This window comes from Delftia sp. WSY_16 (genome assembly GCF_043104415.1).
GTDB lineage: Bacteria > Pseudomonadota > Gammaproteobacteria > Burkholderiales > Burkholderiaceae_C > Comamonas > Comamonas tsuruhatensis.
Map to the genome: position 1 here is coordinate 448,237 of NZ_JBICKS010000003.1, position 45,577 is coordinate 493,813.

46 protein-coding genes and 1 pseudogene (1 of these 47 cut by a window edge) are annotated in these 45,577 nt (G+C 69.0%); 21 read left to right on the forward strand and 26 right to left on the reverse strand.

The window, feature by feature from the left end; translation table 11 throughout:
* Nucleotides 1–37 carry the 5' portion of a ribosome hibernation-promoting factor, HPF/YfiA family gene (hpf, locus tag ACF8O7_RS02830; RefSeq protein ID WP_016449141.1) on the reverse strand. Its footprint begins 323 nt before the window's first position, so 37 of the gene's 360 nt are visible here — the first part of the coding sequence; it begins with the start codon at nt 35–37; the stop codon falls past the left edge of the window.
* A 364-nt stretch (nt 38–401) separates the two neighbouring features.
* On the opposite strand from hpf, the gene ACF8O7_RS02835 reads away from it, so the two are divergent.
* Together ACF8O7_RS02835 and ACF8O7_RS02840 are read left to right on the forward strand one after the other, a co-directional pair.
* Entirely contained in the window at nt 402–1,325 is a 924-nt protein-coding gene (locus ACF8O7_RS02835; RefSeq protein WP_016449140.1) for a phosphoribosylaminoimidazolesuccinocarboxamide synthase, read from the forward strand.
* A 142-nt stretch (nt 1,326–1,467) separates the two neighbouring features.
* Entirely contained in the window at nt 1,468–2,052 is a 585-nt protein-coding gene (locus ACF8O7_RS02840; RefSeq protein ID WP_209669983.1) for a DJ-1/PfpI family protein, read from the forward strand.
* Between the two features lie 29 nt (nt 2,053–2,081).
* Here the strand turns inward: ACF8O7_RS02840 and ACF8O7_RS02845 are convergent, their stop codons facing one another.
* The gene (locus tag ACF8O7_RS02845) at nt 2,082–2,942 is read right to left on the reverse strand and encodes a DMT family transporter (RefSeq protein ID WP_160851549.1); all 861 of its coding nucleotides are present in this window, start codon (nt 2,940–2,942) and stop codon (nt 2,082–2,084) included.
* Nucleotides 2,943–3,036: 94 nt separating this feature from the next.
* Between ACF8O7_RS02845 and ACF8O7_RS02850 the strand changes: the two genes are divergently transcribed.
* Nucleotides 3,037–3,933 carry a LysR family transcriptional regulator gene (locus ACF8O7_RS02850; protein WP_126311166.1) on the forward strand — a complete coding sequence of 299 codons (897 nt, stop codon included), beginning with the start codon at nt 3,037–3,039 and terminating at the stop codon, nt 3,931–3,933.
* Nucleotides 3,934–3,936: 3 nt separating this feature from the next.
* Here ACF8O7_RS02850 and ACF8O7_RS02855 read toward each other — a convergent pair whose 3' ends face one another.
* Both ACF8O7_RS02855 and trxA read right to left on the reverse strand, forming a co-directional pair.
* Nucleotides 3,937–4,836 carry a LysR substrate-binding domain-containing protein gene (locus ACF8O7_RS02855; protein WP_126311165.1) on the reverse strand — a complete coding sequence of 300 codons (900 nt, stop codon included), beginning with the start codon at nt 4,834–4,836 and terminating at the stop codon, nt 3,937–3,939.
* Nucleotides 4,837–4,888: 52 nt separating this feature from the next.
* Nucleotides 4,889–5,845 (reverse strand): thioredoxin, encoded by a 957-nt coding sequence (trxA, locus tag ACF8O7_RS02860; protein WP_126311164.1) that lies wholly within the window; start codon nt 5,843–5,845, stop codon nt 4,889–4,891.
* Nucleotides 5,846–6,179: 334 nt separating this feature from the next.
* On the opposite strand from trxA, the pseudogene ACF8O7_RS02865 reads away from it, so the two are divergent.
* From ACF8O7_RS02865 to ACF8O7_RS02900, 8 genes and pseudogenes are all read left to right on the forward strand, one after another.
* Nucleotides 6,180–6,533 (forward strand): annotated as a pseudogene (locus ACF8O7_RS02865) (ATP-binding cassette domain-containing protein); the annotation flags it as partial.
* Nucleotides 6,534–7,100 (forward strand): AAA family ATPase, encoded by a 567-nt coding sequence (locus tag ACF8O7_RS02870; RefSeq protein ID WP_392442242.1) that lies wholly within the window; start codon nt 6,534–6,536, stop codon nt 7,098–7,100.
* Entirely contained in the window at nt 7,097–8,485 is a 1,389-nt protein-coding gene (locus ACF8O7_RS02875) for a hypothetical protein (RefSeq protein WP_126311160.1), read from the forward strand. Before ACF8O7_RS02870 ends, ACF8O7_RS02875 begins: the two co-directional genes overlap by 4 nt.
* Nucleotides 8,486–8,568: 83 nt before the next feature.
* Nucleotides 8,569–9,066 carry a 5-(carboxyamino)imidazole ribonucleotide mutase gene (gene purE, locus ACF8O7_RS02880; protein ID WP_016449129.1) on the forward strand — a complete coding sequence of 166 codons (498 nt, stop codon included), beginning with the start codon at nt 8,569–8,571 and terminating at the stop codon, nt 9,064–9,066.
* A complete protein-coding gene (locus tag ACF8O7_RS02885; protein ID WP_017404019.1) occupies nt 9,063–10,229 on the forward strand; it encodes a 5-(carboxyamino)imidazole ribonucleotide synthase in 1,167 nt (388 codons plus the stop codon). Before purE ends, ACF8O7_RS02885 begins: the two co-directional genes overlap by 4 nt.
* Before the next feature lie 11 nt (nt 10,230–10,240).
* Nucleotides 10,241–11,239 carry an L-threonylcarbamoyladenylate synthase gene (locus tag ACF8O7_RS02890; protein ID WP_070080716.1) on the forward strand — a complete coding sequence of 333 codons (999 nt, stop codon included), beginning with the start codon at nt 10,241–10,243 and terminating at the stop codon, nt 11,237–11,239.
* A 214-nt stretch (nt 11,240–11,453) separates the two neighbouring features.
* Nucleotides 11,454–11,708: an NYN domain-containing protein gene (locus ACF8O7_RS02895; RefSeq protein WP_227472478.1), complete on the forward strand. Its 255-nt coding sequence runs from the start codon at nt 11,454–11,456 to the stop codon at nt 11,706–11,708.
* Between the two features lie 98 nt (nt 11,709–11,806).
* A complete protein-coding gene (locus ACF8O7_RS02900; RefSeq protein WP_392442210.1) occupies nt 11,807–12,142 on the forward strand; it encodes an NYN domain-containing protein in 336 nt (111 codons plus the stop codon).
* Nucleotides 12,143–12,178: 36 nt separating this feature from the next.
* On the opposite strand, the gene ACF8O7_RS02905 is transcribed toward ACF8O7_RS02900, so the two are convergent.
* The gene (locus tag ACF8O7_RS02905; RefSeq protein WP_392442213.1) at nt 12,179–13,078 is read right to left on the reverse strand and encodes a MurR/RpiR family transcriptional regulator; all 900 of its coding nucleotides are present in this window, start codon (nt 13,076–13,078) and stop codon (nt 12,179–12,181) included.
* Nucleotides 13,079–13,182: 104 nt separating this feature from the next.
* Here ACF8O7_RS02905 and iolC point away from each other — a divergent pair, with 104 nt between their 5' ends.
* The 4 genes from iolC to ACF8O7_RS02925 are packed head-to-tail and all read left to right on the forward strand — an operon-like array spanning nt 13,183 to nt 18,047.
* Nucleotides 13,183–15,156 carry a 5-dehydro-2-deoxygluconokinase gene (iolC, locus tag ACF8O7_RS02910; RefSeq protein ID WP_392442216.1) on the forward strand — a complete coding sequence of 658 codons (1,974 nt, stop codon included), beginning with the start codon at nt 13,183–13,185 and terminating at the stop codon, nt 15,154–15,156.
* On the forward strand, nt 15,153–15,956 hold the full coding sequence (gene iolB / locus ACF8O7_RS02915) for a 5-deoxy-glucuronate isomerase (protein WP_016452033.1): 804 nt from the start codon (nt 15,153–15,155) through the stop codon (nt 15,954–15,956). The genes iolC and iolB overlap by 4 nt, the downstream gene beginning before the upstream one ends.
* Before the next feature lie 44 nt (nt 15,957–16,000).
* Nucleotides 16,001–17,020 carry a tripartite tricarboxylate transporter substrate binding protein gene (locus ACF8O7_RS02920; RefSeq protein WP_212645167.1) on the forward strand — a complete coding sequence of 340 codons (1,020 nt, stop codon included), beginning with the start codon at nt 16,001–16,003 and terminating at the stop codon, nt 17,018–17,020.
* A 46-nt stretch (nt 17,021–17,066) separates the two neighbouring features.
* A complete protein-coding gene (locus ACF8O7_RS02925) occupies nt 17,067–18,047 on the forward strand; it encodes a tripartite tricarboxylate transporter substrate binding protein (RefSeq protein ID WP_392442217.1) in 981 nt (326 codons plus the stop codon).
* 58 nt (nt 18,048–18,105) lie between these two features.
* Here ACF8O7_RS02925 and ACF8O7_RS02930 read toward each other — a convergent pair whose 3' ends face one another.
* Both ACF8O7_RS02930 and ACF8O7_RS02935 read right to left on the reverse strand, forming a co-directional pair.
* Nucleotides 18,106–18,531, reverse strand: coding sequence for a hypothetical protein (locus tag ACF8O7_RS02930; RefSeq protein ID WP_126311156.1), 426 nt, complete (start codon nt 18,529–18,531; stop codon nt 18,106–18,108).
* A gap of 159 nt (nt 18,532–18,690) precedes the next feature.
* A complete protein-coding gene (locus ACF8O7_RS02935) occupies nt 18,691–19,641 on the reverse strand; it encodes a LysR family transcriptional regulator (protein ID WP_034363449.1) in 951 nt (316 codons plus the stop codon).
* An 82-nt stretch (nt 19,642–19,723) separates the two neighbouring features.
* On the opposite strand from ACF8O7_RS02935, the gene ACF8O7_RS02940 reads away from it, so the two are divergent.
* Entirely contained in the window at nt 19,724–21,262 is a 1,539-nt protein-coding gene (locus ACF8O7_RS02940) for a CoA-acylating methylmalonate-semialdehyde dehydrogenase (protein WP_126311155.1), read from the forward strand.
* Nucleotides 21,263–21,326: 64 nt separating this feature from the next.
* Here the strand turns inward: ACF8O7_RS02940 and ACF8O7_RS02945 are convergent, their stop codons facing one another.
* From ACF8O7_RS02945 to dacB, 3 genes are all read right to left on the reverse strand, one after another.
* Complete coding sequence (locus tag ACF8O7_RS02945) at nt 21,327–21,998, reverse strand: OmpW family protein (protein ID WP_016449118.1); 672 nt, start codon at nt 21,996–21,998, stop codon at nt 21,327–21,329.
* A 31-nt stretch (nt 21,999–22,029) separates the two neighbouring features.
* Nucleotides 22,030–23,163, reverse strand: coding sequence for an SGNH/GDSL hydrolase family protein (locus ACF8O7_RS02950; protein ID WP_047217891.1), 1,134 nt, complete (start codon nt 23,161–23,163; stop codon nt 22,030–22,032).
* Nucleotides 23,164–23,427: 264 nt separating this feature from the next.
* Nucleotides 23,428–24,987, reverse strand: a complete 1,560-nt coding sequence (dacB, locus tag ACF8O7_RS02955) for a D-alanyl-D-alanine carboxypeptidase/D-alanyl-D-alanine-endopeptidase (RefSeq protein WP_392442221.1) — start codon at nt 24,985–24,987, stop codon at nt 23,428–23,430.
* 78 nt (nt 24,988–25,065) lie between these two features.
* Here dacB and tsaB point away from each other — a divergent pair, with 78 nt between their 5' ends.
* The 4 genes from tsaB (at nt 25,066) to corA (ending at nt 28,416) form a co-directional block, all read left to right on the forward strand.
* Entirely contained in the window at nt 25,066–25,806 is a 741-nt protein-coding gene (gene tsaB, locus ACF8O7_RS02960) for a tRNA (adenosine(37)-N6)-threonylcarbamoyltransferase complex dimerization subunit type 1 TsaB (protein WP_016449115.1), read from the forward strand.
* Nucleotides 25,803–26,327 (forward strand): ribosomal protein S18-alanine N-acetyltransferase, encoded by a 525-nt coding sequence (gene rimI, locus ACF8O7_RS02965; RefSeq protein WP_016449114.1) that lies wholly within the window; start codon nt 25,803–25,805, stop codon nt 26,325–26,327. Before tsaB ends, rimI begins: the two co-directional genes overlap by 4 nt.
* On the forward strand, nt 26,318–27,256 hold the full coding sequence (locus tag ACF8O7_RS02970) for a uracil-DNA glycosylase family protein (protein ID WP_252652316.1): 939 nt from the start codon (nt 26,318–26,320) through the stop codon (nt 27,254–27,256). Before rimI ends, ACF8O7_RS02970 begins: the two co-directional genes overlap by 10 nt.
* A gap of 173 nt (nt 27,257–27,429) precedes the next feature.
* Nucleotides 27,430–28,416 carry a magnesium/cobalt transporter CorA gene (corA, locus tag ACF8O7_RS02975; RefSeq protein WP_016449112.1) on the forward strand — a complete coding sequence of 329 codons (987 nt, stop codon included), beginning with the start codon at nt 27,430–27,432 and terminating at the stop codon, nt 28,414–28,416.
* A 31-nt stretch (nt 28,417–28,447) separates the two neighbouring features.
* On the opposite strand, the gene ACF8O7_RS02980 is transcribed toward corA, so the two are convergent.
* The 4 genes from ACF8O7_RS02980 to ACF8O7_RS02995 form a co-directional block, all read right to left on the reverse strand.
* Nucleotides 28,448–28,843 (reverse strand): RidA family protein, encoded by a 396-nt coding sequence (locus ACF8O7_RS02980; RefSeq protein ID WP_046238581.1) that lies wholly within the window; start codon nt 28,841–28,843, stop codon nt 28,448–28,450.
* Entirely contained in the window at nt 28,833–29,975 is a 1,143-nt protein-coding gene (locus ACF8O7_RS02985) for a DSD1 family PLP-dependent enzyme (protein ID WP_392442225.1), read from the reverse strand. Before ACF8O7_RS02985 ends, ACF8O7_RS02980 begins: the two co-directional genes overlap by 11 nt.
* Before the next feature lie 19 nt (nt 29,976–29,994).
* A complete protein-coding gene (locus tag ACF8O7_RS02990) occupies nt 29,995–31,008 on the reverse strand; it encodes a tripartite tricarboxylate transporter substrate binding protein BugD (protein ID WP_012202902.1) in 1,014 nt (337 codons plus the stop codon).
* 66 nt (nt 31,009–31,074) lie between these two features.
* Nucleotides 31,075–31,740 (reverse strand): HAD family hydrolase, encoded by a 666-nt coding sequence (locus ACF8O7_RS02995; protein WP_034363438.1) that lies wholly within the window; start codon nt 31,738–31,740, stop codon nt 31,075–31,077.
* A 72-nt stretch (nt 31,741–31,812) separates the two neighbouring features.
* On the opposite strand from ACF8O7_RS02995, the gene ACF8O7_RS03000 reads away from it, so the two are divergent.
* Nucleotides 31,813–32,721, forward strand: a complete 909-nt coding sequence (locus tag ACF8O7_RS03000) for a LysR family transcriptional regulator (RefSeq protein WP_034363435.1) — start codon at nt 31,813–31,815, stop codon at nt 32,719–32,721.
* Between the two features lie 6 nt (nt 32,722–32,727).
* Here ACF8O7_RS03000 and ACF8O7_RS03005 read toward each other — a convergent pair whose 3' ends face one another.
* From ACF8O7_RS03005 to ACF8O7_RS03060, 12 genes are all read right to left on the reverse strand, one after another.
* Nucleotides 32,728–34,023, reverse strand: coding sequence for an MFS transporter (locus tag ACF8O7_RS03005; RefSeq protein ID WP_016449106.1), 1,296 nt, complete (start codon nt 34,021–34,023; stop codon nt 32,728–32,730).
* 29 nt (nt 34,024–34,052) lie between these two features.
* The gene (locus ACF8O7_RS03010; protein WP_013804504.1) at nt 34,053–35,120 is read right to left on the reverse strand and encodes a porin; all 1,068 of its coding nucleotides are present in this window, start codon (nt 35,118–35,120) and stop codon (nt 34,053–34,055) included.
* 77 nt (nt 35,121–35,197) lie between these two features.
* Entirely contained in the window at nt 35,198–36,157 is a 960-nt protein-coding gene (locus ACF8O7_RS03015) for a PDR/VanB family oxidoreductase (protein ID WP_392442228.1), read from the reverse strand.
* Nucleotides 36,154–37,179 carry an aromatic ring-hydroxylating dioxygenase subunit alpha gene (locus ACF8O7_RS03020; protein ID WP_034363433.1) on the reverse strand — a complete coding sequence of 342 codons (1,026 nt, stop codon included), beginning with the start codon at nt 37,177–37,179 and terminating at the stop codon, nt 36,154–36,156. Before ACF8O7_RS03020 ends, ACF8O7_RS03015 begins: the two co-directional genes overlap by 4 nt.
* Nucleotides 37,180–37,203: 24 nt before the next feature.
* Complete coding sequence (locus ACF8O7_RS03025) at nt 37,204–37,425, reverse strand: recombinase-like helix-turn-helix domain-containing protein (protein WP_141830753.1); 222 nt, start codon at nt 37,423–37,425, stop codon at nt 37,204–37,206.
* Between the two features lie 184 nt (nt 37,426–37,609).
* The gene (locus ACF8O7_RS03030) at nt 37,610–38,587 is read right to left on the reverse strand and encodes a tripartite tricarboxylate transporter substrate binding protein (RefSeq protein WP_047217886.1); all 978 of its coding nucleotides are present in this window, start codon (nt 38,585–38,587) and stop codon (nt 37,610–37,612) included.
* Nucleotides 38,588–38,639: 52 nt separating this feature from the next.
* Nucleotides 38,640–39,602 carry a VOC family protein gene (locus ACF8O7_RS03035; protein WP_047217885.1) on the reverse strand — a complete coding sequence of 321 codons (963 nt, stop codon included), beginning with the start codon at nt 39,600–39,602 and terminating at the stop codon, nt 38,640–38,642.
* Between the two features lie 12 nt (nt 39,603–39,614).
* Nucleotides 39,615–41,090 (reverse strand): aldehyde dehydrogenase, encoded by a 1,476-nt coding sequence (locus tag ACF8O7_RS03040; RefSeq protein WP_047217884.1) that lies wholly within the window; start codon nt 41,088–41,090, stop codon nt 39,615–39,617.
* Between the two features lie 35 nt (nt 41,091–41,125).
* On the reverse strand, nt 41,126–42,832 hold the full coding sequence (locus ACF8O7_RS03045) for a thiamine pyrophosphate-binding protein (RefSeq protein ID WP_016452045.1): 1,707 nt from the start codon (nt 42,830–42,832) through the stop codon (nt 41,126–41,128).
* Nucleotides 42,833–42,866: 34 nt separating this feature from the next.
* Nucleotides 42,867–43,664: an SDR family oxidoreductase gene (locus ACF8O7_RS03050; RefSeq protein WP_047217882.1), complete on the reverse strand. Its 798-nt coding sequence runs from the start codon at nt 43,662–43,664 to the stop codon at nt 42,867–42,869.
* Nucleotides 43,657–44,550, reverse strand: a complete 894-nt coding sequence (locus ACF8O7_RS03055) for an IclR family transcriptional regulator (RefSeq protein WP_392442233.1) — start codon at nt 44,548–44,550, stop codon at nt 43,657–43,659. Before ACF8O7_RS03055 ends, ACF8O7_RS03050 begins: the two co-directional genes overlap by 8 nt.
* Before the next feature lie 11 nt (nt 44,551–44,561).
* Nucleotides 44,562–45,332, reverse strand: a complete 771-nt coding sequence (locus ACF8O7_RS03060; protein ID WP_012202888.1) for an SDR family oxidoreductase — start codon at nt 45,330–45,332, stop codon at nt 44,562–44,564.
* Between the last annotated feature and the right edge of the window lie 245 nt (nt 45,333–45,577).

Consider the following 45,577-nt stretch of genomic DNA (forward strand, 5'->3'; position numbering starts at 1 on the left):
TGACCTCCAGGTGATGCCCACTAATCGTCAGATTCATATCTAAACACTCCTTGCTCTGGATGAAAACAGCCCGGTCCACAGGGAGACGATCCGCAGGGACAGGTGCTTGCAGGCCGGAATGCGCATTCGTTTGCTTGCGAATCCACTATGCGCCGGGGTCTGCCCAAAAGCAACGCCGCAAGCCGATAGCGCAGGACGGTGCAGGGCCTTGGAGGCGGGTTTTGCACGCCATGCAATTGGGCGCACAATCGGCGGGTTTGCCAGGCTGCGCCCCTGGGGTGGGGCTTGCCAAGGGCCGCCCGTCACCGTGAGGCGCCGTTGGTTAGAATCGCGCTCCTGCGCGTGCCGCTTGCAGCCATCCGGCCGCTGCCGCCTCTTTGCCAGATTGCCCCTTGCCTCACATGACCACCCAGTCCCGCCCCTCCGCCCTGCACACTTCCAACATTGCCTCGCTGCCGCTGCTCGCGCGCGGCAAGGTGCGCGACAACTATGCCGTGGGCGATGACCGCATCCTGATGGTGGCATCGGACCGCCTGTCGGCCTTCGACGTGATCATGGGCGAGCCCATCCCCGGCAAGGGCGAGCTGCTGACGCAAATGGCGCTGTTCTGGTTCGACAAGCTCGGCCACATCTGCCCCAACCACCTGACCGGCGAAGCGCCCGAGTCCGTGGTCACGCCCGCCGAAGTGCCCCAGGTCACGGGCCGCTCCATGCTGGTCAAGCGCCTCAAGCCCGTGCTGATCGAGGCCGTGGTGCGCGGCTACCTGGCCGGCAGCGGCTGGAAGGAATACCAGGAATCGCGCTCGGTCTGCGGCGTGCCCCTGCCCGAAGGCCTGACCAACGCCGCCAAGCTGCCCGAGCCCATCTACACCCCGGCCGCCAAGGCCGAGATGGGCGACCATGACGAGAACATCACCTACGAGCGCACGGTGGAGATGGTCGGCGAGAAGCTGGCCTCCCAGATCCGCGATACGGCCATCCGCATCTACAAGGAAGCTGCGGCCATCGCCCTCGAAAAGGGCATGATCATTGCCGACACCAAGTTCGAATTCGGCCTGGACGAAAACGGCGAACTGGTGCTGATGGACGAGGTGCTCACGCCCGACAGCTCGCGCTACTGGCCCGTGGAAGGCTATGCCCAGGCGCTGGCCAAGGGCGAGAACCCGCCCAGCTACGACAAGCAGTTCGTGCGCGACTGGCTGGAGCAGGCCCAGGTCAACGGCAAGCCCTGGGACAAGAGCGCCCCGGCGCCCCGCCTGCCCCAGGAGGTGACCGAGAAGACGGCCGCCAAGTACCGCGAAGCGCTGCAGCGCCTGACGGCCTGAGCTGCAGCCTGCCTGTCCCCGCAAAAGAGAGCTTCGGCTCTCTTTTTCATTGCGCGGGCCCGTTTCTGCAGCCGGTCACGCCGGCGTCACCGACACTGCCACAATGCTTGTTCCCTCTGACTTTTTTCGAAGGAGCAAGCACATGGCCGGCAAGAAGATTCTGATGATCTGCGGAGACTACTGCGAGGACTACGAAACCATGGTCCCGTTCCAGGCCCTGCAGGCCGTGGGACACACGGTGCACGCGGTCTGCCCCGACAAGAAGGCGGGGGACCACATCAAGACGGCCATCCATGATTTCGAGGGCGCCCAGACCTACAGCGAAAAGCCCGGCCACAACTTCACGCTCAACGCCAGCTTCACCGACATCAAGCCCGAGCAGTACGACGCCCTGGTGATCCCCGGCGGACGCGGCCCCGAATACCTGCGCAACTACGATGCCGTGCGCGCCGCCGTGCGCCACTTCTTCGACAACAACAAGCCCGTGGCCGCCGTCTGCCATGGCGCCCAGCTGCTGGCCGGCGCCGGCGTGCTCAAGGGCCGCACCTGCTCGGCCTACCCGGCCTGCCGTGCCGAGGTCGAACTGGCCGGCGGCACCTACGCCGACATCGGCGTGGACCAGGCGCACACCGAAGGCAACCTGGTCAGCGCCCCCGCCTGGCCGGCCCATCCGGCCTGGATCGCACAGTTCCTGTCCCTGCTGGGCACGCGCATCAGCCACGGCTGAGCACGCAGCCGCCGTTGGCGCCGGGCGGATCAACCGCCCCAGCGCACCAGCACGATGCCGCCGAACACCAGGGCCGAGGCCAGCATGCGCACGCGGCCCAGGCGCTCGCGCATCAGCCAGGCGGCAATCCAGCCTGCAAACAGCACGCTGCTTTCACGCAGTGCAGACACCAGCCCCATGGGCGCCTGCGACAGCGCCCAGGTCGCCATCCAGCTGGCGCTCAGCTGCATGGCGGCGGCCAGGGCGCACAGGCGCCAGGTGCGAGCATCGGCGCGCAGCACGGAAGGACCGCGCCGCCAGGCAACGATCAGCACCGTGGCCAGGCCATCGCCCAGCGTGAGCAGGGCCGCATAGAGCAGCGCGGAACCGGATGCGCGCGCACCCAGCCCGTCGATGACCGTGTAGCAGGCAATCATGGCGCCCGTGGCCAGCGCATAGCCGCTGCCGCCATAACCGCTGGCCGCGCCGCTGCGCAACGACAGCGCCAGCACGCCCAGCGACAGGCACAGCACGCCGGCCAGCCCGGTCGCGCCCGGCCACTCTCCGGCCAGCAGCGCCGCGCCCAGCGTCACGAACAGCGGCGCACTGCCGCGTGCCACCGGGTAGACCACGCCGAACTCGCCATGCTGGTAGGCCCGCGGCAGCACGAAGTGGTAGACGGTGTGTACGGCCACCGAGGCCGCCAGCCACCACCACACCGATGCATCCCACAGCGCCGCCGCACGCCAGTCCAGCCAGGGCAGCACCAGCAGAGACCACAGGCTGGCCAGCCCCGTGGTCAGCGCCATGGCGACCATCTTGTCACCGCCCAGCTTGATGGCGCTGTTCCATCCCGCATTCATCAGCGCGGCCCCCAGGGCCGCGGCCAGCACTGCATTGCTCAATTCCATTCCATGGCCTCGTTCCTGATACGGGACGGGATGATGGATTCACACCCAGATTAGATAAAGTCGAATTTTCGGAACCTTATCTTCAGGAAACCTGATGCGACGCCTGAACCTCGACCAGCTCCAGACCCTGGTGGCCGTGGCCGACCTGGGCACGCTGGCTGCCGCCGCCCAGGCCCTGCACCTGTCGCCGCCCGCCGTCAGCCTGCACATCCAGGAGCTGGAAGCGCGCCTGGACACACCGCTGCTGGTGCGCGGCAAGCGCCAGGCGCAGCTGACGCCTGCGGGCGAACTGCTGGCCGAAGGCGGACGCCGCCTGCTGGCAGACAGCGAATCCCTGCTGCGCCAGGTGCGCAAGCGTGCCGAGGGCTTTGGCGCCAGCGTGCGCATAGGCGCCTCGGCCGGCGTCAGCCCCCTGCTGCTGCCCGAACTGCTGCAATGGCTGGCCGAGCACGCACCGAGCGTGGAGCTGCGCCTGGAAGTCGTGAGCTCGGCCCAGGCCATGCAGCGCCTGGCGGCCGGCAGCCTGGACCTGGCCCTGGTCGGCCTGCCCCAGCCCGTGGCTGCGGGGCTCGAGGTGCTGGCCTGGCGCAACGACCCCATGGAGCTGTTCGCGCCGCCGCAGATGCCGCTGCCCGACCAGATCACGCCCGAATGGCTCAACGCCCAGCCCTGGATAGGCTTTGCCGCCGGCACCCAGATGCACCGCCTGCTGTCGCAATGGTTTGCCCAGGCCGGCCTGCTGCCCCAGCCGCGCATGGAGATGAGTTATCCCGAAGGCATACGCGCCCTGGTCGCCGCAGGCCACGGCCCCACCGTCCTGCCACGCGAGGAGCCCATGGACGCCGTCAGCCGCACCCTTCAGCAGCGCGGGCTGAGTCCCGCCCTGACACGCCCGCTGGGTCTGGCCTGCCGCAGCGCCGCACAACAAGACCCGGCCGTGCAGGCCGTGGTGCGCGGGTTGATGCGATTTGCCGATCCCGTACGGAAGTAGGCGCTACAGTCCGGCCTCCTGCAGCACCCACGCACGCAGCGCCTCGATGGCCGGCTGGCCCTGGCTGCGCCGGGGGTAGAGCAGGTGGTAGGCATAGGCCGGGCCCAGGCCCACGGCGATGTCGAACAGGCGCACCAGGCGGCCGCGGGCCAGGTCTTCGGCCACCAGGTCCTGCTCGACCAGGCCCACGGCGCCGCCGTCCAGCACGGCCTGCACGACATGGCTGGAGTCGGTGAAGGCGATGCAGCGGCCTGCGTCCAGGCCCTCCACGCCGGCCGCCGCCATCCACATCGGCCAGTTCGGCCAGACCTGGCCGTCCACCCTGCAATCGACATGGCACAGCGTGTGCGCCAGCAGGTCAACGGGCCGCGCCAGCGGCGGGCCGGACTGCAGCAGGGCCGGGCTGCAGACGGGGATGACCCTGGCGTCGAACAGGCGCACCGCCAGGGTGTGCGGATCACGGCCGGTGCCGAAGCGGATGGCGGCATCAATGTCATCGGCGTCGAAGTCGCGCACCTCGTCGCTGATGTCAAAGCTCAGTTCGATCTGCGGATGCGCGGCGCGAAAGCGCGGCAGCCGGGGCAGCAGCCACTGCGTGGCAAAGCGCGCGCCCAGCGACAGGCGCAGCCGCGTCTCGCCCCGGGCCAGCTGGCGCGCCCGGCCGGTGGCGCGCCGCAGCAGGCCCAGCGCCTCGGCCGTGGCCTCCAGCAGCACGCTGCCTGCGGGCGTGAGCTGCATGCTGCGGCTGTTGCGCGTGAAGAGGACGAGGCCCAGCTGTTCCTCCATCTCCTTGATCTGGTGGCTGACCGCCGCCGGGGTCAGTCCCAGTTCGTCGGCCGCACGCGTGAAGTTCAAGTGGCGCCCTGCGGCCGAGGAGCCGGTTGCACCCTGAGCCCTCGCCATGAAAAAAGGGAGCCGCAAGGCTCCCCGTCTCTTCACTGGCGTGCGGCCGGACTCAGTTCAGCGCCATGCTGAGCTTGCGGCGGTAGCCGTTGACCAGCTGCGTGGCCTCGTCCTGCTCGGCCGCGCCCTTGCCCAGCAGCTCGATGCCGCCGCTGCTCTTGCCGGGGATGGCGTCCTGCTTCTTGGGCTTCGGGGGTGTGAGCAGCTCCAGGATGCCCACATAGAGCTTGCGCGCGGCCTGGCCGTTCCATTCCTTGTCGCGCATGATGATTTCCAGCAGCTCGTCCATGCTGGCTGCCCACTGGCCTTCGGCGGCCAGGGCCTGGGCCTTGCCGAAGCGGGTGTCGAAGTCGCGCTTGTTCTGTGCGATGACGGCATCGAACTGGGCAAACTCCCAGTTGCCGCGATCGTCGTTGTGCACGAAGAGCATGCACTGCAGCCATTGGTTGAGCGCCTCGAAGCGCGTGGGCTGGGGAATGCGCTTGAGCGGCTCGGTCAGCAGGGCGCCGGCCTCTTCGTAGCCGCCCGTGGCGATCAGCAGGCGCACGTAGTCGAAGCGCGCATCGTCGTTGGCCGGGTCGGCGGCCAGGGCGTCGGCCAGCTTTTGCAGGGCGGCCTGCGTGTCGCCGGCTTCCAGCAGCTGGTGGGCCTCGTCGGCTTCGGCCTCGGCCGCCAGCTCGCCTTCGGAGGGCAGGTGCTTGTCCAGGAACTCGCGCAGCTTGCCTTCGGGCTGGGCGCCCATGAAGCCGTCCACGGGCCGGCCGCCCATCATCAGGATGCAGGTCGGGATGGAGCGGATGCCGAACATGCCGGCCAGCTGCTGCTCCTGGTCGGAATTGATCTTGACCAGCTTGAAGCGGCCTTCGTAGGCCACTTCCAGCTTTTCCAGGATGGGGCCCAGCGTCTTGCACGGGCCGCACCAGGGCGCCCAGAAGTCGACGAGCACCGGCACCTGCATGGAGGCGGCGACGACTTCGGCTTCGAAATTCTCAATGGTGACATCAATCATGTGATCAGACCCTGTGGCAAGGCGCGCGGCCAGGGCGCGCGAACTGTGGCGGTTCGGAGTTCGGCGGCCGGATGCCTCCGATGCGGACCGTGTGATTCTCCAGCAATTCCATGGCGTGGGCGCCATGGACGGCAACCACCCCAGTTGGGAGCCGGCTGCGTGCATTTCAAGCCGCCCGGCCGGGGACGAGGCGCGGCAGCGCTGGGCTATATTGGCGCGCTGAGCCGCCATTGCGGCCTGCCATCAACACAATGAGGGAGGGCTCGCCTTGATCAAGGTTTCGCAGCTGGTGTTCGAGTACCCTGGCCACCGCGCGCTGGACGGCGTCAGCGTCCATATCGCCGCAGGCACCGTCACGGCCCTGGTAGGCCCCAACGGCGCCGGAAAATCCACGCTGATGCGCTGCATCGCCGGGCTGGACCAGCCGCTGTCGGGCCAGGTAGAGGTGCATGGCATTGCCGTGCAGGAGCAGCCCCGCGAAGTGCACCGGCACCTGGGCTATCTGTCGGATTTCTTCGGCCTCTATGACCGCCTGAGCGTGCGGCGCTGCCTGCAGTACGCAGCCCTGTCCATGGGCGTGCCCCCGTCCGAGGCGCCGCAGCGCGTGGCGCACGTGGCCGGGCAGCTGGGCCTGGCCGACCTGCTGGAGCGCCTGCCCACCGAGCTGTCTCGCGGCCAGCGCCAGCGCGTGGCCATCGGCCAGGCCATCGTCCACCAGCCGCGCGTGCTGCTGCTGGACGAGCCGGCCAGCGGCCTGGACCCCGAGGCACGCGCCAGCCTGTCCCGGCTGATGCGTGCGCTGCAGGCCCAGGGCATGACCCTGATCGTCTCCAGCCACATCCTCAGCGAACTGGACGAGTACTGCACCCACATCCTGAGCCTGCGCGGCGGCCGCGTGGAAAGCCACGAGGCCCTGCACGGCGGCATCAAGTCACCTGCCGCCGGCGGCGATGCCCCGCTGGCACTGTACGCGCTGGAGCTGGCGCCGCCCCCGGGTGCCTCGGCCGGGTCGCTGGCACGGCAGCTGCATCTGGTCCTTCCCGACACCCCTGTGCCGCCGCCCGATGACCAGGGCCTGGTGCATCTGCAGCTGTGGCTGCCCACCCTGCCGCGCGAGCGCGCCGATCTGCTGGCCCGCCTGGTCGGTACCGGCCTGCCCGTGGCCAGCCTGGCCCCGGTGCGCGAGCGCCTGCAGGACCGCTATGCGCGCGGCCTGCAGAACGCAGCACCCCCCACGCCTGCGGAGCAGCCATGACGCACAACCCCGAATTCCAGCGCCAGCTCTGGCTCAACTGGCGGCCGTCCCAGCTGGGCTGGAGCCTGCTGCTCACCGCCTTGCTGCTGGCCACGCCAATGGCCCTGGTCCAGCCCGACCGCCGCCTGCACACGCTGCTGATCGCCGCCCTGGTCGGCATGTGGATCGCCGCGGCCGGCCTGGGCAGCGTGCTGGCCGGACGCGGCCTCAACGAGGAAGCGCGCCAGCACACCTGGGACTGGCAGCGCCTGTCAGCCCTGACGCCCTGGCAGATGGCCTGGGGCAAGCTGCTGGGCGCCCCGCTGCCGGCCTGGCTGTACATGCTGTGGTGCGCGCTGGCCGTGCTGGCCACCTCGGCAGGCCAGCCGGGCGGGCTGGCCTGGGGCGTGCACGCCGTGCTGCAGGCCGCGCTGTGGGGCCTGGCCCTGCAGGCCTGGAGCATGCACTCCGTGCTCATGGGCTGGGGGCCGAAGGAGCAACCCGCGCGCCGCATCCGCTTCGTGCTGGTGCCGCTGCTGTTCGTGATGGTGCTGCCCGGCCCCATCCTGGGCCGGTTGACCGAGCAGCTGGGCCGCGAGGAAGGCCGCCCTGTGCTGTGGTGGTCCTTACCGCTGCACGGGCGCGGCGCCATCTACCTGTTCGGCGCCATCGCGCTGGGGCTGGGCCTGCTGGCCCTTTGGCGGCTGCTGTGCACGCGGCTGGATGTGCGCACCCTGCCCTGGGCCTGGCCGCTGGGCCTGTGCGTGGCGGGCCTGGCCTTTGGCGGCATGCACCTCGATGCAATGCAGTTGCAGGGCCCCGGCCCGGCCTCTTTCTTCGCTTGGACCACGGGGCTGGCGCTGGCGGGCACGGCCTATGTCTGCCTGCACGGCATGGACGAAGGCCTGCGCAGCTGGCGCCAGGTGCAATGGTGCGTGTTGCAGGGGCGCTGGCGTGGCGCGCTTGAGGACCTGCCGCTGTGGCCCGTGAGCTGGCTGCTGGCCGTGCTGGCCTGTGCGCTGTGGCTGCTGTGGCCCGCAGGCGGCCAGCCCATCCTGCCCGGCACAGCCCAGTTGGCGGCACTGGCAACGGCGCAGTTGCTGCGTGATGCCGCGCTGGCCACGGGCTTTTCCCTGCTGGCCGGGCGCATCAAGTCGCCGCTGGCCGCGTTCGCCGTCACCTGGCTGCTGGTCAACATCGTGCTGCCGCTGCTGGCCTTTGGCCTGGCCGGGGCCGATGCCGCCATGCTGGCCCAGCCGCTGGCAGCCGGCCTGACCAAGCCCGTCACCAGCGGCATGTGGCTGTCGCTGGCCGCGCAGGTGGCGGTGGCCCTGGCCTGGCTGGCCCATGTGTTTCGCCAGCGTGTGCTGGGTTTTGCGCGCGAGCAGCACACGGCTGTGCGGTGATTTGCAGGGGGATGCGGGCCGATCCGGACTAAAAAAGTAAAATCGCGGGTTCCACTAGGCCGGGCCGCAGGCGCCCTCACGACATGAACTCCATCCAGATCGGTGTGGTCATGGGCTCCAGCAGCGACTGGGAGACCATGCAGCACGCAGTTGCCATTCTTCAGCAATTTGGCATCGCCCATGAAGCCCAGGTCGTCTCGGCCCACCGCATGCCCGACGACATGTTCGCCTATGCCGAGGCCGCCGCAGGCCGGGGCCTGAAGGCCATCATCGCGGGCGCCGGCGGCGCCGCACACCTGCCCGGCATGATCGCCGCCAAGACCGTGGTGCCCGTGCTCGGCGTGCCGGTGGCCAGCCGCCACCTGCAGGGCGTGGACTCGCTGCACTCCATCGTGCAGATGCCCAAGGGCGTGCCCGTGGCCACCTTTGCCATCGGCGCGGCCGGCGCAGCCAATGCGGCCCTGTTCGCCGTGGCCCTGCTGGCCAATGAGGACCCGGCCCTGCGGGCGAAGCTCGAAGCCTTCCGCGCCGAGCAGACCGCCGCCGCGCGTGCCATGACGCTTCCCTCGGTGGCCGCATGAGCGCCGCTGAAGTGATCCTGCCCGGCGCGACCCTGGGCGTTCTGGGCGGCGGCCAGCTCGGCCGCATGTTCGTGCAGTCGGCCCAGGCCATGGGCTATTTCACGGCCGTGCTCGACGCCGACCCGACCAGCCCCGCGGGCCTGGTAAGCCACCACCACATACGCACCGGCTACGAGGACCCGCAGGGCTTGGCCGAGCTGGCGCGCCTGTCGGCCGCCGTCACCACCGAATTCGAGAACGTGCCCGCCGCGGCGCTGAACCTGCTGGCCGCCCAGCGGCCGGTCTCGCCGGCCGGCTCCTCCGTGGCCATTGCCCAGGACCGCGCCCAGGAGAAGGCCCACTTCGTGCGCTGCGGCGTGCCCTGCGCGCCCTACGCGGTGATCGAGACGCCGGCCCAGCTGGCCGCCGTGCACGCCAGCCTGCTGCCCGGCATCCTCAAGACCGCGCGCATGGGCTACGACGGCAAGGGCCAGGTGCGCGTGAAGAACGCCGCCGAGCTGGCCACCGCCTGGGAGCAACTGGGCCGCGTGGCCTGCGTGCTGGAAAAAATGCTGCCGCTGGCCCATGAATGCTCGGTCATCGTGGCGCGCGGCCGTGACGGCTCCATGGTCAACCTGCCCGTGCAGCGCAACCTGCACCGCGAGGGCATCCTCTCCGTCACCGAGGTCTACGAAGGCAACCTGCCCCAGGCCCAGGTCGAGCAGGCGCTGGCCGCCGCACGTTCCGTGGCCGACGGCCTGGACTACGTGGGCGTGCTGTGCGTCGAATTCTTCGTGCTGCAGGACGGCATGCTCGTGGTCAACGAGATCGCGCCGCGCCCGCACAACAGCGGCCACTACAGCCAGAACGCCTGCGATGTCTCGCAGTTCGAGCTGCAGGTGCGCTGCATGACCGGCCTGCCGCTGACACAGCCGCGCCAGCACAGCCCATCCATCATGCTGAACCTGCTGGGCGACCTGTGGTTCAAGGACGGCGAACAGGCCCAGGCGCCGGCCTGGGACCAGGTCCTGGCCCTGCCCGGCTGCCACCTGCACCTGTACGGCAAGCACGACGCCAAGCGCGGCCGCAAGATGGGCCACCTGAACGTCACCGGCCCCACGCCCGAGGCCGTGCGCTCCACCGCCCTGCAGGCCGCTGCCATCCTGGGTATAGAGCCGTTCTGAAGGCCCGCGCGATGATTCTTGATGGAACGCTGGCGGCCTCTGTCCAGGCCGCCGCACAGGCGCTGCAGCGCGGCGAACTGCTGGGCCTGCCCACGGAAACCGTCTACGGCCTGGCGGCCGATGCCGACAACGACGCGGCCGTCGCGCAGATCTTCACTGCCAAGGGCCGGCCGCCCAACCATCCGCTCATCGTGCATGTGGCCGACAGCGGCGCCATCACGCGCTACGCACGTGAAGTGCCGCTGTTCGCGCAGCAGCTGATCGACGCCTTCTGGCCCGGCCCGCTGACCCTCATCCTGCCGCGCCTGCCCCAGGCCGCCCGGGCCTCGACCGGCGGCCAGGACAGCGTGGGCCTGCGCTGCCCCTCCCACCCCGTCGCCCATGCCGTGCTGGCCGCCTGCCAGCAGTTGCAGCCGCCCGTCTGGGGCGTGTCGGCGCCCAGCGCCAACAAGTTCGGCCGCGTCAGCCCCACCACGGCGGCCCATGTGGCCGACGAGTTTGGTGACGCGCTGCTGGTGCTGGACGGCGGCGCCTGCGAAGTGGGGATTGAATCGACCATCGTGGACTGCACGCGCGGCGTGCCCGTGCTGCTGCGCCCCGGCGCCATCACGCGCGACGACATCGAGCGCGCCTGCGGCCAGCGTCCCCTGTCCAAGGACGAGCTGCTGGAGAACACGCCACGCGCCTCCGGCACGCTGCTGGCCCACTACGCGCCCAACGCCAAGGTCCGGCTCATGGATGCAAGGCAGCTGCAGGCCGGGCTGGACGTGCTGGGCGCCGACGCCCGGAACCTGGCCGTCTACCACCGCACACCGCTGCGCACCGCCTCGCGCGCCGTCACGCTGCGCGCCATGCCCGCCGACGCCGCCGCCACCGCGCGCGAGCTGTTCGGCGCCCTGCGCGACTTCGATGAAGTCGGCGCCCAGCTGATCTGGATCGAGACCCCGCCCGACACGCCGGACTGGGAAGGCGTGCGCGACCGGCTGCTGCGCGCGGCGGCTGCGGGGTAGAAGAGGTCCCCCCGGGACTGCAGTGCCGCATCGGGCATCAACCCGCGCGCCTGTCCAACGGCGTGCGGCGCAGGAACAGGCGCAGTTCCAGGCCTTTGAATGGCAGGAGTTGCTAGAATCGCGCTACACAATCCCTTCGCGGTGTCATTCAGTTGGCTCAGGCTTAGGGCGAAAAGGCCACCGCAAGGTGGTCTTTTCATTGGTGGCTTGGACATTGACCAGAACAACCATCTACATCGACGGCTACAACCTCTACTACTCGCGGCTCAAGGGCACGCCGTACAAGTGGCTGGACATTGCTGCGCTGTTTCGTGATCGCATCCTGCTGCCGCAAGACCCTGGCGCAGAGGTTGTCGCCATCAAGTACTTCACGGCCCCCGTCAAAGCCTCGTACGCCCGGCATGGCGAGGCATCGGTCCAGGCACAGACCCAGTACCTTCGCGCCCTGCGGCACGAGACCCTGGCCTGATCCAGATCGTCAACGGCTTCCACGTCTTCGAACCCACATCCCTGCCGAGCTATCAAGCGGGCGCCAACCCGAGCAAGAACAACGTGTCGCGCGTCTGGATGATCGAAGAAAAGCAGACCGACGTGAACCTTGCGCTGCACGCCTACCGTGATGCAGTACGTGGCGAATGCGACCAGTTGGTGATCTGCTCCAACGACAGTGACGTGGAACCCGCACTGCGCATGCTGCGCGAGGACGTGCCCGCCGCCAGGCTGGGGCTGGTCATGCCATTGCGCGACAGGACCGCAGCAGACGGCAAAGTGCCCAACAAGCGCTTGACGGCGTTGGCGCACTGGGTTCGCCATCACATCAGGGACGACGAGCTGGCGCAATCGCAGTTGCCGCTGAACGTGCAGACGCGGAAAAAACCAGCCGGCAAGCCTGCGCATTGGTGAACCCCCACAAAGCGGCCCTGGGCGGAACGCTGCCGCCTAAGACCTCTTTACCGACGGCTCGTACGCCAGCTCCATCCGGTAGGCCAGCGCCAGGAACAGCGACTGCGCCAGGGTCAGCGTGCTGGTCAGGGAGCGAAAGCCGAAGGTGGCTGCGTCCTGGGCCAGCAGGGTGACGGTGGCGCGGGATGCCAGGGGGCTGAGCTGGCTGTCGGTCAGCGCCAGCAGGCGCGCGCCGCGTGCCAGGGCCGCGTCCACCATTTCCAGCGTTTCGGGCGCATAGGGCTCGAAGGAGACGGCCAGCATCACGTCGCCGGGCGACAGCGCGCGCAGCTCGCCCTTTTGCATGGCGCCCAGGCCGTGCAGCCAGTGCACGGGCTTTTCGGTGTGCTGCAGCGCATAGGCCAGGTAGGCGCCCACGGGGAAGGCGCGGCGCGAGGCGGCCAGCCACAGCGAGGGGGCATCCAGCATGAGGTCCACCGCCGCCTCGAACTGCTCCGGCGGCAGGCCGCGCTGCAGGGCCTGCAGGCTTTCGATGCTGCCTTCGATGACCTCGTGCGCCAGGCGCGCGCCGCTGCGCGGTTCGTTGCCCGAGGCGATCAGGCCCCGGATGCGGTCCTGGTAGTCATGCTGGGCCGAGAGCTGGCGCGCCGCATCGGCGCGGAACAGCGCCTGCAGTTCCGAGTACCCCGAGAACCCGAAATGCTTGGCAAAGCGCACCACGGCAGAAGGCTGCACACCGCACTGTTCGGCCGTGGCCTGGATGCCGTCGAAGGCCAGGCGGTCGCCCTGCATCTCCACATGCCGGCCTATGGCCTTGAGCTGGCGGCTCAGTGCCTCGAAGCCCTGGCGCAGCACGTCCAGGAAGGCAGCGCGGTCGGCGTAAGGGCCGCAGGCCGCAGTGGCGCCCGCATCGGCCAGTGTTTTTCTATTTTTCATATTTGTGGAAAATATTTTCTATTTCGATCTATGATCGCACGAACGCAACGATTATGGGGAGGCCCGCACGCCCCGGGCCCCTCGCAACGCACGGGCCTATGACCATGAGCATGCTGAACTTTCCCTCCGACCGTCCGCTGGACGTGGCCTGCCTGGGCCGTCTGGCCGTGGACCTGTACGCGCAGCAGATAGGCTGCAGCCTGGAAGAGGCCAGCAGCTTTGCCAAGTACCTGGGCGGCTCCTCCGGCAACATGGCCTTCGGCACGGCGCGCCTGGGGCTGCGCTCGGCCATGATTTCGCGCGTGGGCAATGAGCACAACGGCCGCTTCCTGGTCGAGACGCTGCAGCGCGAGGGCTGCGACACCAGCCAGGTGCAGGTCGATGCCCGGCGCCTGACCGGCATGGTGCTGCTGGGCATCAAGGACCAGGAGACCTTCCCCCTGCTGTTCGCCCGCGAGGACTGCGCCGACATGGCGCTGGACGCCGCAGCCATCAGCGAGGAATTCCTGGCCCGCTGCCGCTGCCTGGCCATCACGGGCACCCACCTGAGCGCGCCCGGCGTGCTGGCCGCCAGCCGCAGGGCGCTGGAGATCGCGGGCCGCCACGGACTGGTGCGCGTGCTGGACATCGACTACCGGCCCGTGCTGTGGGGCCTGACCGGACGGGGCGACGGCGAGACACGCTATGTCGCCAGCGCCGAGGTCAGCCGCAGGCTGCAGGCCGAGCTGGGCCCGTTCGAACTCATCATCGGCACCGAGGAGGAATGGCTGATCGCCGGCGGCGTGGAGGGTGACCTGATCGCCAGCCTGCGCCGCGTGCGCGAATGCAGCCGCGCCGTCTTCGTGGTCAAGCGCGGGCCGCTGGGCTGCTCGCTGATCGAAGGCGCGGTGCCCGATGCCATCGACCAGGCGCCCACGGTGCCGGGCGAACGCGTGGAAGTGCTCAATGTGCTGGGCGCGGGCGATGCCTTTGCCTCCGGCCTTCTGTCGGGGCTGCTGCGCGGCAAGAGCCTGGAGGAATCTGCGGCGATTGCCAACGCCTGCGGCGCCATCGTGGTCTCGCGCCATGGCTGCGCGCCGGCCATGCCCACGCAGGCCGAGCTGGCGCACTGGTTCTCGGGCCACCGCCATCCGCGTCCCGACCAGGACCCCGAGCTGTCCCACCTGCACCGCGTCAGCCGCGCGCGGCCGCAGTGGCCCGCGCTGTGCGTGCTGGCCTATGACCACCGCAGCCAGTTCGACGATCTGGCGCGCGAGGCCGGCGCAGCGCCCGCGCGGCTGCGCCCGCTCAAGCGGCTGATCAACGAGGTGGTGGCCCAGGTCGAGCGCGACCCGGGCAATGCGGGCCGCATGGGCGTGCTGATCGACGGCCGGCACGACCTGGGCGAGGCCGCGCTGCACGACGCCACGGGACGCGGCTGGTGGATAGGCCGGCCCATCGAGCTGCCGGGCTCGCGCCCGCTGCGCTTCGACGGCACGGACTCGCTGGCCTCCGAACTGCTGCACTGGCCGCAAAGCCATACCGTCAAATGCCTGGTTTTCTACCACCCCGACGACACGCCCGCACTGCGCGCCGAGCAGGATGCCTGGCTGCAGCAGGTCTGGACCGCCACGCGCGCCAGCGGCCATGAGCTGCTGCTGGAAGTGATCCCGCCAAAGGACACGCTGGCGCCCGACGACCGGGGCGAGGCCGTGCTGCGTGCCATACGCCACTTCTACGACCTGGGCCTCAGGCCCGAATGGTGGAAGGTCGGCACCATGGCGCGCGAAAACTGGGAGGCGCTGGACGCCCTGGTGAACGAACGCGACCCCTGGTGCCGGGGCGCCGTGATCCTGGGCCTGTCCCAGCCCGTGGAGCAACTGGTGCAGGGCTTTGCCCAGGCGCGGGCACCCGTGGTCAAGGGTTTCATGATCGGCCGCAGCGTCTGGGCCGGCCCGGCCCTGCAATGGCTGCGCAACGAGCTGGACGATGCCGGCCTGCGCGATGCCGTCGCCGCCAACTTCCGTGCGCTGATCGCCGGCTGGGATGCCAGCCGCGTGGACGCGCGCCAGGACATCACCGAAGGAGCTGCGGCATGAGCCTGCTCGTCAAGGCCGCGCCCGGCCGCATCGTCACCGACATCACGCCGGCCAGTGCGGGCTGGAAGCACATCCACTTCAAGGCCCTGAGGCTGCAGGCGGGCGAGGTGGAGGCGCTGTCCACCGGCCCGCTCGAATACTGCATCACCGTGCTCACCGGCCAGGTGGACGTGCAGGTCGGCAGCCAGGCGTTCAGCGCCCTGGGCAGCCGCGCCAGCGTGTTCGAGGAGAGTGCGCCCACGGCCGTGTACGTGCCGCCCGGCCAAAGCCTGCGCATCACGGCGCGCAGCCCGGCCGACGTTGCCTTGAGCGCCGCACCCGCCACGGGCCGCCACGCCACGCGCGTGATCGCCCCCGAAAGCATGCGCCGCAGCGTGCGCGGCCAGGGCAGCAACACGCGCCATGTCTGCGACATCCTGCCCGAGACCGAGGCGGCCGAGTCCCTGCTGGTGGTCGAGGTCATCACGCCGGCGGGCAACTCGTCCAGCTACCCGCCGCACAAGCACGACAGCGCCGACCCCGCCGCGCCGGACGCCGAGACCGTGCTGGAGGAAACCTACTTCCACCTGCTCAACCCCAGCCAGGGCTTTGCCTTCCAGCGCGTCTACACCGATGACCGCAGCATCGACGAAGCCATGGCCGTGGAGCACCGCGACACCGTGATGGTGCCGCGCGGCTACCACCCCTGCGTGGCCCCGCACGGCTACGACCTCTACTACCTCAACACCATGGCCGGGCCCGAGCGGCGCTGGGCCTTTCGCAACGATCCCGCGCACGAATGGATGCTGCGGCCGCGCTGACGCACGGCGCAACAGATCCCCATAAAAACCACCGGAGACAAAAAATGCTGTTCAACCCAATGGCCCTGCACCGCCAGGCCTGGCTTTCCTGCGCCCTGCTGACGCTGGGCATGGGCACCGCCCAGGCGCAATCCACCCCAGCCCCGTCCTCCCAGGGTGCGCCAGCCTGGCCCACCCAGCCCGTCAAATGGGTGGTGCCCTACGCACCGGGCGGCACCACCGACGTGATCGCGCGCCAGCTGGCCGTGCAGATGGGCAAGGACCTGGGCCAGCCCGTGGTGGTGGACAACCGTCCCGGCGCGGCCAGCATCATCGGCGCCACGCTGATCGCACGCGCCCCGGCCGATGGCTACACGCTGGGCACGGCCGACTCGGGCACGCTGGCCTTCAACCCCGCCATGTATGCGCGCCTGAGCTATGACGCGGGCAAGGACTTCAGCTACATCGGCGGCCTGGGCCGCATGCCGCTGGTGCTGGCCGTGCATCCGTCCTTCCCCGCGAAGAACGTGCAGGAATTCCTGGCCATGGCGCGCAAGGAGCCGGGCGGCATCTCCTCGGCCTCGTCGGGGCCGGGCTCGCCGCTGCACGTGGCGCTGGAGCTGTTCAAGCAGCGCACGGGCACCCAGATCCTGCACGTGGCCTACAAGGGCTCGGCCCCGGCGCTGCAGGACCTCATGGCCGGCCAGATCCAGTCCATGTTCGTGGACCTGCCGCCCAGCATCTCGGCCATCCGCGCGGGCAAGCTGCGCGTGCTGGCCGTGGCCACGCCCCAGCGCCTGCCCATCCTGCCCGACATACCCACCATGGCCGAGGCCGGCGTGCCCGGCTTCGAAGCCTATGCCTGGCAGGGCTTTGTCGGCCCCGCCCACCTGAGTCCTGCGCTCACCGAGCGCCTGAACAAGAGCCTGGCCACCGCCCTGCGCCACCCCGAGACGCGTGCAAAGCTCGAAGAGATCGGCATACAGCCCATGGAGATGACGCCGCAGCAGTTCGCAGGCTTCGTGCGCTCGGAACAGGCGCTGTGGAGCGGCGTGATCAAGGCGGCCCAAATCAAAATGGATTGAAGCGCAGCAGCGACAAAAGACACTTAGAACAGATTCCGGAGACAACATGACCACCGCATCCCGCCGCCATTTCATCCGCTCACTCGGCGCCCTGGCCGCAGCGCCCGTCCTGCCCGCCGTGGCACAAGCGCCTGCCGGCGCCTGGCCCCAGCGCCCCATCGAACTCATCGTGCCCTTCGCTGCAGGCGGCGGCACCGACGTGCTGGCACGCGCGCTGGCCGAGGTGGCGCGCAAGCACCTGCCGCAGGACCTGATCGTGCTCAACCGCGCAGGCGCCAGCGGCGCCGTGGGCTGGACCGAACTGGCCAATGCCCGGCCGGACGGCTACAAGATCGGCATCATCACCGTCGAGCTGACCATGATCCCGCACATGGGGCTGACCAAGATCAGCTCCGACGCCCTGCTGCCCGTGGCCCGCCTGAACGCCGACCCCGCCACCATCGCCGTGCGTGCCGACTCGCCCTATCGCAGCATCGAGGAACTGATCGCCGCCGCGCGCAAGGACGAGGCAGCGGTGCGCATCGGCAACGCCGGCCCGGGCTCGCTGGGCCACCTGGCCGCCGCCGCGCTGCAGGACAAGGCGGGCGTGAAGTTCAACCACGCGCCCTACCGCGGCGCCAACCCCGCCGTGCTCGACCTGCTGGGCGGCCACATCGAGGCCGTGGCCGTCACGCCCGTGGAGGTGGCCACCTATGTGGCGGCCGGCAAGATCCGCCCGCTGGCCATCATGGCCGAGCAGCGCATACAGGCCGGCTGGGAAGCCGTGCCCACGCTCAAGGAGCGCGGCATCGACCTGCTCATCGGCGGCTGGCGCGGCCTGGCCGTGCCCCGCAACACGCCCGACGCCGTAGTCCAGACCCTGCGCAAGGCCATGACCCAGACCCTCAAGGACCCCGTCCTGTGCGAAACCATGGCCAAGCAGAACATGGGCGAGGGCTACCTGGACCAGCCCGAATTCAAGGCCGTGATCGACCGCGACAACGCGGTGTTCAAGCAATTGGTGGATAAGCTGGGGATCAAGGCCTGAGGGGCAAGCACGCTGGCCACAATGCGCAGACCCGCACTCAGGGGTCTGCAAGCAGCGCTCACTCGAGACCCGTCTGCAGGTCAATAACGGGGGTGCATGACATATTCAATGGACCGTACATTCGATATTGAGGTAATCCAAGCGTAGGCATCACACTCAAATAGTGGCAGATGCCGGAAAACCCATCGGCGCAGGAAATGCTATGGATTGCGTATTTATTTGGAGCGAATATTTTCCTGTCAGGAGGAAAAATCAACGGTGTGACGTTTCTCGATAGAGATGCAATACGCGCCACCTGCTCGGATGCTTGCGGAAATGGAAGTGAGTCATATGCCTGCAGCGTAGCAAGCTCCGGATAGCATGCAGCCAGTTTTTCCGAAAGATTGAAGTTGACAACGATTCTTTGAAACTTCGGCACATTCTCTGCTAATGAACTGGTATAGAGCGCGGCAATGCACAGGGCAGCAAGCATGCGTTGGTTCATGGCTCGGCTTTCTTGATTCCAGGCAGAACAGTCCGCAGTTGAAAAGGAATATACTGATTTCTCAGCAACCGCTGCACTTTAAGCGTCGAATCAGCACAAGGAAATAGGACTGCTCTGAAAGTAGTGCAAAACCCGCTCGTTCCTATTGCTGCCTGGCTTTCACCGAATGAACCCCGCCGCAAACGACGCCCGCAGGAACTCCACGAACACCGCCACCGCGCGCGGCACGTGGCTGGCGTAGGGGCGGATGGCGAACAGCTGTTCGCCGAAGGCGTCGACGGGCCGCCAGCCGGGCAGGACTTCGCTCAGGTGGCCGGAGGCCAGGCCCGATTGCGCGCTGAAGTCCGGAACCAGGGCGATGCCCAGGCCGGCCAGTGCCGCGTCGCGCAGGATTTCGCTGTTGTTGGCGGCAAAGCCGCCGGTCACGGGAACGACGACGCGCACGCCGTCCACGCCGGCGTCGCGGGGAACGAAGCTCCAGGCCGGGGCACCCTGGGTGCGCGGATAGTGCAGGCAGTGGTGCGCGGCCAGGTCCTGCGGCGTGGACGGGGTGCCGTGCGCGGCCAGGTAGTCCGCGCTGGCCACGAGCAGCGAGCGCGTGGGCGCCAGCGCCCAGGCCACATGGGTTTCGGGCGGCGCCGTGACGTGGCGTATGGCCAGATCAAACCCTTCCAGCGCCAGCGAGCGTATCTGGTCCGACAGGTCCAGCTCTAGCCGGATCTGCGGATGTGCGCGCAGGAAGGCCGGCAGGCGCGGCATGAGTTGCTGGCGCGAAAAGGCCAGCGGCGCCGTCACGCGCAGCAGGCCGCGCGGTGCGGCAGCCAGGTCGCGCACGCCGGAGAAGCTGTGGGCAATGTGCTCGAAGGCACCGCGCGTGTCGTCCACCAGGCGCTGGCCCGCTTCGGTCAGGCGCACGCTGCGCGTGGTGCGGGTGACCAGGGCGATGCCGGCCGCGCGCTCCAGCTCTGCCACGCGCTGGCTCATGGCCGCCTTGCTCACGCCCAAACGCGCGGCGGCCGAGGTGAAGCTGCCCTGCTGCTCCAGCACGACCAGCCAGTGCAGGTGGCTCCACAAGGCCTCGGCCTTGGCATCGGGTTTTTCATTTGCCATGCATGGATTGTTCAGCAAATTGAACAATCAATTCAAGCGCAGCGCCTAGGCAGGCAGAAAGCGCACTTCTAGACTGCCTGGCATGAACACCGCAAACACCTCCTTCGCTTCCATCGTCCACTACGTCAACGGCCAGCGCACGGCAGGTGCCAGCGACCGCGGGCAGGACGTGACCAACCCGGCCACCGGCCAGGTCACGGGCCGCGTGGCCCTGGCCTCGCGCGCCGATGTCGATGCCGCCGTGGCGGCGGCCAAGGCGGCCTTCCCGAAGTGGGCCGATACGCCGCCCATCCGCCGTGCACGCGTGCTGCTGCGCTTCCTGGAGTTGCTCAACCAGCACAAGGACGAGCTGGCCCATGCGATCACGGCCGAGCACGGCAAGGTCTTCACCGATGCGCAGGGCGAAGTCAGCCGCGGCATCGACATCGTGGAATTCGCCTGCGGCATTCCGCAGCTGCTCAAGGGCGATTTCACCGACCAGGTCTCCACCGGCATCGACAACTGGACGCTGCGCCAGCCCCTGGGCGTGGTCACGGGCATCACGCCCTTCAATTTCCCGGTGATGGTGCCGATGTGGATGTTCCCGGTGGCCATTGCGGCGGGCAATACCTTCGTGCTCAAGCCCAGTCCCATCGATCCCACACCGTCGCTGCTGATCGCCGACCTGCTCAAGCAGGCGGGCTTGCCTGACGGCGTGTTCAACGTGGTGCAGGGCGACAAGGAGGCGGTGGACGCGCTGATCGAGCATCCCGACGTGAAGGCCGTGAGCTTCGTGGGCTCCACGCCGATTGCCAACTACATCTACGAGACGGGCGCGCGCCACGGCAAGCGCGTGCAGGCCCTGGGCGGCGCCAAGAACCACATGGTGGTCATGCCCGATGCCGATATCGAGCAGGCCGTGGACGCGCTGATCGGCGCCGGCTACGGCTCGGCCGGCGAGCGCTGCATGGCCATCAGCGTGGCCGTGCTCGTGGGCGACGTGGCCGACCAGCTGCTGCCGCGCCTGATCGAGCGCACCAAGGCGCTGAAGGTGCTGGACGGCGAGGACCTGGCCGCGGAAATGGGCCCCATCGTGACCCGCGCCGCGCACGAGCGCATCAGCGGCTACATCGACCTGGGCGTCAAGGAAGGCGCGCAGCTGCTGGTCGATGGCCGGGGCTTCGACGGCAAGGCGGCCGGCGCCTCCACAGGCACGGACACCTCGGGCGGCTTCTGGCTGGGCGGCACGCTGTTCGACCATGTCACGCCCGACATGCGCATCTACAAGGAAGAGATCTTCGGCCCCGTGCTGGCCATGGTGCGCGCCAAGGACTTCGCCGAGGCCGTGCAGCTGGTCAACGACCATGAGTTCGGCAACGGCGTGGCCTGCTTCACGCGCGACGGCAATGTGGCGCGCGAGTTCGGCCGCCGCATCGAGGTCGGCATGGTCGGCATCAACGTGCCGATTCCCGTTCCCATGGCCTGGCACGGCTTCGGCGGCTGGAAGCGCAGCCTGTTCGGCGACATGCACGCCTACGGCGAGGAAGGCGTGCGCTTCTATACCCGCCAAAAGAGCATCATGCAGCGCTGGCCCGAGAGCACGCCCAAGGGCGCGGAATTCGTGATGCCCACGGCCAAGTAGGCGCAGTCCCCCTCCATGAAAAAACCAGCCCGCGGGCTGGTTTTTCTTTGGGGACTGCGACCTGTCAGAAGCGGTATCCGATGCCGATGGCGTAGACATTCGGATTGAGCTTGAGCGACACGCTCTGGCCCGAGGACAGGTGCGCCGTGGTCTTCAGGAAGCTCTTGTAGTAGGCCACGTCCAGGAACCAGCGCTCGTTGAAGTTGTAGACGAAGCCGATCTGGGGCGTCAGGCCCCATTTGCTGTCCACCGAGGCCGTGGTCGGGTTGGCCAGCGTGCCGCCGGTCAGGCCGTTGAGGGAGGCCGTGGTGCGCTCGCCGAAGAACTTGGCATAGGTCACGCCCAGGCCCAGGTAGGGGCGGAAGGCGGAGTTGGCCTCGCCGAAGCGGTACTGCGCGAACACGGTGGCGGGCAGCACCTTGGTGCGGCCCAGCTTGCCCGTGCCGGAGATGGCGCCATTGCCCACGAAGTCATGCTTGAACGGCAGGCCCATGGGCACGTCGATGGCCCAGTTGTTGGTGACCATGTAGGTCACGCCGCCCGTGAGCTGGCTGTTGGCCTTCACGTCCACGCGGGTGTCGGGGAAGCTGGGTGTGCTCAGCCAGCCGCTGCTGGTCTGGGGATCGATGCGCGTGGCGCCCAGGCGCACGCTCCAGGTGCCGGCGGACTGGGCGGTGGCGGCCATGCAGGCCGTGGCCATGGCCACGGCGGCGGTGATGCGCAGGAATGTCTTCATGGATGTGTCTCCTCGTGCTGCATGACTGCGATCACAGCCAGCCGGCACGGGCCAGGGTGCGGGAGGCAAGCTGGCTCATCTGCTGATGGCCATAGGGCGTGGGGTGGAAGCTGTCGGCAAAGGCATAGCTCTTCCACCAGTTGGCGCTGGTCTCGCCCACGGGAATGGAGGCGGACAGCGCGGCCTCGGTGCAGGTCGGGAAGCTGTAGGTGGGCAGGCCGTCGGCGCCCACGCCGGTGGCAGGGCAGGCCGCCTTTTTCACGTTGGTGTAGGCGTACTGGGCGGGGTCGGCCATCTGCTGGCGGAACTCGCTGTAGAAATCGATGATGGCCACGCGGCTCTCGCCCGCGAAGCCGGTGGCAACCTGCTGGTTGAAGGCCTTGACCCAGCCGTCGAACACGGTCTCCAGCTGGGCGGCGGCGGCCGAGCCCTGCTGCTGGGCCACCGATTGCAGTACCAGCTGGAAGCGCGGCGTCAGCGTGATGGCCGGCACGTTGAGGATGGCCACGCGCGTGGCGCCCTTGCCCAGCACATTCGCCTGGATGGTGGACACATAGCCCTTGGCCAGGTTCTGCATGTACAGGCCGCCGGCCTGGGCCATGCCGGCCTGGCCCTGCTGCAGCAGCGCACCCAGCGTGGCAGCGTCGATCTTGGTGGACAGCAGCGCCTTGAAGTTGGCGCCCTGGTCCCTGGAAGCGGCCAGGAAGGCGCCGATCACGTCGGCCGCGTCATTGGCGCCGCCGTCGATCACGGCCAGGTCATCGGCCGTGAAGCCAGCCGCGCCGGCCAGCAGGATCTGCTGCGTGATGGAGATGGGCGCCGTGGGCGCGCTGGTGTAGTTGATGCGGCCGCCGCCCACGGCGTAGTTGTTGCATGAGGTGTTGGGCGTGAAGGCCGTGCCGTTGAAGCGCGGGCACAGGGAGATGTTGTACAGGCCCGCCACGCGCTCGGCCCAGACCTGGTTGGAGCCGGCGCCTGTCAGCGTGGCGTTCTGCACGGTGAACTTGTAGCCGAAGGTGCCGCTGTCGGAGAGGCTGTCGCCCATCACCTTGACGGAGGTGATCTTGGCACGGGGGGTGGTGTCGGCGCCGCTGCCGCCACCGCAAGCGGCCAGCAGGCCGGCCGTGGCCAGGGAGGCCGCGAGGATTCGATAACGATTTGCCAAGTTGTGATCTCCGTGAAGTGTTGTGAATAGCACGACCGTGCTTTTTTTGGTGATTGCCATCGTAGCGACAGTCGCACCTTGGCGACACCGGGCAAGTACCGATAGGAATCGCGGGCCGACCGGGCATTTCGCACGCGGGCGAATAGACGATAAATACCGGTCTGGCGCCCGCAGGCAGGACAAGGCCCTTGCCGGGCAGGAGGCGGAAACACAACGGAAAGGGCCTGCAAAAGCAGGCCCTGGAACAGGAGCGCAGGCGACGTATCAGCGGTCGTGCGCCGTCCAGTCCACCAGCGCATCCCAGGCCGCGCGCGCGGCGGCCGCATTGGCGTGGTTGGCCATGGCCACCAGCACGTATCGGCGGCCGCTGGCGCCATCCACATAGCCGGCCAGGGCCGAGGCATCGCGCAGCGTGCCGGTCTTCAGGTGCGCCATGCCCTGGACGCGGCTGAGGCTGCGGCGCAGCGTGCCATCGACGCCGACGATGGGCATGGAGGCCACGAACTCCGGCATCACGGGCGAGGCCCAGGCCTGCTGCAGCATGCGGCCCAGGCCGGAGGCCGTGATGCGCGCCTCGCGGCTCAGGCCCGCGCCGTTGTCGGCCACGGGCTGCTCGGCCGCACCCCAGCGCGCCTGCCACCACTGGCCCAGCGCCTGGCGCGAGGCCTCGAAGCTGGCCACGCCGGTGCGCTGCATGCCCATGGTCAGGAACACCTGCTGGGCCATGACGTTGTTGCTGTATTTGTTGATGTCCCGCACCACCTCGGCCAGCGAGGGCGATTCGCTCTGGAAGGCCGGCTGCAGGCCGGCCGGCACGCGGCCGTCGCGCACGGTGCCCGTGAGCTTGCCGCCCAGCTCGCGCCACATGCCCTCGATGGCGCGCGCCGCGAAGGCCTCGGGCTGGGCCGGCGCCAGCGACCAGCTCTTGTCGCCGCAGCTGGCCGGGAACGTGCCGGCAAAGGCGATGCGCAACGGGTCGGCCATGTCCAGCTGCAGCCGGGCGCGCCAGTCGCCGCACTCGCTGCCTGCCGGCGCCAGGGGCACGGTTTCCTGTTGCTGGATTCCGGCCAGCGGCGGATCGTATTGCAGCCGCGCCACGCCCGCCGCGGCGTCGGGCACAAAGCCGACCGTCACGGCCTTGTAGTTGACCAGCAGGGCGTCGGGCGCGACGTTGTAGGGGCGCCAGGGCTCGTTGTCGAAGGTGGAGGGATCGTGGGCGGGGACGGAGAACGCGCTGCGGTCCAGCACGATGTCGCCCACGATGACCTTGATGCCCATGCCCTGCAGGCGGCGCAGCATCAGCCACAGCCGCTCCATCACGAGCTTGGGATCGCCCTGGCCCTGGATGTACAGCGGCCCGCGCAGCACGCCGTCCTGCACCGGCCCGCCCAGGAAGACGGGCGTGCGCCAGACATGGGCAGGACCCAGCTGGTCCAGCGCCGCATAGGTGGTGACCAGCTTCATCACCGAGGCCGGGTTCATGGCCACATGGCTTTGCCAGTCCAGGCGCGGAGCGGCCCGGCCATCGACCTCCACCACCAGGGCGGAGACCGCCTCGCGCGGCAGCTTGGCGCGCGCAAGCGCCGCCTCCACGGCCGGGGGCAGCCGGCTTTCGCGCGCAGTCTTGGTGGACAGCGAGGCCGGCGAGGTGGGCGCATCTGCCTGGGCGCTTGCCACGCCGGGCAGGACGGACGCCGCCAGCAGCGCGGCCGCCAGGCCCCGGCGGGAAAGCGGCAATCCAAGAGAGAAGGCGGAGGAAATCGAGGAAATAAGGGAAGAAGACGTCGAAAGATGCAACATGGCCGGCAAGTCTACGCCGGTCATTGCAGCCCTGCCGGGCGCGGGACGGGCGGGGCACCGATAATCCTGCACTTGCTGCGGCACCGCCGCCTGCCCCACGCCATGAATCTTCTTGCCCTAGACACCAGTACCGACACCCTCTCCATCGCCGTGCAGCGCGGCGATGCCGTCTGGGAACACAGCGGCCCCGGCGGCCCGCAGACCTCGACCGAGCTGATCCCCGCCATCCTGGCCCTCATGGCCCAGGCCGGACTGGAGTTCGCCGAGCTGCGGGCCATCGTCTTCGGCCGGGGTCCGGGCTCGTTCACGGGCCTGCGCACGGCGTGCTCCGTGGCCCAGGGCCTGGCCTTTGCCGCCCGCGTGCCCGTGCTGCCCATGGACAGCCTGCTGGCCGTGGCCGAGCAGGCGCGCATGCAATACGGCTGCACCGACCTCATCGCCGTGATCGATGCGCGCATGAACGAGGTCTACCACGCCGCCTACCACTGGGCCGATGGCCGCTGGAACGACATCGGCGAGCAAAGCGGCGACTTCGGCCTGTGCGCGCCCGAGGCCCTGCAGCTGCCGCCCGGCACCGTGGTGGCCGGCAACGCCCTGGCCGCCTATGGCGAGCGCCTGGCGCCCCAGGCCAGCCATGTGGCTGCGCTGCCCACGGCCGCCGCCATGCTGCGCCTGGCCCCTGCGATGCTGGCGGCCGACCGCGCCCTGCCGGCCGACCAGGCCCTGCCGCGCTACATCCGCGATAAAGTCGCGCAGACCACGGCCGAGCGCGAGGCTGCCAAGGCGGCAGCCGCGCTTGCTTCACCCGTGCAGACCACAGAGACCCCTCCTGCCCAGGCATGAGCACGCACACGCCACAGCCCTCGCGGCCGCTGCCGCCCCTGACCGACGCCTTGGCGTCGGAGCGGGACAGCGTGCGCTTCGAGCCGCTGAACGTGCTGTGGCTGGACACGCTGCTGCCCGTGGAGCAGCAGGCCTATTCCCATCCCTGGACGCGCGGCAACTTCATCGACGCCATGGCGGCCGGCTATGAAACCCAGCTGCTGGTGGATGCCCAGGGCGGGCTGGTCGGCTACTTCGTCGCCATGATCGTGCTCGACGAGGTGCACCTGCTCAACATCACCGTGGCCCCGGCGCGCCAGCGCCAGGGCTGGGCCCGCATCCTGCTGGACGCCCTGGCCCTGTGGTCGCGCCAGCGCCAGGCCCAATGGATCTGGCTGGAAGTGCGCGAGAGCAATGTCCGCGCACGCAGCATCTACGCCGCGCATGGCTACCAGGAGGTGGGCCTGCGCAAGAACTACTACCCCATGCACGACGGCCCGCGCGAGCATGCCGTGCTCATGAGCCTCAAGCTATGGCCCTGAATCTAGACACCCGCCAGCGGGCCATGCTGCATGCCATGGGCATCACTGTCTGGCTGCCCGAACCCGAGACCGCGCCCGCCGTGCTGTCCGAGGCCCTGGCTGCGCCCGCCGATGCGCCTGCAGCGGCGCCCCTGGCGGATCCGCCGGTGGCCCGCCCCGTGCCGCCGCCCGTGCAGGAGGCGCCCTCCCCGGCGCCTGCTGCACCGGCGCCTGTCGCCGCGCCAACGCCCGCACGCGTCCAGGTGCCTGTTCAGGCGCCGGTCCAGGCGCCACCGCCTCCCGCACCCGTCATCCCCGAACGCGAACGCCCGCCGCGCCGCTACGTGCAGCAGCCCGTGGCCGGCGCACCGGGCCTGGGCTGGCGGCTGGGCCCCGTGCGTCCCGTGTATGCGGCAACGCCGCCGGCCGGTGATGGCGGCGAAGGCGGCTGGCTGATCCTGCTGGAGCCGCCGGCCAACTCCCTGCCGCTGCCGCCCGCCCGGCGCCCCGGCCCCGACTGCGCGCGCACCGCGCTGGAAGGCGACGCGGCCCGGCTGCTGGACAACATGCTGCGCGCGCTGAACCTGCAGGACCATCCGCGCCTGTACAGCGCCGCCCTGCACCGCGTGCAGCCTCCGGCCGAAGGCCAGGAGGCGCCCGAGGTCCCGGCCCTGCAACCGTCGCTGGAGGCACTGCTGCGCGATCTGCGCCCGGCCTGCGTGCTGGTGCTGGGCCTGGCCACGGCGCGCGCCGTGCTGCAGCGCCAGGAGGCCCTGGGCCGCCTGCGCGCCGAGCCGCACCGCATCGCCGGTGTGCCGGCCGTGGTCAGCTACGACCCCAACTATCTGCTGCGCGCCCCCCAGGCCAAGGCCGGCGCCTGGGCCGACCTGTGCCATGCCCAGGCTTTTGTGACAGGCCGCCAGATGCCCCCTGGAGCCGCTTCCGAATAGCGCGGCCGGCCCGCATGCTGCAGCGCAACGCTGCATAATCCGATGCTTTGCATCTTGGAGAAAGCTCCGTGGAAACCTACCCCAGTTGGTAGCTTTCAACTCCCGGTTGGCCTGTGGGGTTGAAAGCACCCCCGATACCCCGCACGCCTGAGAAGAACACCTGGAGTGAGCCTATGCTCAACATCTTTACGCTGGCCAATGGCCGCCTGGTTCAAGAAGAGATCGAGTCGCTGGAGGAGCTGTCCCGCTTCAAGCCGATCTGGGTGGACCTGGAGTCGCCCACGGTCGAGGAAAAGCGCTGGATCAAGCAGCACTACGAGTTGTCCATCCCCGAAGATGCGATGGACGACGACATCGAGGAATCGGCCCGCTTCTACGAAGAAGACAACGGCGAGCTGCACATCCGCAGCGACTTCCTGATCGACGATGACGAGGACCCCCGCTCCGTGCGCGTGGCCTTCATCGTCAACGAGCACAACAAGAACCTGCGCAGCTGCGGCGTGCTGTTCTCCATCCATGACGAGGACGTGCCGGTCTTCCGGCTGCTGCGCATGCGCGCGCGCCGCGCGCCGGGCCTGATCGACGAGGCCAAGGACGTGCTGCTCAAGCTGTTCGACGCCGACGCCGAGTACTCGGCCGATACGCTCGAAGGCATCTACGACGACCTGGAGAAGGCCAGCAAGATGGTGCTGTCCGGCGACGTGACCGACGATGTGGCCCGCGAGGTGCTGGGCGCCATCGCGCGCCAGGAAGACCTGAACGGCCGCATCCGCCGCAACGTCATGGACACGCGCCGCGCCGTCAGCTTCATGATGCGTTCCAAGATGCTCAATGCCGAGCAGTTCGAGGAAGCGCGCCAGATCCTGCGCGACATCGAATCGCTGGACAGCCACACGGCCTTCCTCTTCGACAAGATCAACTTCCTGATGGATGCCACCGTCGGCTTCATCAACATCAACCAGAACAAGATCATCAAGATCTTCTCGGTGGCCAGCGTGGCCCTGCTGCCGCCCACGCTGATCGCCAGCGTCTACGGCATGAACTTCCGCTTCATGCCCGAGCTGGAGTGGGAGTTCGGCTACGTCTACGTCATCGCGCTCATGGTGCTCAGCGCCGTCGGGCCCATGCTGTATTTCCGCAAGCGCGGCTGGCTGAAGTAGCGGCAGCCGGCCCCCTCGGGCCGGGCTTTCTTCAGGCCAGCGCCACGGCCTCGATTTCCACCTTCAACCCGAAATGCAGCGCCCCGGTGGGCACCACGGCGCGCGCGGGCCGGTGCGTGCCGGCCCAGTCCGCGTAGATGCGGTCGAAGGCCGGCCAGTGCGCCATGTCGTCCAGGTACACGCGCACCTGCAGCAGCCGCGGCACGCCGCTGCCGGCCAGCTCCAGCGCCGCTGCCAGGTTGGCCAGCGCCTGCCGGGCCTGGTCCTCGAAGCTGGCGTCCACCAGGCGCGTGCCGTCGGGCCGTATGGGCAGCTGCCCTGACACGAAGACCAGCCCCTGGCCCGTGGCCGTGTGGCTGTAGTGGCCGCCCGGCGCAGGCAGGTTCGGCGATGCATGGCGCAGATCGATCCCGTTTTCACCAGCCATGGAGCCGCTCCCAGGTTTGCACCGAGCCATCTACCGCCAGCGCCTGGTAGGCCGGGAACTGCGCGCCCGTGGCGCAGGCATGGTTGGGCAGGATGCGCAGCCGCGTGCCCAGGGGAAAGCGGGCGGCGATGTCGGCCTCTATCGCGCCATCAGCGCGCGCCAGGATGCCGTGCTCCTGGTTGGCGCCGGTCAGCACGAAGCCCGGCATCACCCGCCCCTGCAGGTCGCAGACCTGGCCGTAGCCGAAGTCCTGCCGCTGTTTCGCCGTGCCCCGGTCGCGGCTCATGGCCATCCAGCCTGCGTCCACGATGGCCCAGCCCTTGTCGGCCTGGTGGCCGATCACGGTGGCCAGCACCGACAGCGCCACGTCCTCGGCCGTGCACACGCCGATGTTGCGCATCACCAGGTCGAAGAACACATAGACGCCTGCGCGCACCTCGGTCACGCCGTCCAGCCGGCATGCCGCCAGCGCGGTGGGCGTGGAGCCCACGCTGACCACGGGGCACGGCAGGCCGGCCGCGCGCAGGGCTTCGGCGGCCTGCACGCAGCCGGCGCGCTCGCGCTCGGCCAGCGCCTGCAGCGCCTCGGGCGTGTCCAACTCGTAGCTGGAGCCGGCATGCGTGAGCACGCCGCCCAGGCGCATGCCGCCGTCGTGCAGCGTGCGGCCAATGGCCAGCAGCAGCGGCGCATCTTCGGCGCCCACGCCGGAGCGGTGGCCGTCGGTGTCGATCTCTATCCATACCTCGAAGGCCTCGCCCTGTTCGCGGCCGAACGCGGCAATGGCCTGGGCCGCCGCCACGCTGTCCACGATGAGCTTGAGATCGCAGCCGCGCCGGCGCAGTTGCAGGGCCTGCGGCAGGCGGTGCGGCGCCATGCTGACTGCATAGAGGATGTCGGTGGTGCCAGCGGCAAAGAACTGCTCGGCCTCCTTCAGGGTGGAGACCGTGATGCCCGAGGCCCCGGCCGCGCGCTGCGCGGCGGCCACGGGCACGCTCTTGCTGGTCTTCACATGGGGGCGCAGGCGCACGCCCTGCGCGTCCATGCGCTGCTGCATGCGGTGGATGTTGCGCTGCATGCGTGCGAGGTCGATCACGGCAGCGGGCGTGTCCAGGGTCAGTAGTGTGTCTTGCATGGTGTTTCTCTCTCCATCGTCAATCCAGGTATTGGCCTTTGGCCTTGAGGGCAGGCACGTCGTTGCGCAGTCCCTGTTCGATCAAGGCGGAGACCGTGGCCGGCACGGCCTGCTCGGGCGACGGCAGCTCCACCCCCAGCGCGGCCATCTGTGCGCGCAGGCCCGCATCGCCCATGGCGTGCTGCAGCGACCGCGTCAGCCGCGCGAGCACCGCCGGCGGCGTGCCGCGTGGTGCGAAGATCGCGTTCCATGAGCGCGCCTGCAGGGGGTGGCCGGCCTCGGCGCTGGCCGCCGTGCCCGGCAGCTGAGCCAGGCGCTGTGTTCCCAGCACCGCAATCGCCTTGATGCGGCCGCCCGCGATCTGCGGCAGCGCCGTCGTCGTCTGGTCGCACATGAAATCGGTCTGTCCGCCCATGAGATCGTTCATGGCAGGCGCGATCCCGCGATAGGGAACATGGGTGGGGCTTTGGCCCAGCGCCGACAGCAGCAGCACGCACCCATAGTGCGATATCGAGCCCACGCCGGCGCTGCCATAGGAGGCTGCGGCCTGGTTGCGCTTGAGCCACTCGGCGAACTGGCGCAGATCGGAGGCCGGCAGATTGGCACGCGCCAGCAGCAGCATGGGCGCCGCGCCTGCAGGTCCCACAGGGGCGAAGTCGGCCACGGGGTCATAGGGCAGCTTGCGGTACAAGGCCACATTGACCACATGCGTGCCTATGCCGCCAAAGGACAGGGTGTAGCCGTCGGCGGCGGCCTTGCGCGCCTGGTTCAGGCCGATGGTTCCATTGGCGCCACCCAGGTTCTCGATCACCAGGGGTTGGCCCAGATGCTCCCCCATCTTCTGAGCCACGGCACGGGCCAGCGCATCGCTGGGGCCTCCCGGGGGAAACGGCACGACCAGCGTGACCGGCCTGGCCGGAAAGGCAGCGCCGGCCTGCGCCAGGGCTCCCTGGCTCCACGCCATGGCACAGACGATGGACAGGACCGGGAATGCGGACACAAGGGACAACGGCAGGGCTGGACGCAGCTGCATGGCAGGCTCCTCACAAGGGTGGACAGAAAAGGACGGCGGGCACAGCACCGGCTGCACCCTCGGGGTTCAGCCCTGCTGCGGGGAAAAGTCCCTGAGCCAGGGCAGTGCCGGCGCCAGCGTGGGTGCTTCGGCCTCGGCCTGCGGCGCGCCCGTGGGCCGCGACAGGCCCACGCGGTTGTGCCAGAAGGTACGCAGGCCCACGGCCGAGGTGCCGAACAGGTCATAGCCCGATCCGGCCACGAAGGCGGCCTGGCCCGCAGGCAGCCCCAGCCGGTCCAGCGCCAGCTGGTAGGGCCGGGGGTCGGGCTTGTAGAAGCCTGCTGCTTCCGAGGTCACCACCACATCCCAATCCACTCCCAGCAGCGCGGCGGCACGTTGACCCAGGCGCTCGGAGCAATTGGTCACCACGGCCAGGCGGCAGTGCGGGCGCAGGGCGGCCAGCAGCTCGCGTGCGCCATCCCAGGGCTGCAGCTGCTCCCATTGCGCCTCCAGCCTGTCGGCCACCGCCTCGGGCAGGCCCCGGTTGCGGGCCGCCGTGCGCACCAGGTCCTCATAGGGCTGGTAGGCGCCGCAGCCATAGGTCAGGCGCAGGTATTCGGCGCGCCAGTCGCGCCCGGCAGCCTCGCTGCCGGCGGCCGCATTCCAGACGGTCCAGGAGTCCAGCAAGGCGGTCAGCAGGTCGAAGAGCACGGCCCGGGGCCATGCGGCAGAGGTGGGGTATGGGGTGTTCATGACTTGGCACTGTACGGACCAAGACCATGGTCGTGGTTAAATCCGCCGTCATCAATCGTTAAGGCAAATTGAATGATTGCCATCGAAGACCTGCAGCTTGCCGCCGCCTTGCTACGCGAAAGCTCGCTGAGCGCGGCGGCCCGTGCGCTTGACGTGACACCGCCTGCACTGTCCATGCGCCTGCGCCGACTGGAGGCCGAACTGGGCCTGTCCCTGGCCAACCGCAGCGCGCGGCGCCTGGCGCTGACACCCGAGGGCGAGCGCTTTGCCCGCGAGGCCGTGCGGCTGCTGGGCCAGATCGAGGAGTTGCGCGACTCGCTGCACGGCGATGCCCGCCAGCTGGGCGGCACGCTGCGCTTGGCCGCGCCCTTCGGCTACGGGCGCAGCCGGCTGGCCCCGGCCCTGGTGCCCTTCACGCGCCAGCACCCGCAACTGAAACTGCAGCTGGACCTGCGCGAAACGCCTTTCCCCGACCGCCACGATGCCGATGCCGTGGTCCACATCGGCACGGTGCGCGACTCCTCCTGGGTGGCGCGCGAGCTGGCTGCCAACGACCGCTGGCTGTGCGCCAGCCCCGACTACCTGCGCCGCCATGGCACGCCCGCCACGCCGCGCGAGCTGTTGGAGCACGCCTGCATCTGCATCCGCGAGAACGAGGAGGATGTGACGCTGTGGCACCTGCGCCCCGCCGCCAGCCGGCGTGCCGTGGACGGCCAGACACTGCGCGTGACGCCGTCCTATGTGACCAACGATGGCGGCGTGGCCCGCCACTGGGCCGAACAGGGCCTGGGCCTGGTGCTGCGTTCGCAATGGGACATGGCACCGGCCATTGCCGAGGGCCGGCTGGTGCGCGTGCTGCCCGACTGGCATTTCGGCAGCGCGCCCGTCACCCTGCTGGTGCCCACGCGCAAGGGACGCACGGCGCGCGTGCAGGCCCTGGTGACGTTTCTGGAGCAGTGCGCCGCAGCGGGCGCGCTGTAGTGCAGGTCAGGCCGTGCGCGCGGACGTATCCCGGGCATCGCTGGCACCGTGGGTGCCCTGGCCGCGCTCGCGCAGCCACAGCACCAGGCCGCAGACCATGACCACCAGCTGCGTGCCCACCAGCAGGCCGAAGCCGGCAACGAAACCGCCGCCGGCCGAATGCGATGTCCAGCCGATGACGGCCCCCATGAGCGCGGGCATGAAGCCCGCCACCAGGGTCGCCGTGCCGTTGACGACGCCGTAGGCGCTGGCCACATGCTCGGGCCGCGCGCAGTACTGCACGGTGCTGGGGATGGCCGGGCTCATCAGGCCCCAGCAGAAGTTGGCGGCGATCAGGCAGTAGGCCGCCGCGTAGCGGTCTTCCATGTGGATGGCCAGCCAGATGGCCAGCGCCAGGCCCAGGCTGCCGCCGACGAAGATCAGCGGCACCTGGCGGCGCGGCAGGCGGTCGATGACGATGCCGCCGACCAGCACGGCCAATACCGTGGCGTACTGCGGCAGCGAGGCCAGCCAGCCCATCTCGCGCAGCGAAAAGCCGCGCGACTCCAGGTAGGCCGGCAGCCAGTTGCTGCTGCCCCAGAGGTAGGAGAAGAAGGCCGCCGACAGCACGGCCACCAGCACCAGGTAGCGCGTGTGCATGGCGCCGCGCACGATCTGGCCGACCTGGCCCACCGCCTCGCCCAGCGAGCGCGGGCGCGGCATGCCGGTGTCCACGCGGGGCATGCGGATGAAGGCCAGCACCAGCGGAATGCCGATGGCCACATTGATCAGGCCCAGCACGTGGAACGAGGTCTGCCAGTCATGGCCGGCCACCAGGTAGCCGATCAGCGGATAGCCCACCGCCAGCCCCAGTCCCGTGCCCATGTTCACGAAGGAGTTGGGCAGGCCGTTCTCGTGGCTCTGGAAATGCGCCTTGATGTAGCTGCCCGCCAGCGAGTACAGCGGCCCTTCGGAGATGCCCAGCAGGATGCGCGAGGCCAGCAGCAGGCCATAGCTGTTCATGGCCGGGGACAGAAAGGACACGGCGCCCCACAGCAGCAGGCCGACCACCAGGCTTCGGCGCACGCCGAAGAGCGCCGCGCAAAACGGCGTCAACACGAAGGAAGAAACGCCGTAGCCCACCATGAAGGCCGTGGCCAGCAGGCCCTGGCGCGTGCGGTCGTCGTGCGTCAGCCCGATGTGGTCCAGAAATCCCTGGTCGAGGATGAGGATCGAAAGGTTGATCCGGTCCACATAGGAGATGGCGACGATGATGAAGAGGCTGATCACCCCCCACCAGCGGGCCGCACGCATATCTTTCATGGCAAGTCTCTATCGCCCGATGGGCTGTATCAGAAGAAGTGGCGCACGCCCACCTCGAAGCCGGAGGAGCGGCCGCCCAGCGTGGTGCCCGGGGCCGACAGGCCCTGCACGCCGATGGACTTGGCCGCGCCGTCCTTGTTCTTGAGGAAGGCCACCGTGCCGTAGACCTGGGTGCGCTTGGACAGGTTGTGCCCGTAGCCCACGCTGATCTTGTTCCAGTCGGCATTGCTGCCGTCGGTGTTGTAGTGGCCGTAGGAGGCCTTGAACTCGCCCATGCCCACGGGCGCGGTCACGCCCAGCTGCAGGGCGGTGACCTTGAGGGCGCCGCGCTTTTCGCTGGCCCACAGCAGCATGGGCTTGGCCACGCCGAAGTCCCAGCTCAGGCCCACGTTGCTGGCCGTGAGGTTGGTCGCATCGCTGTCGCCATAGAACTTGCCCGTGGCCAGTGCGCCGTTGAAGGGGCCCTGGCGGTAGCCGAAGCGCAGGCCGCGGTAGTCGCCCTGGTTCTTGTTGGGTGCGCTGCGCGCCTGCTCGCCCATGGCCACCTGCACCTGGCCGTAGAAGCCGCCCAGGTTCTGCGGCAGGAAATAGCTGACCGCGTTGCTGATCTGGATGGGCGCGCCGCCCGTGGCCGTGCCCGTGCCGGGAATGCCCAGCATGGTGAAGCCCATGGTGCCGCCCACGCCGTTGGTGAGGAAGGGGTCGAAGATCAGCGTGCTCAGGAAGGTGGCCGAGTCATCTCGGCCCAGGCGCACTTCGCCGAAGTCGCCCGACAGGCTCACGGTGGAGCGGCGGTTGAAGCTCAGGCCGCCACCGCTGGCCTTGCCCGAGCCGCTGTCCACGTCCATGCCCGCCTCCAGCCAGAAGCCAGCGCGCAGGCCGCCGCCCAGCTCTTCCGTGCCGCGAAAGCCGAGGCGGCTGATGTTGGCGCCGCCCGTGGACAGGCCGGTCTTGGAGGGGCCGGAGCCGTTCAGGTGCGTGACGCCGACATCGACGACGCCGAAGATCTCGACCTTGGACTGCGCCGAAGCGGCACCGGGCAAGGACGCCAGGCAGGCTAGCGCCACGCCCAGCATGGGCGTATGGATGGTTTTCATGGGGTTGTCTCCTCTGGGGTGGTGGCTTGGGGGGCTTGGGGGTGGTGGGTTGTTGCCGTGCAGGTCTGATTGCCTGCTCAGATATCGAGCACTAAACGTTCGCTCTTGCAGCCGGAAACGCAGACCATCATCACTTTGTTGCTGGCCTTTTCCTTGGGGCTGAGCACCGAGTCGCGGTGGTCCGGAATGCCTTCGAGCACGCGCGTCTCGCAGGAGCCGCAGACGCCTTCGCAGCAGCTGTGGTCCATCTGGATGCCGGCATCCAGCAGGGTGTCGAGCAGCGACTTCTCGGGTGTGATCTCGATGAAGCGGCCGCTGCGCTTGAGCTCCACCGTGTAGTTGCTGCGCGCATCGTCGGCGGCCTTGATCTCCACGGGTGTGAAGCGCTCGATGTGGGCGTTGGCGTGGCCCAGCTCGGCGCAGAACTTCTCGAAGGCGTCCAGCATGGGCGTGGGGCCGCAGGCGTAGTGGTGCGTGCCCGCGTCGGGCTGGCGTTGGGCCAGCAGCGCGCGCAGGTCGGGCGGGCCGCCGGCCTCGCTGTCGAAGTGCAGGTGCAGCGGCATGCCCAGCGCCTGCAGCTCTTCCAGGAAGGCCGCGCCCTTGCGCTCGCGGGCGAAGTACAGCATCTCGAACGAGCGGCCCTGGCCCTTGAGGCGGCGTGCCATGCACAGCAGCGGCGTGATGCCGATGCCGCCGGCCACCAGCACGGTGTGCGCGGCGCTTTCGTCCAGCGCGAAATGGTTGCGCGGCTCGGAGATGGTGATGGGCATGCCCACGCGCAGCGACTCGTGCACGCAGCGCGAGCCGCCGCGGCTGGCGCGGTCGCGCAGCACGCCGACCACGTAGCGGTGGCGCTCCTCGCTGGGGTTGCTCAGCGAGTAGCTGCGCACCAGGCCGTTGGGCAGGTGCAGATCGATGTGCGAGCCCGGCGTGAAGGCGGGAAGCTCCCCGCCCGCCACGGGCCGCAGGTCCACGCTGATGGTGTCCTGGGCCTCGAAGCGCAGCGTGTGCACGAAGGCCTGGAGGTTGGTGCTCATGATGCGGCGCCTTCGTCGATCTGCTCCTGGGCCAGGCGGCGCAGGTGGCGGCGCAGGCGCACCAGGCCGATGTCGTGCTGGTAGAGGTTCTCGCGCTCGTTGGCGTCCAGCTCCATCTGCTCCATCATGATCCGGTCCTGCTCCAGCACGGCCCAGTGGCGCGCCTCCAGGCGGTTGCGGTACAGGAAGCGCCAGGTGTCGCGCATCCAGCCCTGCACCTTGCGGCAGCGCCAGAAGAACACGGAGCACAGGTCGGCGCTGATGGGCGTGACGCAGGCCACGATGGCGAAGTTGCCGCCGGGGCCGCCGGTCTTGGGGTACGGAATCTCCAGGCGCATCCAGTGCACGCCCGTGCTGCCCCACTCGGTCCAGTCGAAGTTCACGCCGCGCTGGCCCACCTTCTCGAAGACGAAGCCGTCATCGGTCTCGCGCACCTGGAACGTGGCCTTGCTGTCGCCCTCGGCCATGGAGTGCGACTGCTTGTGCAGGAAGGTGCCGTGCATGGGGTCCATGACGTTGTCCAGCGCATAGCGGTAGTCGCTGCGCCACTCGGCATAGCACAGGAAGTTGGAGTACTCGGGCGAGGTCAGCTCCTCGGGCAGCGTGAACTCGGGCGCCTCGTCAACGGCCTTGTCGCTGTTGTAGAGAAAAATGGCGCCATGCGCCTCGCGTGCATGGAAGGCCAGCGCCGCGCGCGAGCCTTCGAGCTTGCAGCCGGGGCTGCCGGGCACCTTGGTCACGGTGCCATCACAGCGCACTTCCACGCCGTGGTAGGGGCAGGCCAGGCGGTCGCCCAGGATCACGCCCTGCGACAGCGGCGCGCCGCGGTGCGGGCAATGGTCTTCCAGCGCGTGGACCTGGCCGGCGGCATCGCGCCACAGCGCGATCTTGCGGCCGAAGCGGCGCACCGACACGGGCTGGGTCTTCACGAAGTCCGAGGGGCAGACCGCGTACCAGAGGTTCTTCAGGCCTTTGTTGAGCAGGCCGTCCACCGGATCGATGGTGATGGTTTGTACGTTCATGGGGCTCTCCAGTCCTGCTCGGTATCAATAGCCCAGCCGCGCCATCAGCGCCTGGAAGCTGTCTTCGGTCCAGGCCTCGCCGTTCTCGCCGGCGGGGCCGCTGCGGTTGAGGTAGGCCACCAGTTCGGGCAGGGTCTGCACGCCTTCGCCGAAGGCGCGTTCGATGGAATCGCCCAGCAGGTCTTCCATCAGGGTGGGGGCACGTTCGCGCGCCTGGTGCGGCTCGAGATAGCGATCAGCGGCCATGGTTCTCTCCTTCGAAAACTGTCTTGAATCGTGGTTCGGCTTCATTGCCCGGAGCGTCGCCCGCCACCCGTATCGCGTGAAACCGGCGCAGCCCGACCTCAGGGACACCGAGGAAGGGCCGCCCCGCACCGAGGGTGTCGTCCCCCTTGGGGGAAGGCGCGAAGCGACTCAGGGGGTAGGTCATTTAGTCAGCCCTGATATCCAGGTCTTTGATGAGCTTGCCGAAGCGATTGAAATCGGCGGCATTCGTCTTTTCCAGGCGCGCGGGCTCGCCGCCTGCGGGCAGCGCGCCGAAGGTGGCCATCTTGGAGACCACGTCGGGCATCTTCAGGATCTCGTTGAGGTGCGTGTTCAGCAGCTTCACGGTCTCGGGCGACATGCCCTTGGGGCCGAACAGGCCCTGCCATGCGGACACTTCCACGTCCTTGACGCCCAGCTCGGCCAGGGTGGGCACATTGGGGGCCAGCGCGCTGCGCTGGCTGTCGGCCACGGCCAGGGCGGTGACCTTGCCGCCGACGTAGGGCGCGATCGGGCCCCAGGTCATGAAGGTCGTGGGCACATGGCCGCCGATCAGGTCGTTGACGGCAGGTGCCACGCCCTTGTAGGGAATGTGGGCGATGCGCGTGCCGGCGGCGCGGTTGAACATCTCGCCCAGGATGTGCATGGGCGAGCCGCTGCCGGGGCTGGCGTAGGTCAGGCCGTCGCGCTTGCCCTGGGCGATCAGGGTCTTCATGTCCTTGATGCCCGAGGCCTGGTTGGTGGCCACGAACATGGGCTGCACGCTGGTCTGCACGATGGGCGTGAAGCCGTGCAGCACGTCGTAGCTGGAGCCCGAGGCCGTCTTGAGCACGAACTGCGCGATGGCGAAGGTATTGGGCGCCAGCAGCAGCGTGTAGCCGTCCGGCGAGGCCTTGGCCACATGCACGCTGCCGATGGTGCCGCTGGCGCCGGGGCGGTTGTCCACCAGCACGGGCTGGCCCAGGCGCGTGGACAGCTTCTCGGCATACAGGCGCGCCATGGCATCGGTGTCGCCACCGGCCGGATAGGCCACGATGATGGTGATGGGCTTGGCCGGATAGGCCTGGGCCATCGCGGTGCCGGACAGCGTGGCTGCAGCCAGGAATGCAGCGGCAAGAGAAACCTGGCGACGTGTCTTGTTCATGGTGGGGGCCGTGGGGTGGTTGGGTTGTGGGGGTAGGCCGTCAGGCGCGGTCTCAATGCCGCTTGTCGGTGATGAATTTCCCGTCGCTGGTACCCACGCCCTTTTGGCGCCGGGTGTTGCCGTCGATGCCGCCATCGATGGCCCATTCGGCAAACACCGTGGGGCCGGGCTCGAACTCGCGGGGCTGCCAGTCGGCGGTGAGCTGGTCCTCGTCGGCGTAGTACTCGACCAGGGCGCCGGCCGGATTGCGGAAGTACCAGAAATAGGCCGAGGACACGGGATGGCGGCCCGGGCCCAGCTGGGTGTCCCAGCCGCAGCGCGAGATGTGCATGCCGCCGCCGAAGACCTCGTGGATGTCGCGCACCGTGAAGGCCACGTGGTTCAGGCCAGCGTCCTTGGCGGGGCGCTGCAGCAGGAAGATGTCGTGGTGGCCGCCGTCGGGTGCGCAGCGCAGGAAGGCACCGCGCTCGGGGTAGCGGTCCGAGGCTGCGAAGCCGAAGTTGTCCACGTAGAAGCGCTCGCAGGCCTGCACGTCCTTGACGAAGAACACCACATGGCCGACCTCGATGGGCTGGGCGCGTTCGTAGGCCGGGCTGGCCTGGTTGACGCGGTCCTTGCGGTTCCAGGTGTTGTAGGCGGCGCCTTGCACATCCACATCACGCTTTTGCGTGACCTGCAGGCGCACGGACAGGCCATTGGGGTCGGTGCAGCCTATGCGCCCCTGGCCCTGTGTGAAGCCCGGCAGCGCGGCAATGCGGCTGGCGTACAGCGCAAGGTCCGCCTCGCTTTCCACACCCCAGACCACTTCGCGCAGCGTGGGGCCGGCCTCGATGGCGGGCGGCAGATCGGGATGGTCCACGGCGGCCACGATCACGCGGCAGCCGTTGAGGGTCTCGAACACCAGCCGGTCGTCCGCTTCCTGCACCAGCGCCAGGCCCCAGTCCAGGAAGAAGCGGCGGCAGGTGGCCAGGTCGTCCGCGCCGTAGGTGATTTCGTCTATGCCCAGTACGCTCATGTCGATTCCCTTTCAGTTCGCCCAGGCCAAAGGCTGGTCGTTCAAGCCCCAGTACATGCTCTTTTGCTCCATGTACTGCTGTATGCCCAGCCGTCCCTTCTCGCGGCCCAGGCCGCTGTCGCGCCAGCCGCCGAAGGGCGTGGAGATGGAGAACTGCTTGTAGGTGTTGATCCAGACCGTGCCGGCCTGCACGGCGCGGCCAATGCGCCAGGCGCTCTTGTAGTCGCGCGTCCAGATGCCGGCGGCCAGCGCGTAGACGCTGTCGTTGGCCTGGGCGAGCAGGTCGTCCTCGTTGTCGAAGGGCATGGCCACGAGCACGGGGCCGAAGATTTCCTGCTGGCAGATCTGCCAGTCGTTCTTCACGCCGTCGATGATGGTGGGGCGGTAGTAGTAGCCGCGCTCGAACTGCGCGCCCTCGGGCCGCTGGCCGCCCGTGAGCAGCCGGCCGCCCTCGGACAGGCCCAGGGCCACATAGCTCTCTATGGATTCGCGGTGCTTGGCGGTGATCAGCGGCCCCATCTGCGTACGCTCGTCGGCCGGGTCGCCCACCTGCAGCGCGGCGGCCTTGGCCGTCAGGCGCTGCATGAATTCGGCATGCAGGCTGCGCGCCACGAACAGGCGCGAGCCCGCGATGCACGACTCGCCCGAGGAGCTGAAGATGCCGTAGAGCACGCCGTTGACGGCATGATCGATGTCGGCATCGGCCAGCACCATGGTGGCCGACTTGCCGCCCAGCTCCAGCGAGACCGGCATCATCTTGTCTGCCGCGATGTGGGCGATGTGCTTGCCCGTGGACGTGCCGCCCGTGAACGACACGCGCTTGACCAGCGGATGCTTGGTGATGGCGTCGCCGATCACCGAGCCCCGGCCCGGCAGCACGCTGACCAGGCCCTTGGGCACGCCGGCCTCTTCGCAGATCTTCGCCAGCTCCAGCGCCAGCAGCGGCGTGGCCTCGGCGGGCTTGACGACCACGGCGTTGCCGGCGGCCAGCGCCGGAGCGAGCTTTTGCGCCTCGCTGGCGATCGGCGAGTTCCACGGCGTGATGGCCGCCACCACGCCCATGGGCTCGTACACGCTCATGGTCATGAAGTCGCCGCGCGAGGGCGTGATGGTTTCCTCCATGGTCTCGCAGGCCGCTGCAAAGAACTGGAAGGTGGCGGCGGCGCTGGCCACCAGCATGCGTGTTTCCTTGATGGGCTTGCCGTTGTCCAGGCGCTGCAGCTGGGCCAGGGGCTCGGCGCGCTCGCGGATCAGCTGGGCCACGCGGTGCAGCACGGCCGCGCGTTCATGGGGCTTTTTCTGGGCCCAGCCGCTGGTGCGGAAGGCGTGGTCGGCCTTCTGGATGGCCTCTTCCACATCCTCCAGGCTGGGCGCGCGCAGGCGGCCCACCACTTCGCCGGTGGCGGGATAGAGCGTGGTGGATTCGCCGCCGCCGCCCAGGCGCCATTCGCCGGCGATGTTGATGGGGAGCAGTTCCAGGTTCGACATGGTGAGCCTCTCTCGTTCGTTCGAATCCAGCCGCCTCAGGCGGCCTTGGTGGCCGTGGTGGTGGCCGGGATCTGGTCCAGCTTGTTCACGGGCGGGCCAGAGAACGTGGCCTTGAAATTGCCGATGGCGCGCATGTCGATCTCCAGCAGGAAGGGGCCCTTCTTCGTCCAGGCCGACTGCAGCACCGCCGGCAGCTCCTTGAGGTCTTGAACGCGGGCATGGGGCAGCTGGATGGAGGCGCACAGCTGCGCGTAGTCGGGCGTGTGCAGCTCCACATAGCAGCGGCGGCCGCCGTAGGAGGCGTCCTGGATGTTCTGGATCACGCCGTAGCGCTGGTCGTTCATCAGCACGATCAGGGTGTCGCACTCTTCCTGCACCAGCGTGGCCAGCTCGCCCAGGTTCAGGATGAAGCCGCCATCGCCCGCCAGGCCCAGCGTCTTGCGGCCCGAGCCGCTGACCGCCGCGCCCACGGCCGCGCCGATGGCCATGGGCATGCCCATGCCGATGCCGCCGCCCGTGGCGTGCACACCCGCGTTGGGCTCGAAAAAGCGCAGCTCGCGGTTGCCCCAGGTGCTGTTGGAGACGGTCACGTCGCGCACCCAGTTGAAGTTGCGGCCCACGGCCTTTTGCAGCTCCTGCACCAGCACGCTGTACGGGCCCAGGCCGTCGCGCATGGTGGCCACGGCCTCGTCGTGCACCTGGCGCAGGTCGGCCAGCAGCTCGGGGTCGGCCTTGTAGCCGCGTGCCTCCAGCCGGTCGGCCAGGCCCGTCAGCGCCAGGGCCGAGTCGCCGCAGACAAAGCCGTCATCGGCGTAGCAGCGGCCCTGCTGGGCGGCGTCCACATCGATGCGCAGCAGCGGGCGCGGCAGCTTCAATTCGTACTTCAGCGTCTCGTTGCTGCGCAGGCGCGTGCCCACGGCCAGCATGGCGTCGCAGCGCTGGTAGAAGGCCTCCACGGGCTTTTGGATGTTGTAGGCGCCCAGCGAGGCCGGATCGTCCTCGGCCACGATGCCGCGGCCCTGGCCCGTGCTGACGATGCCGAAGCCCAGCGCCTTCAGGCGCTGCACGGCAGCGACTGCGTGGCGTGCGCCGCCACCCAGCCACAGCAGCGGGCGGCGTGCCTTGGCCAGCGTGTCGGCCAGCGCATCCAGCGATGCCTCGCTGGGGGCCAGCACGGCCACCGGCAGCGGCGACAGGTCGGCCGGCATGTCGATCACGGTCTGCTGGATGTCGATGGGAATCTCAACGCTCACCGGGCCGGTCGGCGCGGTCATGGCGGCCTGCACGGCGGCCTTCAGGGTGGACAGGCAGGTCTCGGCGCTGCGCACGCGGAACGCCGCCTTGGACACGGCGCCCAGCATGGTCAGCTGGTCGGGAGCCTCGTGGATGTACGACAGCTTCTGGTCCAGGTACTGCGTCTCGATCTGGCCCGTGATGTGCAGCAGCGGCGTGCCGGCCGTATAGGCCTCCACCAGGCTGCCCGCAATGTTGCCTGCGGCCGGGCCGGTGCTGGTGATGCACACGCCCAGGCTGGAGGTGGAACGCGCGCAGGCATCGGCCATGTTGCCGGCGCCGGCCTCGCCGCGCGCCATCACGAAGCGGACCCTGCCGCGCGCATGCATCGCGTCCAGGATGGGCATGTTGTGGATGGAGATCACCCCGAACGCGGCCTGCACGCCGCAGTGTTCGAGGAACTGGGCCACAACGGCGCCGACGGTGATTTTGGATGCGGAAGAAGTCATGTTCTGCTTTGAATCGGGTGAAGGGGCTGGAGCACTACGCTTGCCGTGCAAGACCACCGGAGACGTCGATGTGGCTGCCGGTCGTGTAGGAGGACAGGGGCGTGGCGAGATAGAAGATGGCGCGTGCGGCCTCGTCGGGCGAGCCCAGGCGGCCCAGCGGAATGGACTTCTTGCGGGCGAGGTCGGCGCTCCAGGCGTTCCAGTCCTGGCTGCGGTCCTCGCGCGCCTCGAAGCGGCGGCGCCACTGGCCGGACTCGATCAGGCCGACCAGGATGCCGTTGACGCGCACGCCCTTGGGCGCGAACTCGGTGGCCATGGAGCGCACCAGGTTCTTGAGGCCGGCGCGCGCGGCCGAGGTGGCCACCATGTGCGGCTCGGGCTGCGAGGCCAGCAGCGAATTGACGCAGACGATGGCCGGCTCAGCCGTGCGCTCGAGCTGCGGCAAAAAGGCGCGCGTGGGATGCAGCACCGAGAAGAACTTCAGGTGCAGCTCCTCGGTCCAGGCCGCATCGTCGGTGCTGGCAAACGTCGAGACCCGGCCCTGGCCCGCGTTGTTCACGAGGATGGAGGCCGGACCCAGCGCAGCCTCGCTGTCACGCGCGAATTGCTGCACCTGGGCGGCGTCGAGCACGTCGCAGGCCTGGGCGAACAGGCGGGCCTCGGGATGGCGCCCGCGCAGCTGCTGCACGGCCTGCTCCAGGCGTTCGGCGCTGCGCCCGCACAGGGCGACACGCGCGCCCTGCGACAGCAGCAGATCGACCGTGGCCAGGCCAATGCCCGAAGAGCCGCCGGTGACGACGGCCGTGGTGTCCTTGAGTTGGGAATCAAACATGGCCGCCTCCTGCGCGCCGGGAATTGAGGGAAAGCAGCTGTGCCGTCTGCGTCTGCGTTTGCGCTTGCGGTCGGTAGTTCAGCAGCTCGGACAGCTCGGCCGCCGCGTCGCAGACGCCGGCGATCAGGGTCTCGGCACGGCCCTCCTCCACATGGGGCGCGGGAACCGTCGTGCCCAGCGCCGCCACCACGCGGCCGCTGTGGTCGCGCACGGGGGCGGCGATGGTGCAGATGGAGCTTTCGTAGAAGCCCTCGCTGAACACATGGCCGCGCTCGCGGTCGGCCTCGACCAGGTTGAACAGGTCCAGCACCGTGCGCGGCGTCTTGGGCGTGTGCGCTTCCAGGTGCTCCTCGGGGTAGAGCGCGCGCAGCTCGGGCAGGGACAGGTCGGCCAGCAGCACGCGGCCCAGTGCCGTGGCATGGGCAGGCAGGCGCGTGCCCACGCGCACCGAACTGGTCAGCGGCGTGGGTGGCGTGACCTTGGCCACATAGACGATGGAGCGGCCATCGCGCACCACGATGTTGCAGGGGTAGCGGATCTCGCCGCACAGCCGCGCGATCACGGGCTGGCCCAGCTCGGTCAGGTCCATGGACGACAGGAACTCGAAGCCCAGGCGCAGCACGGACAGGCCCAGCCGGTAGTCATTGCTGCCCTCGGCACGCTGCAGAAAGCCCATGGCCTCCAGTGTGTTGAGCATGCGGAACACCGTGGCGCGCGGCAGCTGCAGGCGGCGCGCCAGCTCGGGCGCGCCCAGCGTGGCATTGCCGCGCCCGAACTCCTGCAGCAGGCGCAGGCCGCGCTCCAGCGCGGGCACCATGTACTTGTCGGCGCCGTTGTCCGCGCTCTCGGCGCTCTCGGCATTCCCGGACGGGGTGGTGTCGGTCATGGCGAACCCCTTCAATTCATGACGAAGCCGCCGTTGACGGGCAGCACCTGCCCCGTCACGAAGCGCGCGCCATCGGACAGCGCGTAGGCCACGGCGCCCGACACATCCTCGGGCCGCTGCTCGCGCTGCAGCGCGCGCTGGTCGATGTACAGGCGGTGGCGGTGCTCGGGCACGTATTCCGTGGCCTCCACCAGCACCAGGCCCGGCGCCACGGCGTTGATGGTGATGCCGTCGGCGCCCAGCTCGCGCGCCATGGAACGCGTCATGGCCATCACCGCGCCCTTGCTGGCCACATAGGCCATCAGGTTCGGGGCGCCCCACATCGCGGTGTCGGACGCCAGGTTCACGATGGCGCCCCGGCCGCTGTCGCGCAGCGCGGCGCGGCAGGCCCGCGTCATCAGCCACACGCCACGCACGTTCACGTTCATCACCTGGTCCCACTTGTCCAGATCGATGTCGTCCATGCCCTTGCCGCCCGAATCGGTCACGGCCGCGTTGTTCACCAGGCCGTCCAGCCCGCCCAGCGCCTGCACGGCCTGCTGCGCGCAGCGCTCTATCGACTCCGGATTGCCGGCATCCAGCCCGAAGCCATGGGCCTCGAAGCCCTGCGCACGCAGCCGGGCCACGGACTCGGCCAGCAGCTCCTCGCGCAGATCGGCCATGGCGACACGCGCGCCCTGCTCGCAAAAGGCCTTGGCGAACGCAAAGCCCAGGCCGCGCGCCGAGCCTGTGACGAGGATGCGGCGGCCGGCAAGCTGGCCTGTGGAGGGCGTGGTGTTCATGGCGTACCTCAATCGAAGGGGGTTTGTGTCTGTTTCAAATTTGAAATGACACTTTTTTCTTGAAACAAGCGTGAGTTTAGGACTGATGGTTCGGGGTGGGATTGGGGAAAACACGGAGACGTGTGGGAAATGGATGACAGAGGTGTGTCTGGGTGTGTTTTGGATGGGGGCGTTTTATGGCTTGCGAGGACATGCCCGCCCTGCGGGCGGGAGCCGGGTTTCGGCCCGGCGGCCGACCGCAGCGA

Coding starts and splice junctions, on each gene's coding strand:
- ACF8O7_RS02835 (WP_016449140.1), top strand. CDS start 402: ATGACCACCCAGTCCCGCCCCTCCGCCCTGCACACTTCCAACATTGCC.
- ACF8O7_RS02840 (WP_209669983.1), top strand. CDS start 1,468: ATGGCCGGCAAGAAGATTCTGATGATCTGCGGAGACTACTGCGAGGAC.
- ACF8O7_RS02845 (WP_160851549.1), bottom strand. CDS start 2,942: ATGGAATTGAGCAATGCAGTGCTGGCCGCGGCCCTGGGGGCCGCGCTG.
- ACF8O7_RS02850 (WP_126311166.1), top strand. CDS start 3,037: ATGCGACGCCTGAACCTCGACCAGCTCCAGACCCTGGTGGCCGTGGCC.
- ACF8O7_RS02855 (WP_126311165.1), bottom strand. CDS start 4,836: ATGGCGAGGGCTCAGGGTGCAACCGGCTCCTCGGCCGCAGGGCGCCAC.
- trxA (WP_126311164.1), bottom strand. CDS start 5,845: ATGATTGATGTCACCATTGAGAATTTCGAAGCCGAAGTCGTCGCCGCC.
- ACF8O7_RS02875 (WP_126311160.1), top strand. CDS start 7,097: ATGACGCACAACCCCGAATTCCAGCGCCAGCTCTGGCTCAACTGGCGG.
- purE (WP_016449129.1), top strand. CDS start 8,569: ATGAACTCCATCCAGATCGGTGTGGTCATGGGCTCCAGCAGCGACTGG.
- ACF8O7_RS02885 (WP_017404019.1), top strand. CDS start 9,063: ATGAGCGCCGCTGAAGTGATCCTGCCCGGCGCGACCCTGGGCGTTCTG.
- ACF8O7_RS02890 (WP_070080716.1), top strand. CDS start 10,241: ATGATTCTTGATGGAACGCTGGCGGCCTCTGTCCAGGCCGCCGCACAG.
- ACF8O7_RS02900 (WP_392442210.1), top strand. CDS start 11,807: ATGATCGAAGAAAAGCAGACCGACGTGAACCTTGCGCTGCACGCCTAC.
- ACF8O7_RS02905 (WP_392442213.1), bottom strand. CDS start 13,078: ATGAAAAATAGAAAAACACTGGCCGATGCGGGCGCCACTGCGGCCTGC.
- iolC (WP_392442216.1), top strand. CDS start 13,183: ATGAGCATGCTGAACTTTCCCTCCGACCGTCCGCTGGACGTGGCCTGC.
- iolB (WP_016452033.1), top strand. CDS start 15,153: ATGAGCCTGCTCGTCAAGGCCGCGCCCGGCCGCATCGTCACCGACATC.
- ACF8O7_RS02920 (WP_212645167.1), top strand. CDS start 16,001: ATGCTGTTCAACCCAATGGCCCTGCACCGCCAGGCCTGGCTTTCCTGC.
- ACF8O7_RS02925 (WP_392442217.1), top strand. CDS start 17,067: ATGACCACCGCATCCCGCCGCCATTTCATCCGCTCACTCGGCGCCCTG.
- ACF8O7_RS02930 (WP_126311156.1), bottom strand. CDS start 18,531: ATGAACCAACGCATGCTTGCTGCCCTGTGCATTGCCGCGCTCTATACC.
- ACF8O7_RS02935 (WP_034363449.1), bottom strand. CDS start 19,641: ATGGCAAATGAAAAACCCGATGCCAAGGCCGAGGCCTTGTGGAGCCAC.
- ACF8O7_RS02940 (WP_126311155.1), top strand. CDS start 19,724: ATGAACACCGCAAACACCTCCTTCGCTTCCATCGTCCACTACGTCAAC.
- ACF8O7_RS02945 (WP_016449118.1), bottom strand. CDS start 21,998: ATGAAGACATTCCTGCGCATCACCGCCGCCGTGGCCATGGCCACGGCC.
- dacB (WP_392442221.1), bottom strand. CDS start 24,987: ATGACCGGCGTAGACTTGCCGGCCATGTTGCATCTTTCGACGTCTTCT.
- tsaB (WP_016449115.1), top strand. CDS start 25,066: ATGAATCTTCTTGCCCTAGACACCAGTACCGACACCCTCTCCATCGCC.
- rimI (WP_016449114.1), top strand. CDS start 25,803: ATGAGCACGCACACGCCACAGCCCTCGCGGCCGCTGCCGCCCCTGACC.
- ACF8O7_RS02970 (WP_252652316.1), top strand. CDS start 26,318: ATGGCCCTGAATCTAGACACCCGCCAGCGGGCCATGCTGCATGCCATG.
- corA (WP_016449112.1), top strand. CDS start 27,430: ATGCTCAACATCTTTACGCTGGCCAATGGCCGCCTGGTTCAAGAAGAG.
- ACF8O7_RS02980 (WP_046238581.1), bottom strand. CDS start 28,843: ATGGCTGGTGAAAACGGGATCGATCTGCGCCATGCATCGCCGAACCTG.
- ACF8O7_RS02985 (WP_392442225.1), bottom strand. CDS start 29,975: ATGCAAGACACACTACTGACCCTGGACACGCCCGCTGCCGTGATCGAC.
- ACF8O7_RS02990 (WP_012202902.1), bottom strand. CDS start 31,008: ATGCAGCTGCGTCCAGCCCTGCCGTTGTCCCTTGTGTCCGCATTCCCG.
- ACF8O7_RS02995 (WP_034363438.1), bottom strand. CDS start 31,740: ATGAACACCCCATACCCCACCTCTGCCGCATGGCCCCGGGCCGTGCTC.
- ACF8O7_RS03000 (WP_034363435.1), top strand. CDS start 31,813: ATGATTGCCATCGAAGACCTGCAGCTTGCCGCCGCCTTGCTACGCGAA.
- ACF8O7_RS03005 (WP_016449106.1), bottom strand. CDS start 34,023: ATGAAAGATATGCGTGCGGCCCGCTGGTGGGGGGTGATCAGCCTCTTC.
- ACF8O7_RS03010 (WP_013804504.1), bottom strand. CDS start 35,120: ATGAAAACCATCCATACGCCCATGCTGGGCGTGGCGCTAGCCTGCCTG.
- ACF8O7_RS03015 (WP_392442228.1), bottom strand. CDS start 36,157: ATGAGCACCAACCTCCAGGCCTTCGTGCACACGCTGCGCTTCGAGGCC.
- ACF8O7_RS03020 (WP_034363433.1), bottom strand. CDS start 37,179: ATGAACGTACAAACCATCACCATCGATCCGGTGGACGGCCTGCTCAAC.
- ACF8O7_RS03025 (WP_141830753.1), bottom strand. CDS start 37,425: ATGGCCGCTGATCGCTATCTCGAGCCGCACCAGGCGCGCGAACGTGCC.
- ACF8O7_RS03030 (WP_047217886.1), bottom strand. CDS start 38,587: ATGAACAAGACACGTCGCCAGGTTTCTCTTGCCGCTGCATTCCTGGCT.
- ACF8O7_RS03035 (WP_047217885.1), bottom strand. CDS start 39,602: ATGAGCGTACTGGGCATAGACGAAATCACCTACGGCGCGGACGACCTG.
- ACF8O7_RS03040 (WP_047217884.1), bottom strand. CDS start 41,090: ATGTCGAACCTGGAACTGCTCCCCATCAACATCGCCGGCGAATGGCGC.
- ACF8O7_RS03045 (WP_016452045.1), bottom strand. CDS start 42,832: ATGACTTCTTCCGCATCCAAAATCACCGTCGGCGCCGTTGTGGCCCAG.
- ACF8O7_RS03050 (WP_047217882.1), bottom strand. CDS start 43,664: ATGTTTGATTCCCAACTCAAGGACACCACGGCCGTCGTCACCGGCGGC.
- ACF8O7_RS03055 (WP_392442233.1), bottom strand. CDS start 44,550: ATGACCGACACCACCCCGTCCGGGAATGCCGAGAGCGCCGAGAGCGCG.
- ACF8O7_RS03060 (WP_012202888.1), bottom strand. CDS start 45,332: ATGAACACCACGCCCTCCACAGGCCAGCTTGCCGGCCGCCGCATCCTC.